Source organism: uncultured Maribacter sp. (assembly GCF_947500405.1).
In the GTDB taxonomy this organism is placed as follows: domain Bacteria; phylum Bacteroidota; class Bacteroidia; order Flavobacteriales; family Flavobacteriaceae; genus Maribacter_B.
This window is the reverse complement of record NZ_CANMRY010000013.1, coordinates 1-57,671: the sequence shown is the minus strand read 5'-3', so window position 1 is coordinate 57,671 and position 57,671 is coordinate 1. Positions and strand designations below refer to the sequence as shown.

52 protein-coding genes, 1 tRNA gene and 1 pseudogene (1 of these 54 running past the window's edge) are annotated in these 57,671 nt (G+C 31.7%); 35 read left to right on the top strand and 19 right to left on the bottom strand.

From position 1 onward, the window contains the following. A protein-coding gene (locus Q0945_RS15195; protein ID WP_299436227.1) for a riboflavin synthase crosses the window boundary here: on the bottom strand, nucleotides 1-130 show its 5' end (the start). It extends 461 nt beyond the left edge of the window; the window shows 130 of its 591 coding nt (coding positions 1-130); its start codon is at nucleotides 128-130; its stop codon lies off the left edge, out of view. A 58-nt stretch (nucleotides 131-188) separates the two neighbouring features. Here Q0945_RS15195 and pdxA point away from each other — a divergent pair, with 58 nt between their 5' ends. The 14 genes from pdxA (at nucleotide 189) to Q0945_RS15125 (ending at nucleotide 13,961) form a co-directional block, all read left to right on the top strand. Continuing rightward, nucleotides 189-1,238: a 4-hydroxythreonine-4-phosphate dehydrogenase PdxA gene (pdxA, locus tag Q0945_RS15190; RefSeq protein WP_299436224.1), complete on the top strand. Its 1,050-nt coding sequence runs from the start codon at nucleotides 189-191 to the stop codon at nucleotides 1,236-1,238. A 128-nt stretch (nucleotides 1,239-1,366) separates the two neighbouring features. Beyond that, the gene (locus Q0945_RS15185; RefSeq protein ID WP_299436221.1) at nucleotides 1,367-1,903 is read left to right on the top strand and encodes a DUF177 domain-containing protein; all 537 of its coding nucleotides are present in this window, start codon (nucleotides 1,367-1,369) and stop codon (nucleotides 1,901-1,903) included. A 6-nt stretch (nucleotides 1,904-1,909) separates the two neighbouring features. Further along, nucleotides 1,910-2,107 carry a 50S ribosomal protein L32 gene (gene rpmF / locus Q0945_RS15180; protein WP_121064451.1) on the top strand — a complete coding sequence of 66 codons (198 nt, stop codon included), beginning with the start codon at nucleotides 1,910-1,912 and terminating at the stop codon, nucleotides 2,105-2,107. A gap of 236 nt (nucleotides 2,108-2,343) precedes the next feature. Further along, nucleotides 2,344-3,336, top strand: a complete 993-nt coding sequence (locus tag Q0945_RS15175; RefSeq protein WP_299436218.1) for a beta-ketoacyl-ACP synthase III — start codon at nucleotides 2,344-2,346, stop codon at nucleotides 3,334-3,336. A 38-nt stretch (nucleotides 3,337-3,374) separates the two neighbouring features. Then, a complete protein-coding gene (gene accB, locus Q0945_RS15170) occupies nucleotides 3,375-3,863 on the top strand; it encodes an acetyl-CoA carboxylase biotin carboxyl carrier protein (protein WP_299436215.1) in 489 nt (162 codons plus the stop codon). A gap of 72 nt (nucleotides 3,864-3,935) precedes the next feature. Beyond that, on the top strand, nucleotides 3,936-5,285 hold the full coding sequence (gene accC, locus Q0945_RS15165) for an acetyl-CoA carboxylase biotin carboxylase subunit (RefSeq protein ID WP_299436212.1): 1,350 nt from the start codon (nucleotides 3,936-3,938) through the stop codon (nucleotides 5,283-5,285). 141 nt (nucleotides 5,286-5,426) lie between these two features. Further along, entirely contained in the window at nucleotides 5,427-5,768 is a 342-nt protein-coding gene (locus Q0945_RS15160) for a hypothetical protein (protein ID WP_299436209.1), read from the top strand. Between the two features lie 206 nt (nucleotides 5,769-5,974). Beyond that, entirely contained in the window at nucleotides 5,975-6,532 is a 558-nt protein-coding gene (locus Q0945_RS15155) for a hypothetical protein (RefSeq protein WP_299436206.1), read from the top strand. A 9-nt stretch (nucleotides 6,533-6,541) separates the two neighbouring features. Then, nucleotides 6,542-8,380, top strand: coding sequence for a hypothetical protein (locus Q0945_RS15150; RefSeq protein ID WP_299436203.1), 1,839 nt, complete (start codon nucleotides 6,542-6,544; stop codon nucleotides 8,378-8,380). Between the two features lie 5 nt (nucleotides 8,381-8,385). Continuing rightward, nucleotides 8,386-9,774 carry a hypothetical protein gene (locus tag Q0945_RS15145; RefSeq protein WP_299436200.1) on the top strand — a complete coding sequence of 463 codons (1,389 nt, stop codon included), beginning with the start codon at nucleotides 8,386-8,388 and terminating at the stop codon, nucleotides 9,772-9,774. Nucleotides 9,775-9,986: 212 nt separating this feature from the next. Next, on the top strand, nucleotides 9,987-11,108 hold the full coding sequence (locus tag Q0945_RS15140) for an FAD-dependent oxidoreductase (protein WP_299436197.1): 1,122 nt from the start codon (nucleotides 9,987-9,989) through the stop codon (nucleotides 11,106-11,108). Between the two features lie 120 nt (nucleotides 11,109-11,228). Beyond that, entirely contained in the window at nucleotides 11,229-11,858 is a 630-nt protein-coding gene (locus tag Q0945_RS15135; protein ID WP_299436194.1) for a hypothetical protein, read from the top strand. 38 nt (nucleotides 11,859-11,896) lie between these two features. After that, a complete protein-coding gene (locus Q0945_RS15130) occupies nucleotides 11,897-12,355 on the top strand; it encodes a 3-oxoacyl-ACP synthase (protein WP_299436191.1) in 459 nt (152 codons plus the stop codon). Nucleotides 12,356-12,824: 469 nt separating this feature from the next. Continuing rightward, entirely contained in the window at nucleotides 12,825-13,961 is a 1,137-nt protein-coding gene (locus tag Q0945_RS15125; protein WP_299436188.1) for a glycerate kinase, read from the top strand. On the opposite strand, the gene arfB is transcribed toward Q0945_RS15125, so the two are convergent. The 6 genes from arfB to Q0945_RS15095 form a co-directional block, all read right to left on the bottom strand. Further along, complete coding sequence (gene arfB / locus Q0945_RS15120) at nucleotides 13,953-14,393, bottom strand: alternative ribosome rescue aminoacyl-tRNA hydrolase ArfB (RefSeq protein ID WP_366136576.1); 441 nt, start codon at nucleotides 14,391-14,393, stop codon at nucleotides 13,953-13,955. The two genes, Q0945_RS15125 and arfB, sit on opposite strands and share 9 nt — an antisense overlap. Next, nucleotides 14,365-15,336, bottom strand: coding sequence for an ABC transporter ATP-binding protein (locus Q0945_RS15115; protein WP_299436185.1), 972 nt, complete (start codon nucleotides 15,334-15,336; stop codon nucleotides 14,365-14,367). Before Q0945_RS15115 ends, arfB begins: the two co-directional genes overlap by 29 nt. Next, the gene (locus Q0945_RS15110) at nucleotides 15,337-17,475 is read right to left on the bottom strand and encodes a prolyl oligopeptidase family serine peptidase (protein WP_299436182.1); all 2,139 of its coding nucleotides are present in this window, start codon (nucleotides 17,473-17,475) and stop codon (nucleotides 15,337-15,339) included. Between the two features lie 249 nt (nucleotides 17,476-17,724). Beyond that, on the bottom strand, nucleotides 17,725-19,389 hold the full coding sequence (locus Q0945_RS15105; RefSeq protein ID WP_299436179.1) for a RagB/SusD family nutrient uptake outer membrane protein: 1,665 nt from the start codon (nucleotides 19,387-19,389) through the stop codon (nucleotides 17,725-17,727). Between the two features lie 17 nt (nucleotides 19,390-19,406). Beyond that, a complete protein-coding gene (locus Q0945_RS15100; RefSeq protein ID WP_299436176.1) occupies nucleotides 19,407-22,844 on the bottom strand; it encodes a TonB-dependent receptor in 3,438 nt (1,145 codons plus the stop codon). Between the two features lie 169 nt (nucleotides 22,845-23,013). Continuing rightward, nucleotides 23,014-24,192: a FecR family protein gene (locus tag Q0945_RS15095; protein ID WP_299436173.1), complete on the bottom strand. Its 1,179-nt coding sequence runs from the start codon at nucleotides 24,190-24,192 to the stop codon at nucleotides 23,014-23,016. 112 nt (nucleotides 24,193-24,304) lie between these two features. On the opposite strand from Q0945_RS15095, the gene Q0945_RS15090 reads away from it, so the two are divergent. Next, a complete protein-coding gene (locus Q0945_RS15090) occupies nucleotides 24,305-24,895 on the top strand; it encodes a sigma-70 family RNA polymerase sigma factor (protein WP_299436169.1) in 591 nt (196 codons plus the stop codon). Between the two features lie 45 nt (nucleotides 24,896-24,940). Here the strand turns inward: Q0945_RS15090 and Q0945_RS15085 are convergent, their stop codons facing one another. From Q0945_RS15085 to Q0945_RS15070, 4 genes are all read right to left on the bottom strand, one after another. Continuing rightward, nucleotides 24,941-25,930 (bottom strand): aspartate-semialdehyde dehydrogenase, encoded by a 990-nt coding sequence (locus Q0945_RS15085; RefSeq protein WP_299436166.1) that lies wholly within the window; start codon nucleotides 25,928-25,930, stop codon nucleotides 24,941-24,943. Nucleotides 25,931-26,109: 179 nt separating this feature from the next. Continuing rightward, a complete protein-coding gene (gene mscL / locus Q0945_RS15080) occupies nucleotides 26,110-26,511 on the bottom strand; it encodes a large conductance mechanosensitive channel protein MscL (protein WP_299436163.1) in 402 nt (133 codons plus the stop codon). 81 nt (nucleotides 26,512-26,592) lie between these two features. Beyond that, nucleotides 26,593-27,699 (bottom strand): alanine racemase, encoded by a 1,107-nt coding sequence (alr, locus tag Q0945_RS15075; RefSeq protein WP_299436160.1) that lies wholly within the window; start codon nucleotides 27,697-27,699, stop codon nucleotides 26,593-26,595. Continuing rightward, entirely contained in the window at nucleotides 27,692-28,336 is a 645-nt protein-coding gene (locus Q0945_RS15070; protein WP_299436157.1) for a thymidine kinase, read from the bottom strand. Before Q0945_RS15070 ends, alr begins: the two co-directional genes overlap by 8 nt. Nucleotides 28,337-28,439: 103 nt before the next feature. On the opposite strand from Q0945_RS15070, the gene Q0945_RS15065 reads away from it, so the two are divergent. From Q0945_RS15065 to Q0945_RS15020, 10 genes are all read left to right on the top strand, one after another. Beyond that, on the top strand, nucleotides 28,440-29,123 hold the full coding sequence (locus tag Q0945_RS15065) for a hypothetical protein (RefSeq protein WP_299436154.1): 684 nt from the start codon (nucleotides 28,440-28,442) through the stop codon (nucleotides 29,121-29,123). 102 nt (nucleotides 29,124-29,225) lie between these two features. Beyond that, nucleotides 29,226-29,582, top strand: coding sequence for a DoxX family protein (locus Q0945_RS15060; RefSeq protein ID WP_299436151.1), 357 nt, complete (start codon nucleotides 29,226-29,228; stop codon nucleotides 29,580-29,582). A 9-nt stretch (nucleotides 29,583-29,591) separates the two neighbouring features. After that, nucleotides 29,592-30,263, top strand: a complete 672-nt coding sequence (gene rsmI / locus Q0945_RS15055) for a 16S rRNA (cytidine(1402)-2'-O)-methyltransferase (protein ID WP_299436148.1) — start codon at nucleotides 29,592-29,594, stop codon at nucleotides 30,261-30,263. Nucleotides 30,264-30,276: 13 nt separating this feature from the next. After that, complete coding sequence (locus tag Q0945_RS15050; RefSeq protein WP_299436145.1) at nucleotides 30,277-30,618, top strand: HopJ type III effector protein; 342 nt, start codon at nucleotides 30,277-30,279, stop codon at nucleotides 30,616-30,618. 6 nt (nucleotides 30,619-30,624) lie between these two features. Next, nucleotides 30,625-31,197: a uracil-DNA glycosylase family protein gene (locus tag Q0945_RS15045; RefSeq protein ID WP_299436142.1), complete on the top strand. Its 573-nt coding sequence runs from the start codon at nucleotides 30,625-30,627 to the stop codon at nucleotides 31,195-31,197. A gap of 545 nt (nucleotides 31,198-31,742) precedes the next feature. Continuing rightward, entirely contained in the window at nucleotides 31,743-32,942 is a 1,200-nt protein-coding gene (locus Q0945_RS15040) for an AAA family ATPase (RefSeq protein ID WP_299436139.1), read from the top strand. Between the two features lie 32 nt (nucleotides 32,943-32,974). Beyond that, nucleotides 32,975-33,406, top strand: coding sequence for an OsmC family protein (locus Q0945_RS15035; RefSeq protein WP_299436137.1), 432 nt, complete (start codon nucleotides 32,975-32,977; stop codon nucleotides 33,404-33,406). A gap of 35 nt (nucleotides 33,407-33,441) precedes the next feature. After that, nucleotides 33,442-33,654 (top strand): four helix bundle protein, encoded by a 213-nt coding sequence (locus Q0945_RS15030; protein ID WP_299436110.1) that lies wholly within the window; start codon nucleotides 33,442-33,444, stop codon nucleotides 33,652-33,654. Between the two features lie 191 nt (nucleotides 33,655-33,845). Continuing rightward, nucleotides 33,846-35,549, top strand: a complete 1,704-nt coding sequence (recJ, locus tag Q0945_RS15025; protein WP_299436107.1) for a single-stranded-DNA-specific exonuclease RecJ — start codon at nucleotides 33,846-33,848, stop codon at nucleotides 35,547-35,549. 77 nt (nucleotides 35,550-35,626) lie between these two features. Then, nucleotides 35,627-36,898 (top strand): MFS transporter, encoded by a 1,272-nt coding sequence (locus Q0945_RS15020; protein WP_299436103.1) that lies wholly within the window; start codon nucleotides 35,627-35,629, stop codon nucleotides 36,896-36,898. Here Q0945_RS15020 and Q0945_RS15015 read toward each other — a convergent pair. From Q0945_RS15015 to Q0945_RS15000, 4 genes and pseudogenes are all read right to left on the bottom strand, one after another. Further along, nucleotides 36,891-37,658: a UDP-2,3-diacylglucosamine diphosphatase gene (locus tag Q0945_RS15015; protein ID WP_299436100.1), complete on the bottom strand. Its 768-nt coding sequence runs from the start codon at nucleotides 37,656-37,658 to the stop codon at nucleotides 36,891-36,893. The genes Q0945_RS15020 and Q0945_RS15015 overlap by 8 nt on opposite strands. 5 nt (nucleotides 37,659-37,663) lie before the next feature. After that, nucleotides 37,664-38,113, bottom strand: coding sequence for a 6-carboxytetrahydropterin synthase (locus tag Q0945_RS15010; RefSeq protein WP_299436097.1), 450 nt, complete (start codon nucleotides 38,111-38,113; stop codon nucleotides 37,664-37,666). 230 nt (nucleotides 38,114-38,343) lie between these two features. Then, nucleotides 38,344-39,111, bottom strand: coding sequence for an enoyl-CoA hydratase/isomerase family protein (locus Q0945_RS15005; protein WP_299436094.1), 768 nt, complete (start codon nucleotides 39,109-39,111; stop codon nucleotides 38,344-38,346). 15 nt (nucleotides 39,112-39,126) lie between these two features. Next, a pseudogene (locus Q0945_RS15000) lies at nucleotides 39,127-40,462 on the bottom strand (MATE family efflux transporter). A 138-nt stretch (nucleotides 40,463-40,600) separates the two neighbouring features. Here Q0945_RS15000 and Q0945_RS14995 point away from each other — a divergent pair. From Q0945_RS14995 to Q0945_RS14985, 4 genes are all read left to right on the top strand, one after another. Then, on the top strand, nucleotides 40,601-41,398 hold the full coding sequence (locus tag Q0945_RS14995; protein WP_299436091.1) for a universal stress protein: 798 nt from the start codon (nucleotides 40,601-40,603) through the stop codon (nucleotides 41,396-41,398). 16 nt (nucleotides 41,399-41,414) lie between these two features. Then, a tRNA-Ala gene (locus Q0945_RS14990) sits at nucleotides 41,415-41,488 on the top strand. A gap of 240 nt (nucleotides 41,489-41,728) precedes the next feature. Next, nucleotides 41,729-41,875, top strand: coding sequence for a helix-turn-helix domain-containing protein (locus tag Q0945_RS16165; protein ID WP_366136563.1), 147 nt, complete (start codon nucleotides 41,729-41,731; stop codon nucleotides 41,873-41,875). 69 nt (nucleotides 41,876-41,944) lie between these two features. Beyond that, a complete protein-coding gene (locus Q0945_RS14985) occupies nucleotides 41,945-43,057 on the top strand; it encodes a Fic family protein (RefSeq protein ID WP_299436088.1) in 1,113 nt (370 codons plus the stop codon). Nucleotides 43,058-43,127: 70 nt separating this feature from the next. Here Q0945_RS14985 and Q0945_RS14980 read toward each other — a convergent pair whose 3' ends face one another. Further along, entirely contained in the window at nucleotides 43,128-43,697 is a 570-nt protein-coding gene (locus Q0945_RS14980) for a TetR family transcriptional regulator (RefSeq protein WP_299436085.1), read from the bottom strand. 116 nt (nucleotides 43,698-43,813) lie between these two features. Here Q0945_RS14980 and Q0945_RS14975 point away from each other — a divergent pair, with 116 nt between their 5' ends. The 5 genes from Q0945_RS14975 to Q0945_RS14955 all read left to right on the top strand — a co-directional run bounded on the left by Q0945_RS14975 (nucleotide 43,814) and on the right by Q0945_RS14955 (nucleotide 49,129). Continuing rightward, complete coding sequence (locus Q0945_RS14975; protein WP_299436082.1) at nucleotides 43,814-44,971, top strand: homogentisate 1,2-dioxygenase; 1,158 nt, start codon at nucleotides 43,814-43,816, stop codon at nucleotides 44,969-44,971. Between the two features lie 24 nt (nucleotides 44,972-44,995). After that, entirely contained in the window at nucleotides 44,996-46,243 is a 1,248-nt protein-coding gene (gene fahA, locus Q0945_RS14970; protein ID WP_299436079.1) for a fumarylacetoacetase, read from the top strand. Between the two features lies 1 nt (nucleotide 46,244). Continuing rightward, nucleotides 46,245-47,132 carry a flavin reductase family protein gene (locus Q0945_RS14965; RefSeq protein ID WP_299436076.1) on the top strand — a complete coding sequence of 296 codons (888 nt, stop codon included), beginning with the start codon at nucleotides 46,245-46,247 and terminating at the stop codon, nucleotides 47,130-47,132. 16 nt (nucleotides 47,133-47,148) lie between these two features. Continuing rightward, entirely contained in the window at nucleotides 47,149-48,264 is a 1,116-nt protein-coding gene (gene hppD, locus Q0945_RS14960) for a 4-hydroxyphenylpyruvate dioxygenase (protein WP_299436073.1), read from the top strand. 145 nt (nucleotides 48,265-48,409) lie between these two features. Then, nucleotides 48,410-49,129, top strand: a complete 720-nt coding sequence (locus Q0945_RS14955) for an SDR family oxidoreductase (protein WP_299436071.1) — start codon at nucleotides 48,410-48,412, stop codon at nucleotides 49,127-49,129. On the opposite strand, the gene Q0945_RS14950 is transcribed toward Q0945_RS14955, so the two are convergent. The 3 genes from Q0945_RS14950 to Q0945_RS14940 form a co-directional block, all read right to left on the bottom strand. After that, nucleotides 49,126-51,873 (bottom strand): PD-(D/E)XK nuclease family protein, encoded by a 2,748-nt coding sequence (locus Q0945_RS14950; protein WP_299436068.1) that lies wholly within the window; start codon nucleotides 51,871-51,873, stop codon nucleotides 49,126-49,128. The genes Q0945_RS14955 and Q0945_RS14950 overlap by 4 nt on opposite strands. A gap of 65 nt (nucleotides 51,874-51,938) precedes the next feature. After that, nucleotides 51,939-53,285: an OmpA family protein gene (locus tag Q0945_RS14945; RefSeq protein ID WP_299436065.1), complete on the bottom strand. Its 1,347-nt coding sequence runs from the start codon at nucleotides 53,283-53,285 to the stop codon at nucleotides 51,939-51,941. A 191-nt stretch (nucleotides 53,286-53,476) separates the two neighbouring features. Further along, nucleotides 53,477-56,575 carry a UvrD-helicase domain-containing protein gene (locus Q0945_RS14940; protein WP_299436062.1) on the bottom strand — a complete coding sequence of 1,033 codons (3,099 nt, stop codon included), beginning with the start codon at nucleotides 56,573-56,575 and terminating at the stop codon, nucleotides 53,477-53,479. A 120-nt stretch (nucleotides 56,576-56,695) separates the two neighbouring features. Here Q0945_RS14940 and Q0945_RS14935 point away from each other — a divergent pair, with 120 nt between their 5' ends. Beyond that, entirely contained in the window at nucleotides 56,696-57,304 is a 609-nt protein-coding gene (locus tag Q0945_RS14935) for a superoxide dismutase (protein WP_299436059.1), read from the top strand. The last annotated feature ends 367 nt before the right edge of the window (nucleotides 57,305-57,671 follow it).

Here is a 57,671-nt window from a genome sequence, read left to right as displayed (position 1 = left end):
CATTATGAGCAACACTCTGATCAATTTTTAATTCGGAAGTAATGTTAGATGTAACTGTAATATGCAAATTACTTCCTTCTTTCTCTAAATTAGTAATTTGTCCAAGTGTTTCAATTATTCCTGTAAACATGTGTCGTTTTATTTAAGTAATTTTGCGCAAAATATTTAGATACAAAGGTAAAGATATAATGCAGGAAAAAGCGAAAATTAAATTAGGTATATCTATAGGAGACTTAAACGGTATAGGTTGTGAAGTTGTTTTAAAAACTTTTGCAGATTCTAGAATGCTAGATTTTTGTACCCCAATTGTTTTTGCATCAAACAAAACAATATCACAACAAAAAAATCATTTAAAAATACCAATTAATTATAATGGTGTACCAGATGCATCTAAAGCTTTAGATGGTAAATTTAATGTAGTAAATGTTTGGAAAGAAACTCCAAAGTTAAATTTTGGAGAAGCAACACCAGAAGGAGGTAGTTTTGCTATTAAATCCCTACAAAAGGCTGTAGAAGCATTAAAACAAGGCAAGATAGATGTTTTGGTAACTGCTCCTATTAATAAGAATAACATACAAAGTAAAGAATTTAATTTTCCAGGACATACAGATTATTTGGCTAAGGAATTAAATGGGCAGAGTTTAATGTTTATGGTAACCGATGATTTAAAAGTTGGTCTTTTAACAGATCATGTTGCCGTTAAAGATGTATCTGCTGCAATTACTACTAAACTAATTAATGATAAGATTGAGGTAATAGAGAATTCTTTAAAGATGGACTTTGGAATTACAAAGCCTAAGATTGCACTTTTAGGAATAAATCCGCATAGCGGAGATAATGGTGTAATAGGTATAGAAGATGATAAAATTTTGAAGCCAGTTATTAAAGAATTGGCTAATAAAGGGCATTTAGTTTACGGTCCTTATGCTGCAGATAGTTTTTTTGGGTCAGATGGGTATAAAAAGTTCGATGCTATTTTAGCGGCTTATCATGATCAAGGGTTAATTCCTTTTAAAACTTTATCTTTTGGAAAAGGGGTAAATTATACTGCAGGTTTAAGCAAAGTAAGAACCTCTCCGGATCACGGAACTGCCTATGAAATAGCAGGAAAAGGTAAGGCAGACCATAGCTCTTTTAAAGAAGCAGTATTTTCTGCAATACATATTTTTAGAAATAGAGAAGAGTATTTAGAGCTAACAGCAAACCCATTAAAAAAGCAAAAAATTACTAGAAAATAAGTATTGTATTAAAACACAATGATTTATTGTTTAATTTTAATGAGTAAAAATTGGGTATTATTAAAATAATAGTATCTTTGCACCCCCCTATAATTGGGTGGGCGTTCTAAAATTTAAGTGTTTATACGATGAAGCAAAAGGAGTTTACTATTCCTTTCTCAGGATTGAAGCAAGGGAAACATGAGTTTAAGTACGTAATTAAAAACGAGTTCTTTGAATCTTTTGAATATGATGAATTTAATAGTGCAGATGTTAATTTAACTGTACTATTAAATAAAACGAGCACTATGATGGAGCTTGATTTTATAGCATCAGGTAGCGTAAATGTTAACTGCGATACTACAAACGAACCTTATAATCAATCAGTAGATTCTGATATACAATTAATAGTTAAGTTTGGAGAAGCATTTAATAATGAAGACGATGAAATTTTAATATTACCTCATGGGGAATATGAAGTGAATATTGCTCAGTACGTTTATGAAATGCTTGTTTTAGCAGTGCCTCAAAAAAGAGTGCACCCTGGAATAGCAGATGGCACATTAAAATCGGAAGCTTTGGATAAATTAGAAGAGCTTCAGCCTAAAGCAAAAGACGAAAAAGAAAATAAAGAAGAAAGTGATCCCAGATGGGACGAATTAAAAAAACTATTAACGGATAAATAAGTACTAATGGCACATCCAAAGAGAAAAATTTCCAAAACAAGGAGAGACAAAAGAAGAACACATTACAAAGCTGTAGCTCCTACTTTGGCAACAGATTCAGCAACTGGTGAAATGCATTTATACCATAGAGCACACTGGCACGAAGGAAAACTATACTATAGAGGTCAAGTTTTAGTTGACAAAACAGTAGAAGCGGAAGCTTAAATAGGAAGACATATTTAAAAAACTCTCTCATTGTTATAATGACGAGAGTTTTTTTTATTTCATTTTTGGTATAAAATTCTTTTATTTTGTACTAAAATTTAAAATCCCTGACTAGGGATTCTTTTTTAGAAAAAAGTTAAAAATTGACAGTTTTTCATCAAAAAGTCGCAAAAAATTACTATTTTTCGACGATTTTGATTCATTTTTGAAGTTTTTTACCCAAAAGCAACTACTACATGAATAAACTTACTGCAGCTATTACTGCTGTTGGGGGCTATGTCCCTAAGCATATTTTAACCAACAAAATGTTGGAAGAAATTGTAGATACCAATGATGAGTGGATTACCACTAGAACTGGTATTAAAGAAAGAAGAATTCTTAAAGAGGATGAAGGAGAGGGTACTTCTTATCTAGCAATAAAAGCAGCGGAAGATTTAATTGCTAAGAAAAGTGTAAATCCAAAAGAAATAGATTTAGTAGTTGTAGCAACTGCAACTCCAGATAATATGGTTGCTTCAACAGCAGCCTTTGTTGCTTCAGAAATAGGAGCAAGTAATGCTTTTGCTTATGATTTACTAGCAGCATGTTCTAGCTTTCTTTTTGGCTTGTCTACAGTAGCTAGTTATATTGAATCTGGCAGGTATAAAAAAGTATTACTTATTGGAGCAGATAAAATGTCCTCTATTTTGGATTACGAAGATAGAACTACTTGTATTATTTTTGGAGACGGAGCTGGAGCAGTACTTATGGAACCAAACAACGAAGGTTTTGGTCTACAAGATGAGTATTTAAGATCAGATGGGACAGGAAGACAGTTTTTAGGAATGGAAGGTGGCGGATCTTTAATGCCAGCAACTATAGAATCTGTAAAAAACAGAAAGCACTATATTTTTCAAGAAGGAAGAACTGTATTTAAATTTGCAGTATCTAATATGGCAGATGCAGCTGCAGAAATCATGAAGCGTAATAACTTAAGTGATAAAGATGTAGACTGGTTAGTGCCACACCAAGCTAACAAAAGAATTATAGACGCAACATCTAATAGAATGGGATTAGATGAAAGTAAGGTAATGATGAATATTCAAAAGTATGGAAACACTACTTCTGGAACACTACCACTGCTATTATGGGATTACGAAAAACAACTAAAAAAAGGAGATAATCTTGTATTTGCCGCTTTTGGAGGGGGCTTTACTTGGGGTTCTATTTATTTAAAATGGGCCTACTAAATTATTAAAGAAAATAACCAACTTAATGTATTTTTATTATGGATGTTAAAGAAATTCAAAGCCTAATTAAATTTGTGGCAAAGTCTGGAGCTAGTGAAGTAAAACTAGAAACAGATGATTTAAAAATTACTATTAGAACTGGGGCATTAAATGCAGCACCAGAAACAACATATGTACAGCAAATACCTGTTGCACAACAAGCAATGGCACCAGCACCTGCAGCAGCAGCTCCAGTAGCAGATACACCTGCAGCGCCAGCTACTCCTGCTGCAGAAGACGATTCTAAATATATTACAGTTAAGTCTCCAATAATAGGTACATTTTATAGAAAACCATCTCCAGATAAACCATCTTTTGTTGAGGTAGGAAGCACCATTGCAGAAGGAGATGTACTTTGTGTTATAGAAGCAATGAAATTGTTTAATGATATTGAGTCTGAAGTTTCTGGTAAAATCGTAAAAATATTAGTGGACGATTCTTCTCCAGTAGAATTTGACCAACCATTATTCCTAGTAGACCCATCTTAATAATTTTAAGTAGCAAATACTACTTTTTTAGTAGTAGTACCTATTAGAATTAATATTTAAAATTTAAAGAAGATGTTTAAAAAAATACTAATTGCCAACAGAGGGGAAATAGCACTACGTGTTATTAGAACCTGTAAAGAAATGGGAATAAAAACAGTAGCTGTTTATTCCAAAGCAGATGAAGAAAGTTTGCATGTAAGATTTGCAGATGAGGCCGTTTGTATAGGACCAGCTCCAAGTAGTGAGTCTTATTTAAAAATTCCAAATATTATTGCCGCAGCAGAAATTACAAATGCAGACGCAATACACCCAGGGTACGGATTTTTATCAGAAAATTCTAAATTTTCTAAAATCTGTGCAGAACACGATATAAAATTTATTGGAGCATCTGGGGAACATATAGACCGTATGGGGGATAAAGCTAGCGCTAAATTAACCATGAAGGAAGCAGGGGTACCTACAGTTCCTGGTTCAGACGGACTTTTAAAAGATGTGGATGATGCCTTAGAAATAGCTGAAAAAATGGGGTATCCTGTTATGATAAAAGCTACAGCCGGTGGAGGCGGAAAAGGAATGCGTGCCGTTTGGAGTGCAGAAGAAATGCCAGACCTTTTTGAAAGTGCGGTACAAGAAGCTACTGCAGCCTTTGGTAACGGAGGTATGTATATGGAAAAGCTTATTGAAGAACCAAGACATATAGAAATTCAGATAGTTGGTGACCAATACGGTAAAGCATGTCACTTATCAGAAAGAGATTGTTCTGTACAAAGAAGACATCAAAAATTAACGGAAGAAACACCATCTCCGTTTATGACAGATAAGCTTAGAGATGCTATGGGTAAAGCAGCGGTAAAGGCTGCAGAATATATAAAATATGAAGGAGCAGGTACTATTGAGTTTTTGGTAGACAAGCATAGAAAGTTCTATTTTATGGAAATGAATACTCGTATTCAAGTAGAGCACCCAATTACAGAACAAGTAATAGATTACGATTTAATTAGAGAGCAAATATTAGTTGCTGGTGGTGTGCCAATTTCTGGTAAAAATTATTTACCAAAATTACACTCCATAGAATGTAGAATAAATGCAGAGGATCCTTATAATGGGTTTAGACCTTCTCCAGGTAAAATTACTACATTACATATTCCAGGAGGCCATGGTGTACGTATGGATACACACGTATATAGTGGGTATACTATACCGCCAAACTATGATTCTATGATTGCTAAATTAATTACTACCGCGCAAACACGTGAAGAGGCAATTAATAAAATGAAAAGAGCTTTAGATGAGTTTGTTATTGAAGGAATAAAAACTACTATTCCGTTTCACAGGCAGTTAATGGATCATCCAGATTATTTGGCTGGTAATTACACTACAGCATTTATGGACGATTTTGAAATGAATCCAATAGAGAAATAAGAAAAAACCCTAATGAAAATTAGGGTTTTTTTATATACCCCTTTTTCAGGGATGTGTTTTTAGTATTTTACGGCCTGTTTGGCCCATTATTTAAAATTTAGTTTTGTCCTAAGAAATAAGGAAACTTAAAACTATTAAAAAATGCAACAACTAAATTTTAAAACCTTTGAAAAAGCACAATTAATTACTTCTTTAAAGGAAAATTTTCCGCAGTATAAAATACAAAATTCATTAGGAACCTTACAGGTAAGAACTAGTGGTTTTACACTAACAGGCAATGTAAAACTTAATGTTAACGGTACTAAAGGAAAGATAAAAACCCAAACAAATTACGATATGTTAATTTTATTCTTAATAGTTTCTTTTCCAATAGGAATTTACATTTATGCTAAAAAGGAGAAACAAAAAGCAATGGAAAATGAGGTTGTAAATAAGTTACAAGAAATTTTAGTCCCAATGGGGAAAAATAGCCATCCATTTTAGGAAGAGAAAGTTTAAAAGCACAAATACAATTTATAACTAAAATTAGTGTTACTTATTACTATAATAACGCAACTAATATGATTAAAAAAACATTTATTTACTTCAGTTTATTTGTTTGTATTTCTTTATGCACTAGCTGTTTCGAAATTTTAGAGGAAATAAAGCTAAATAAGGACGGTAGCGGTACTATTATGGTAACTCTAAATATGAGTAAGAGCAAAACCAAACTAGCTTCTCTAATGCTTTTAGACAGCATAAATGGGTATAAAATTCCTTCGGAAGATGAGATAGATGAATCTTTTAAAGATGCTTTGTATCATTTAGAGAAAACACCAGGAATATCAAACATAAAAAAAACAAAAGATTTTGATAATTATGTTTTTACTATTTCCTGTGATTTTAAGAATGTAGATAATGTAAATGCCATTTTTAAAGAGCTTATAAAAAAGCAGAATAAAAATAATTATACCAATTTTACTACTACCAATGTATCTTATAACCCATCAGAAAATGTTTTTAATAGGTATTTTACTTATGATAATGCCATAAAAAAATCCTTTAACACCTTAAAAAGTGAAGACCGTAAGGTTTTTAATGATGCTAGTTATACTTGCATATACAGGTTTCAAGATAAAGTAAAAAGTGTTTCTAATGTAGATGCTAAAATAGCACCAAATAAAGGAGCTGTTTTTTTAAAAATAGATGCTCTTTCTCTAATATTAGGAGAAAAAAATGTTGAAAATAAAATCCAATTAATAAATTAATATTTTTAGATGAAAAAAATTATAATAGCTGTCTCTGCCTTATTTATAACTATTACGCTTAGTGCGCAAGACTTAATAACAAAAGTTCCTTCTACGGCTTCGGCAGTAGTTTCTATAAAAGGAAAAAATGTTTTACAATTAATGAGTTTAGAAGAGTTTTCTAACTCAAAGTTTGGTTCTTTTTTAGAGAAGGAATTAATGGATGAAAGCAAGGGGAAACTAGAAACTCTGGAAGACTTAGGATTAGATTATAATAATACATTTCATTACTTTTTTGAAATGAATGATGGTGTTTACACCAACTGTTTTCTTATTCCTTTAAAGGATGGAAAAGCTTTTACTGGTTTATTAAGAAATAGTAAAATAAAAAGAACCATAACAGAAGGTAATTTATCTTACATTCAAAATTATAGAGGAGATGAGATTACTATGTGGAATGAAGATGTTTTAATGTTTGTTACTTCATCAGACAATAAAGTAAAGGAAGAGTCTTATAGTTATTATAATAATTACCAATCTGAAGTTGCAGTAGAAGCTGTTGTAGAGGAAGCTGTAGATACAACAGAAGAAAATTATTATAATAGTGATGCTTATAAAAAAGAACAAGAAGAGAGAGAAAAAAAGCGTATAGAAAGACAAGAAAAAAGAGAAGAAAGAGAAAAAGAATTTTCACAAGAAGTTTTAGATAAAGCAAAGAAAATAATAACAGGCACTTATGCAAATAAAAGCATACTAAGCAACAAAAGCTATCTTAAAAGTTTAGGTAAAGGAAAAGAAGAAGTTAGTGTTTGGGTAAACGATTTTGCCACAATATATGAGCAAGCAATACCTAGTTATATGTTAGGGAACTCTTTTAATCCATATAATTTTATGAATATAGATAAATTATATGGGGGTTTATCTTTAGTGGCAAAGTTAAATTTTAATGAAAATGAAGCGGTTATAAAAACGGAATATACCATGAATGATGAAATGGCAGAGCTGTATAAACCTATGTATAATGGGAAGATTAATAAAAACTTTGTCAAATATATTAATGAAGATAATATGTTAGGCTATATGTCTTTAAACCTTAGTACAGAAGGTGTTCTTAAAGCGTACCCAAACTTGGCCTCTAGTTTGTTTGATACCGGTTCTGGAGAAACAATAAGTGAGTCGGTAGCTTTAGGAGCTAAAGTATTTTCGTTATTAATAGATGAAGAAGGAGCATCTAAAATACTTAGAGGAGATATGTTTTTAGCACTTACAAACCTAACAGAAAAGCAAGTAACCTATACAGACTATGAGTATGATGAAGATTTTAATTACAAAGAAGTAGAAAAAACTAAAACCGAAACTATTCCAGATTTTATGTTCATGTTTACATCAGAAGAGCAAGAAATATTTAATAGACTGGTAAGAATAGGAGTTAAAGAAAAACAATTAGAAGCCAATAATGGTGTGTATCAATTAATAGACTTACCAAAATCTACTCCATTTAATATCTATGTAATGTATAAGGATAATACTGTATTTCTTGGAAGCTCTTTAAAAGATATGAGTGCAATACAAAGCGGAAGGTTTGTTTCTAAACTTTCTGGTGCGCATAAAAAGAACATTACTAAAAATGCTTCTAGTATTTTTGTAAACGGTAAGAAAATTATAGCCCAGATTCCTGTAGAATCTTTCCCTAGAGAATTACGTAATAAAGTAGATTTCTTAACCTCTAATACAGAAGATATAAAGTTTAATTTTCAGAAGATAAAAGGAAACTCTATGAAAGGAGAACTTATATGGGAAATTCCATCAGAAGGACATAAAAATAGCTTTGTCTACTTTATTAATATGATAGATGCTATGATGGATTAGTAACCATGAAAAAAACACTAAAAATAATTGTATTACTAAGTGTAACTTCATTAATTGGTTATTGGGGTTATACTTGGTATTTTAATAAAGCCTCTTTATTGGGTGTTATTCATAAAGATGCCGATAGTGTTATTAAAATAGGAATACAAGATATTAAAGAAACATTAGTTTTAGATGCATTAACCTCGCCTAAATATTATTCCGACAATATATCACTTAAACAAAAAGCTAAAAAGAAAGATACTGTAGATAAAAAAGGAGTAAATTTTACACCTTATAACTTGGTATTATTTACAGTACCTAAAGTACAAAATACATTTTTTTCTATTCTTAGTATTGAGGATAATCATGCATTTAAAAATCAGATAAAAAAATATTCTAAGGGATTACGTCTGGAAATTGATAAGGAGCATAACATACATTGGTTAGAGCATAAAAAACAGCATTGGGTCTGTGCTTGGAATACAGAAAAAGTAATAATTTCTTTTGGGTTAGATAATACGTACCAAAAGAGTAAAAAGGTATTTCTAGATGTTCTAAAGGAAGATAAAGTAATAACCTCAAAAGATAATAAATGGATTGCCACCCTTTCTAAAAGTAAAAGTCATGTAACGCATATTAGCAAAAAAGGGGAAATAAAACTTCAGTTTAAAGATGGTAAAGCTGTTTTAGAAGGAAGTCTAGAAGCAAACGAAGAAGATACGTATCCTAAGAAAGTATCTTATGATAGAGTTCCTAATGCAGCAGTAGAATTTTATTGGGATGGGAATTTTAATCGGATTAAAAATAGAGACCAATTTATAGCCTCTTGGAAGAATAATACATTCTTAAAAAAAGTAAATATAAACGTGCCAGAGATTGCAGAATTAACCAATGGTTTTTTCTATGCAGGCGTTAATGGTACAACTACGCAAACAGATACTATTGTAACGTATGGTTACGATGACAATTTTAATAAAATTGAACAAAAAACGCTACAAGAAAAAGAAGTACCTTCTATTATTTTAAATTTAGGAAGAGATAAACAACCTTTAAAAAACTATTTAAAAGAACAAGAATTGTTGACTGAAAATGATATTCTTAAGAATATTCCTTTATATCAGTTTTACGTGGAAGAAGATGATACAGCAACAATTTTTAAAACCCAAAAATTAAAAGAGAGTACAGAACAAATTACTAGTTCTAATTTTATGAATTTGTTTATAGATTTTAATAGAGCAAAAGAAACTATACAACTACCACAAGCAAATCGTTATTTTAATTTACTAAATAGTTTGCAAATATTAGCTCAACAATCTTCCAGTAAAAAAGTAGTATTAAATGGTAGTATTGAAGGTAAATTAGATAAGGTTAATATACTTTCTCAGTTGTTTTTTGGGCTAAAATCAGAGTAATTAACAAACTACAAAGTTTAATTTTTTAGAAAGCAATTCTTTTATATTCTTTAAAACTTTTCATTAGCGATAAAACTAGCTGTTAATCGATGTTTAATGTAATAGAAGGTAGAGTTTTAAAAATTAAAGCAGACTAATTAGTTGGTTACGTAATAAAAAGATAGATTCTTTTTTCTAATTAGTGTTTATGCAATTGTACTTATTTTAGTGCTATGAATCTTAGTTATTGGGAATATAAAACATGGTTATCTAATATAGATTTTACTATTGTTGGTAGCGGAACAGTAGGATTAAATTGTGCATTACACCTTAGAGAAAAATACCCTAAAGCACGTATTTTAATTTTAGAAAAAGGAATTTTACCCCAAGGAGCAAGTACTAAAAATGCAGGCTTTGCATGTTTTGGAAGTATTTCAGAAATACTATCAGATTTAAAAACCCATACTCCAGAAGAAGTGGTTTCGTTAGTTCAAAAAAGATATAGTGGTATACAAGCGTTGAGAGAAAAGTTAGGCGATGCTAAAATTGGATACCAACAATTAGGCGGGCATGAACTTTTTTTAGAAAAAGATAAAGAGCTATACTACTCTTCGCTATCTAAAATAGAAGAAGTTAATAAATTATTGTTTCCTGTTTTTAAAGAGAATGCTTTTGAAGAAAATAAGAACATTTTTAATTTCTTAAACATTAAAGACAAATATATTACCCATAAGTTTGAAGGTCAAATAAATACGGGTGCTATGATGCAGTCTTTATTACAAAAAGCGTTACAAAACAATATATCTATCCTAAACGGCATACATGTCCAAAATTTCCAGGAAATACAAGACAGTGTGGAAGTAAAAACAGATAAATTTCAATTTAATACCCAACAACTTTTTATAGCTACTAATGGTTTTGCTGCTAATTTAATAACAGAAAAAATAAAACCTGCAAGAGCACAAGTAATAATAACCAAACCAATAAAAAATTTACATATTAAAGGTACTTTTCATTTAAAAGAAGGTTATTATTATTTTAGAAATATTGATAATAGAATACTTTTAGGCGGTGGTAGAAATTTAGATTTTAAAAAGGAAGAAACTACAGAGTTTGGAGTAACTTCTTTAATACAACAAAAATTAGAGCAGCTTTTAAAAAAGATAATACTACCAAATAAAGAATTTTCAATAGAACATTATTGGAGTGGTATAATGGGAGTAGGAGAGACAAAAAAACCAATTCTTAAGTGTATTTCTTCTCGTGTTTTTTGCGGTGTTAGGTTAGGAGGTATGGGAGTAGCAATAGGAACAGTTATTGGAGAAGAACTAGCGTGTTTGTATTTAAAATCATAGTTTTCTTTTTAAAAGACTTATTCTTTTAAATTATTTGTTATATTGAAATCCCAAAAAATCTATAACTATATTATCAAGAACTTTGCCTATCATAATACCTGCTAGTATTATAAAATAGGAATGATACTAATTACAAAATATTTTAGAGTAAGTTTTGCATTAATTATAGTGCTACTTATTCAGTCATGCTCTTCATCTAAGTCTAATTATAAAAAGGAATATGCTAAAGTTTGGAAGGAGCTTATAAAATCTGAAGCATGGAAACAAGCTTTAGTTTCTACAAAAGGTAATGCAAATTCTAATGAATTATATACAAGTTCAGAGGACGTTTTAATTTTAAGTACTCCAGGATCCTTTAAAACAATACAAAGCCCTTGGTTTAAAGATAAATATGCTTCTTTAGTATCTAGAGCATATTTTAAGATTATTTCTGAGGCACAAAAAGCTGATACTAGATTACAGGAAGATTATGAGTATTGGACTTCTAAGGAAGCTGCTTCTACAGAAAAGGATAAAACATTAAAGAAAAGAGTAGCTTTAGTGATTAAAAAGTATGAAGCACATAAAAATATGCTTTCTGGCTTAAAGTCTTGGAATATTTTTAGTGAAGATAGGTCTGGAGATTTAGACTACTTTAAAGCAGAGAATGATGAAGCAATACATAAAATGTACCTTCAAGGTTTAGAAGAAAAGGCTATGGTAAACTACCTTGTTTTTAAATTAGCCGATTTATACCATTTTGAAGAGTAAGATTATTCTTTTATGGTATTTACAGTTACTTTTGTTGTATGCCGCATAACACTTTAAAAGAAAATACCTTTCAATTTTGTAAAGATTTTATTGATAACCGCCTTAACCGTCTTCATAAACAAATACAAGAAATACAAACAGCATTAAGTTCAGAAACTAAAAGTAGTGCGGGCGATAAGCATGAAACAGGCAGAGCAATGGTACAGCTAGAAAGAGAAAAATTAGGTGCCCAATTAGCAGAAGCCGAAAAAGTAGCACAATTACTTAGCAAAATAGATATTGAAAAATCTCAAGAAAAAATTGGATTAGGAAGTTTAGTAAAAACAAACAAGCTTTCCTATTTTATTGCGATCTCTGCAGGAGAGTATAAAGGTAAAGATGTTTCTGTATATTGTATATCTGCTGCTACACCTATTGCAAAATTATTACTAGGAAAATCTGTTAATGAAGCTATAGTTTTTAATGGTATAGAAACAATTATAAAAGATATAATATAAAATTAGGTATGCAGTAAACGAAGAATCTTTTATAATCTCTAAAGTTTCTGTATTTTTTTGGGGGAGTAAAAGTGCAGTAATAGAAATTATTAATGCTATTAGTTCGGTGTTTTATGGGTCAGTATTGGTAATTTTTTTATTAGCCATGTATAGTAAAAAAGTAAATTATATAGGAATGAATACAGGTATAATTTTGGCAGGCTTAACTAATCTTATTTTTTCTAAAACAATGCAAAACATATTTAATGTAGATTTAGGTATACACGTGTTTTGGATATGATTAAACTTTACAGGAGTTATACCTACACTAGCTATTTAAATGGTTGGCAAAAAGAAAAGGGAGAGCTAATGATAAGTGTATTACCCAAAAAAAAGAAGATTTCTTTATTAAAGAGGTTTATATTCTTATAGCATTTTTTGTATTCATTTTGGTGTTAAGTTATTTTATACCACAAATTTATAGTTAGTTATGATGAATTACTTATTAATTCCAGATAAATTTAAAGGTTCATTAACCGCACCAGAAGTTATTAATGCCATTTCTAACGGAATAAAAAGAGCAGATACTTCTTCCAATATTTTTGACATAATTGCTTCCGATGGTGGCGATGGTTTTTTAGATGCCATTTCTAATATTATTTCTACTACAAAAACCAAAGTAGAGACTATAGACTCAATGGGAAGAGAATTAACTGCTTCTTATTTGTTAAATAGTAAAAATGATACGGCATATATAGAGTTAGCAAAAGCCTCTGGATTAGAACTTTTAAAAGAGGAAGAACGCAATGTTATGCAAATGTCTACATATGGTACTGGTTTACAAATAAAAGATGCGGTTTCTAGAGGAGTAAAGACAATTTATTTGGGCTTAGGTGGTAGTGCAACAAATGATGCTGGTATAGGTATAGCAAGTGCTTTAGGCTATATTTTTAAGGATAAAAATGGGGAGGAAGTAAAACCAATAGGAGCTAATTTAGCTGCAGTTTTTAAAATTGAAAAGAGCGAAACATTTAAAAAATATGCAGGCATTAAATTTTATGCTGTTAATGATGTAGACAACCCGCTTTTTGGGACTAATGGCGCAGCAAATGTATATGGGGAACAAAAAGGCGCTAGTAAAGAAGAGATTACCTTTTTAGATGAAGGACTAGTACATTTAAATAAAATTATTAAGGAGAAACTTCAAAAAGATTTTGCTTTAGTTCCAGGAGCAGGAGCAGCTGGAGGCACCGCTTATGGATTAAAAACTTTTTTTGATGCAACATATTTAAGCGGAGTAGATTTTCTTTTAGAATTAGCAGAGGTGCCTAAAATTATTGAAAGTCAAAAGATTAATTATATAGTTACTGGAGAAGGAAAGATTGATAGCCAAACCATACATGGAAAATTGGTAAATGGAGTGGTGAAAATGGCAAAAAAGTACAGGATTCCCGTGGTTGCTATTTGCGGTAAGTTAGATGTAGATGCTAATGAACTACAAAAGTTAGGATTGCAAAAAGTAATACAAACCTATAACCCATCTAAAGGAGTAAAATATAGCATGGAAAATGCATCTCAATTAATAGAAGAGTTAATAGAAGATTATTTTTTAAAAACACTAATCTAGATCTGGCTTTCTTCTATTTACTTTTTTTAGTGCAGCTCTTTTTTTAGATTTTAAACGTTTTTCTATAGCAGATTTTTTGGGCTTAGAAATTTTTCTTTTTTTTGGAATTAGTAGTGCACTCTCTATTAATTTTAAAAAGCGCTTAATTACTAAATTTTTGTTTTTATGTTGACTTCTACTCTCATCGCATTGCAAAATAAGAACATTTTCTTTGTTTATTTTATTAGATAATTTTTCAAGAATACGTTCTTTTTCAAAAGTTGTAAGCGCATTGGTTTTATTAATTTCAAAACTTAATTCTACCTTAGAAGAAACCTTGTTTACATGCTGGCCACCAGCACCGCTACTTCTAATACCTTTAAATTGTAATTCAGAAACCAGTAGCGTTTTATTCATTACAGTCTTAAGATAATCTTTGGTTAATAGTCTCAATAGAGATATTTAAATACACTTTTTTTCCTTTTTCTATAGCTGTAGTATGGTAAAAAAATATTTTTTCCTTTTCATATACTGCCTCTATTAAATAGTTAACACCTTGGTAGTAACTCTTTTTTACCTGTACTTTTAACCCAGATTTTTCGGATACTTTAAATTCATTAGCATATACAATTATTCTTCTTTTAGTATTTGCATATGTTTTTACAACATTTACTGGAATACGGTTGGCTTCTCCTAAAAGAGAAGCAACATATAAATTTGTTGGGCGCTCGTATAGTTTTTCAGGAGAATCTTGCGCTATTATTTTTCTGTTTTTTACTACAATAACTTGGTTTGCATAAGGTAATACGTCACTGGGATCATGGGTTGCCGTTAAAACAGTAACTTTTTCTTTTTTTAAATACTTAAAAATATTTCTTCTAAGACTATTTTTTCTATAATTATCAATATGGCTAAAAGGTTCATCTAATAATAAAAGTTCTGGTTGTTGTGCCAAAACTCTTGCTAAAGCTACCCTTTGTTGTTGTCCGCCACTTAAAAACTTTACCCTTGTGTGCGCAAAAGAAGTCATTTCAATGGTTTCTAAAAGCTCTTGGGTGCGTTTTTTAAGCTCTTCTGGCTCAAATACCGATAAATACTGACTCACATTTTCAAAAACTGTTGTATGCGGCATTAAGTCATAATCTTGCGCTAAAAACTTAATGTATTTTTCACCAGGAATTAATTTAAAAGCAGGCCCTAAAATTTGATTTTCTTTCCAAAAAATGGTGCCATTATTTAAATCATAAATACCGTAAATAAGCTTTAATAAGGTACTTTTACCACAACCACTCTCCCCAATAAGAGATACGTGTTCTCCTTTTTTTATGTGGAAAGAAATTTTTTCTAAAATAGATGTTTCGTCGTAAGAAAAGTCTAGGTTATTTATTCGTAACATTTAGTTGTTATTTGGGAGAGTTTTAAATCCCATATTAAATAAAGTAAAAGAAAATATGTCGGCATATTGTTCTATCGTTTTACTTACAGGGGTACCCGCGCCATGGCCAGCATTAGTTTCTATTCTAATTAATGTTGGATTAGCTCCAGTTTGTTTTGCTTGTAATTCTGCTGCAAATTTAAAGCTGTGAGCAGGTACAACGCGATCATCATGATCACCAGTAGTTACCATAGTTGCAGGATAAGAAACACCTTCTTTTACATTATGAACAGGGGAATATTCTTTTAAATAGTTAAACATTTCTTTAGAATCGTTTGCAGTACCATAATCGTAAGCCCATCCTGCTCCAGCAGTAAAGGTATGATAACGTAGCATATCTAAAACACCTACAGCAGGTAGTGCTACCTTAGCTATATCTGGACGTTGCGTCATAGTAGCTCCCACTAAAAGCCCTCCATTACTACCACCACGAAGTGCTAAAAAACTAGAAGAAGTATACTTGTTTTCTATTAAATATTCTGCGGCTGCAATAAAATCATCAAATACATTTTGTTTTTGCATTTTGGTGCCAGCGTCATGCCATTTTTTACCATATTCGCCGCCGCCACGAAGATTAGGTACAGCATAAATTCCACCTTGTTCCATCCAAACAGCATTGGTAATGCTAAAAGAAGGTGTTAAACTAATATTAAATCCGCCATACCCGTATAAAATAGTTGGGTTTTTACCGTTTAACTCAACCCCTTTTTTATGCGTAATTAACATTGGTATTTTGGTACCATCTTTAGACGTATAAAATACCTGATTGGATTCGTATTCATCCGAATTAAAATCAATTTCTGGAGTCCAATATAAATTATACTCCCCGCTTTCTACATTGTATTTGTAATAAGAACCTGGTGTTTTGTAATTTGAAAAAGAAAAGTAAAAATCTTTATCTTCTTTTTTTCCTCCAAAACCACCTGCACTACCTATTCCAGGAAGTTTTACTTCTCTTATAAGCTTACCATTGTAATTATATTGATATACTTTAGAAATAGCATCTACCATATATTCTGCAAAGAAATATCCTCCGCCAGTATTAGGGCTTAAAACATTTTCGGTTTCTGGAATAAAATCTACCCAATTATCAGGTGTGGGATTGGCAGCATCTACAGTAACTATTTTTTTATTTGGAGCGTTTAAATTGGTAACAATGTACAGCTTGGAATCTACATTTTCTATGACAGAACTATCTGTCTCTGTATGGTCTAGAATAGTAACAAGAGGTGCGTTAGGAATGCTTAAATCTTTAATAAACAACTTGTTTCCAGATGTTGAGGTAGATGCAGAGATTAATAAGTATGTATTATCTTCTGTTACACTAGCGCCAACGTACCTATGTTTTTCAGTCTCTACGCCTCCATATATTAGTTCATCAGAACTTTGTGGAGTTTTAAGTTTATGGTAATATACTTTGTGTTGGTCTGTTTTTGCAGAAAGCTCACTGCCTTCTGGTTTGTCATAACTAGAATAATAAAAACCTTCATTACCTTTCCAAGAAATATCACTAAATTTTATGTCTACTAGAGTGTCTCCAATTACTTCTTTGGTTTTAGTATCTAAAACTATAGCTTTTCTCCAATCACTACCACCTTCAGAAATAAGGTAGGCAGCAAGAGAGCCATCTTTAGAAAATTTTATTGTAGATAAAGATGTAGTTCCATCTTTAGAAAATGTATTTGGATTTAAAAATACTTCTTCCTCGCCTTCCAAGTTTTTTCTATAAAGTACATATTGGTTTTGTAAACCATCATTTTTATAATAATAGGTATAATTTCCTTTTTTAAATGGGGAAGTTAATTTTTCATAATTCCACAGTTTTTCTAGCCTGTTTTTTATTTTCGATTTAAACGGAATTTTATCTAGGTAACTAAAAGTGACTTTATTTTGTTCTTTTACCCAATCTTCTGTTTCGGTACTTCTATCATCTTCTAACCAACGATAAGGATCTTTTATTTCTGTATCAAAATACGTATCTACACTATCAATACTTTTTGTTTGGGGGTAATTCACGGCGAGAGGTGTTTTTTCTACTTTAGCATTTTTGCAACCCAATATAATAATTAATGTAAAAAGACTTATTAGTACTTTTTTCATAAATGATTAGTTTAATCGGCTCAAAAATAAGGAAAAAGAGAGAGTGTTCGTCTAAAAAAGTTTACATCCTCTTCTTTACTCAAAAGAACTATTAAAAAACATCTAAAAATATAAACAGTTAGTATGTTGAAAGACCTATGATAATAGCGTTTTAATAAAAACACGAGCCAATTGGCTCGTGTTTCAAACTAACTAACTCAAAATATTAAGTAAAGAGGTATTTATACCTCTAATACTTAGTGAAATCCTTTATCTGTTTTGCCAACCAGGATTTTGTGTCAAAATAACATCTGTATTACGATCAATAGCTTCTTGAGGAATTGGCCATAAATTATAATCAAAATTGAGTGATGTCTCAAACTGGGGGTGCAATAAATTTGCTTTAATTCTGTCTGTTGCTACAGTACCTCCCATCCTCAATAAAGTATTCCATCTTCTTTCTTCTAGGTAAAGTTCTCTGGCGCGCTCATCTAGAATATAATCGATATCTATATCAGAGGCTGTAGCCAGAATGTCGCATTGAGCTCGAGACCTAAGTAAATTAATATCATCTGCTGCATTCTGATTTTCTCCTTTACGATGGTAGGCTTCTGCTCTCAGTAATATGGTTTCTGCTAAACGAATAGCATAAACATCTGTCCAAATATTGCTTCTATTTTGTCCATCCTCAAGACCTTCATATAAGTCTGTATTTAGTTTATAATAAATTGGAAAAATCCATCCTCTATCATTATTTTCATCAATAACAGATTGGGTAATTTGTTCTCCAAAATTTGGTAAACTAGGATCATTGTAGAATATTCTTCTACTTATGTTGTGTTCTGCATTGCGTTGGTCTCCGGTTGAGATGCTCTCATCCCAAATAGTAAATTCTGTTAATGGGGTTGGAGCAAAAAAAGCAACACCTCTACCTCCTGCATCTTCTCCAACTCCAAGAAATCCCGGAAGTGCTCTATATACTGGTCCAAAACTTCTTGGGTGACTATTAAAGTTATCATCATCTTCTAGAACAAAGGCATCATAATCAAACTGTAAAGCCCATATACTTTCTGTGTTTCCATCAGAAAAATTAATATTTCCATTTTGAAACAAATCCCAATACACATCAGCTCCCCCAGTTACTGTATTTTCTTCATTAGCTCGAACTCCAAAACGTTCTGTCATTAATGCATAGCGACCACCATCAATAATATCTGAAGCATATTGTATAGCCATATTGAAATCTTCACTATTTGATGTTTCAATACCTTTGGCTAAATAAAATTCACTCAAATAATGTTGAGCGGCTGCTTTTACAATTCTACCTCCTTGTGCCGTAGTTTCTGGTAAATCACTGAGTATAGCTTCAATCTCATCAATAGCAAACTGATACGTTTCTTCGCGTGTTGCTCTAACGTAGTTAAAACGTGGCTCTACAGCTAATTCAGTTATTATAGGCACACCTCCATAAAGTTCGGCTAACATACCGTGACAATAAGCTCTAAAAAATCTAGCCTGAGCAATTATATAAGCTTTTGAAGTTTCAGAGTTAAATTCACCTTGTAAATTTACAGGGTCTAAAACCGTATTTGCATCTTTAATAGTTTCATAAAAGGAATTAAAAATAGTTCTAAATTGATCACTTTGAGGATTAATCCTGCTGTAGTCTGTAAAATTGCTATTTATTCTAAACTGCGGGCTTTCAAAATAATCTGTCCCTTGCCCCATTAAAACTGCATTTTTACTTAAATCACGTAATGAACTGTATATGGTTATCAATACTTGATCTAGTTGCTCACCAGAAGTAAATATGTTATCTGTAGTATAAAATGACTTTGGTTCTTCAGTTAAGAATTCATTATCGTTACATCCTAAAAAAGAAAAGAGTAACATGAACAAAACAAAGGCTTGTATTTTTATTTTATGTGTTTTCATAATATCTTTTTTTAAAATTAAAATCTAGCTTTTATTCCCATTAAGTATGTTCTTGGAACAGGTGTTATGTTTCCTTGCGCTGTTCGAATACCTGCTTCAGGATCTCCGCCACCAAACCAATTGGTAAATACATGGAGGTTTTTAACACTTGTATAAAGCTCTAATGATTGTAACCCAATACCTTTAATTTTAGTAACTGGTAACTTGTAAGACAGGTTAATATCTTGTATCCTTACAAAGCCACGAGATTGTAACCCTAAATAGCGGTTATCTGCAAAATCTGCACGTAAATATTTTTCGCTAGCGTTTTCAGGAGTCCACCATCCATGGTCTACTTCATTAAATGTACTTCTATCTCTAAATGAATTATGCAACGGGTTAGATCCTAAATAGAAATTGTCTTTTCCGCCACCAAATACACCTGTGACCAACATATAAAATGTGAAGTTTTTATACTCTAGAGTATTTGAAAAATTCATTCTAAAGTTTGGTGTCTCGTAACCCAATATTTTACGGTCATAATCAGCAGTAATTAGACCATCTGGTACGCCATCAGGGCCACTTATATCTGTATATTTCGCATCTCCTGGTAAGGCTCCCGTATTTGCTATGTATTCTGTGTCATCTTCTTGAACAACACCGTCGTATTCATAACCAAAGATAGCACCTAAAGGTTTTCCTATAAATAAACCATTACCAATATCGTCATCTTCTACACCGTCATTGTCTAAATCTTCACCGTATAAACTTGCAACTTTATTTCTGTTTTTCCAGAAATTCACGCCAGAAGACCATTTAAAATCTTCAGTATCAATATTAACTGTTCTTAAACTAATTTCAATTCCTCTGTTATTAACTTGTCCTAAACTTGAAAAAATAGAACTAAAGCCAGAGAAAATAGGAATTGAACGCAAGAATATCTGATCTCTTGTTTCTGAAAAGTAAAAATCTAAATCTAAAAACACTCTATTGTTAAGCCATGCTGATTGGAAGCCGCCATTAAAAGCTGTTGTGGCTTCCCAACCAAGAGCTGTATTTCCTAAAGCATTTTGTCCAATACCATATAATGATGTAGAAGGTGCATTAGAAAACTGATAACGATTACCTCCACTAAACCCATTAACTACAGTAGCTAGCGTTTGGTATGGGTCAAGGCCTTGATTACCATTGGTTCCATAAGAAGCCTTAACTTTTAAATAATTAAGTGTTTTGGAGTCCGTTAAAAAATCCTCTTCCGACATTGTCCAAGCAGCTCCAATAGATCCAAAATTACCAAACTTATTTTCGTTACCAAAAACTGAAGCACCGTCACGACGGGCAGTGGCTGTTAAATGATATTTATTATCATAGGCGTAACTTAATCGTGCAGCATATCCTACATTTGATCTCTCAATTACTTCTATATCATTACTCTGCGTTTCTGCAAAATGAATACCATTAACACCCAATTGTGTGTTGCCATTTGCTGCAAAATTGGTGCCACTAGCTCTTAATCTTTTACTATAAGTATAATCACGGGTAGCTACTAATGTAGCATCTATATAATGGTCTCCAAATTGTTTTTTATAATTTAAAATATTGTCCATTACATAGTTATAATTATTTTCTCTTTGGTTATAACCATTTGCTTGGGTTAACCCTTTAGCAATCTCAGATTTTGAGTACCTATCTATAAAAGGTTCTGTTGAATTCTCTTGAATGTAAAAGTTTTCGAAAGTGAATCTTTCGCGAATGTTGGCATTTGAATTAATTGAATAATTAAATCTATAAGTTAATCCATCAATACTTGGTACTTTAAATAGTGCATAGGTTGCTAACCTAAAGAAATTTCTTTTATCTACATCTTCAATTGTTCCATCAGTACCCCATAACGGATTCTCTATAGATTGCCCTATTGGGTACCTTTCTAATAACGTTCCATTATCAATGCTGGGATTTTCTGGCATAGTTTCCCAACGGTAAGGAAACCCATGTGGTGGAAGTTCAAAAGCTCTACTGATATTAGCTTCAACTCCAGAAAAGTCATTATTGTTATAAGCACCATCTAAACCTACTTCTAACCAATCTGATATTTTTGTATCTAGTTTTGTTCGAACAGAAATACGTGTAAACTCATCACCTAAAATAACACCTTCATTATCGCTATATCCTCCAGAAAAATAATAAGTTGTTCCTTTACTTCGTCCTGAAACTGCTGCTTGATGATTTTGAGTAATACCATTGCGTGCAATTAAATCTACCCAGTCTGTATCTACCCCTTGTTCAAATAAACGATTAGGGGTTACACCATCAAAAATAATATCCTCAACTGAATCAATATTTGGTGATTGTGCTATGAATTTCTCAATCCATCTATCACGACTCATAAAATTAGGTCGGTTGGCCCATTCGTTAACACCTATAGATGAACTAAATGTAATACTTGGCTTTTCAGATTTCCCCTTTTTTGATGTAATTACGATAACACCATTTGCAGCACGAGAACCATACACAGCTGCTGATGATGCATCTTTTAACACATCAATACTAGCAATATCATCAGGATTAATGTCAGCTAAGCCTCCTAAATAGATAATACCATCTAAAACAATTAATGGATTATTTGAGCCGTTTATTGAATTTCGTCCACGTACTAAAATGCTTGGGTTAGTTCCTGGTGAGGTTTGTACACCTACATTAATACCAGCTATACTTCCTTGTAACGCCTGTAAAATATTAGAATTAGGTGCAAGAGCAGTAGGTGAGTCTTCTAGTTTTATACTTGAAACAGCTCCAGAAATATCTTTTCTACGAGCCGTACCATATCCAACAACAACAACTTCGTCTAGTTTTGCAGTGTCTTCTTTTAATATAATTGTAATATTTGTTTGCTTATTAACAGCTATTTCTTGAGGTAAAAACCCAAGATAAGATATAACTAAAGTAGCATTTCCATTAGCTATATTTAAAGAAAATTTTCCGTCAAAATCTGCTTGAGCGCCATTTGTTGTTCCTTTTTCAATAATATTTGCTCCAGGCAAAGGTTGGGAATTCTCATCTGTAATGGTGCCCAATACCTTAAAGCCTTGTTCTTCATTTACAATTTCTATTCTTTTTTCTATAATGACAGTATTATTAGAAGACAGGATAACGTTAAAGTTCCCACTTGATAAACTCTTCTGTAATAAATCATTAGCTGATACTATTCCTTTTTTTACCACTACAAGTGGGAATTTTTTAAAAGTCCCTTCTTGGTAGATGAATTTATAGTCAGTTTGTTCCATAATGAGGTCAAAAACTTCATCGACTGTTAAGGTTTTATTAGCGTCAATTTTAATTTTGGAGTTTTGAGATAAAGCTCCATTGCTGGTAAAACTAAACGCTGTTACACAGCATAAGAAAATAAAGCTTCTCATAACATTCATTAATAGTTCATTTCTAAAATAGAAAAAAACATTTCTTAGTTTAATTTTCATAAATTTGTCTTGTTATTAAATTGGTTAATTATTTAATTAGTTGATAACTAATGAAGGGGATAGAGCTCGATACTTTCCAAGGTTAAAACTCTGTTCCCTTTCCTTTTTTTATGTGCTGTATTTGTCATTTCATATATATTTGTTTTAGGTTATACTTAAGGTTTTGTGTCTATTTTATTGTTATTTTGTTTTCATTAATTGAGTAATCTTTAATTATGCTAAGCGTTTTTATTGATAATAAAATGTCTTCAATCATTTGATCTTTTCCTAACACACCTTTAAAGGTAATTTCTTCAAGTTCTTTGTTTTCAAAAATGATATCTACATCATACCACCTTGAAAGTATTTTGGCTATGTCTTTTAAAGGTTTTCCTCTAAAACTGAAGAATCCATTTTTCCATGATATAACAGATTTAACATCTACCAGATTTACTGAAATATCATTATTATTTTTATTTAGATTGGATTGTTCACTAGGAAGTAGAGTTTGTTTGGAATCACCTATATTAACAGATACTTTTCCTTCTACCAACGTGGTGTAAATATTTGCTTCATCTTTATAAGCTTGAAGATTGAATTTGGTACCTAATACTTCTATATCTTGAAATTGGTTTGAGACCATAAATTTAGCCCCTTTATGTTTAGTGCTAGGGGACACATCAAAATAGGCTTCACCGTAAATGAGTTCAACTTTTCGCGTTTCACCATCTGTGAATGATACGGGATACCTTAATTTCGACTCAGAATTTAACCAAACAGATGTGCCGTCTGCAAGTTTTAAATAAAATTGACCTCCTCTTGGTATAGTAAGGGAGTTGTATTTGATTTTAGTCGTTTTTTGAATTGTCCTTTTGTAAACTATTTGCTCACCATTACTATTTGCTTGTTCATTTTTAAATGTATTTTCTTTGTTTAGCTCTATAAATGAGCCATCCTCCAATGTTAAAATAGCTTTATCACTTCCAGGAACAACAATATTGGTATTAACGACTTCTTGTTGACTATTGGTTTTTGAAATACTAAAGAAGTCCTCTTTAAAAACAATTGATGTAATTAATAATCCGCTAATTGCTGCGGCGGCAGAATAGCTTATGATTTTTCTTATTCTTCGAAGTTTTAGATCTCTCTGTTCCTTTTTTATTGTTTCAAGTAATTTTAGTTTTACTTTTTTTGTATTGAATTTTTTTGTGTTAAATTCTATCACATAATTAGTTTTTATATAAGAATTGAATAGTTTTTCGTTTTTTTGAGACTTTAGTATCCAAGATTCTAGTTCATCTAGCTCAATTATAGAAGCTTGATTGCAGAGATATTTTACGATTAATTTTTCCGTTTTTGAACTAATCATTGTTTTGCACTATTTTTATTTATTACGTAGTAATTTTGCCTTACCCTAACTTTTGTTGCTTTTTTTTTATATTTTGCGCAAACAATTACACTTTTTTTTATCATTTTACAAATTGAAAAATCCTTATTCTGATAACATTCAGCTTATTAAAGCCCTAAAACTTGGTGATTCTAAAGCTTATACATTCTTGGTTGACGCTTATCATCACAAGTTATGTGTGTACGCATTTAGTTTAGCGAATGATAAAGATTTAGCTGAAGATATTGTACAAAACGTTTTTATTAGAGTTTGGAAAAAGCGTAATAATTTAAAAAGTGAGTTTTCAATTAATGGTTTTTTGTATAAATCTGTTTATAATGAATTTATAGATGAATACAGGAAGAATAGACCTGTTTTTCGTTTGGAGAAGAAATATATAGATGCCCTTTCAATAATTGTTGAAGATTATGATAGCCATTCAATTGATAATATGATTACAATAGTTAAAAAGGAAATAAAAAACTTACCGCCAAAGTGTAAGGAAGTTTTTTTGTTGAGCAAAGAAGAAGGGCTTACAAACATTGAAATTGCTGAATATAAAGAGATTTCAATAAAGTCTGTAGAAGCTCATATTACGAAAGCGTTTTTAATCTTGAGGCAAACGGTTGGAGATAAAATGAATGGTATTTTGTTTCTTCTGTTTGGGAAACCAAAAAGCCTTTAACATTTTTAAACATTAAAAGCTTTTTTAAATAGTAAAAAGGTATTTTTAAACTAAACTATTCTTAATTAAATATTCAGCAATTTGTACAGCATTTGTAGCAGCACCTTTTCTAAGGTTATCTGCAACAATCCACATATTTATACTATTCGGCTGTGTTTCATCTCTACGAATTCTTCCAACAAAAACATCATCCTTATCGTGTGCATAAATTGGCATTGGATAGGTATTAGTATCTGGATTATCTTGTACTGTTACTCCTGGAGTATCGTTTAATATTCTACGAACTTCATTTAAATCAAAATCGTTTTCAAATTCTACATTTACAGATTCTGAGTGGCCACCTGCAGTTGGTATACGAACTGCAGTTGCACTAATAGAGAAGGTTCTATCATTTAAAATTTTCTGAGGCTCTCTTGCTAATTTCATTTCCTCTTTAGTGTAGCCATTTTCTAAGAAAACATCGCAATGTGGTAACGCGTTACGCCCAATTGGGTATGGGTACGCCATTTCTCCTTCTATGCCAGCAACCTCATTCTCTAACTGTTTTACAGCTTTAACACCTGTACCAGAAACAGATTGGTAAGTAGATACTACCACACGTTTCATATTATATTTTTTATGCAAAGGAGAAAGCGCCATTACTAATTGAATAGTAGAACAATTAGGGTTAGCAATAATTTTATCTTCTGCTGTTAGTTCATTTGCATTAATTTCTGGAACTACTAGTTTTTTAGTAGGATCCATACGCCATGCAGATGAATTATCAACAACAGTTGTTCCTGCTTCTGCAAACTTAGGAGCCCATTCTAAAGAGGTATCTCCACCAGCTGAAAAAATAGCAATATCTGGTTTAGCTGCTACTGCATCCGCTAATCCAATAATTGTGTGATCTACACCTTTATATGCTAATTTTTTACCTACAGAACGCTCTGAGGCAACTAATAATAACTCTGTAATAGGAAAATTACGCTCTGCTAAAACTTTTAGCATTACCTCTCCTACCATTCCTGTAGCTCCTACAACTGCTATTTTCACTTTTACTTTATTTAAAGATTAAGCTGCAAATTTAAGTATAACTTGGAGTTGTACAAGTATTAAAACAAAGAATAATTAAAATATAACAAAATGTTTTATTTATAACAATATGTTTGCATCAAGAAAAAACCCCATCTATTTCTAGACAGGGTTATTTTATATGTAAAAAGTAAAATGTATTACTTTTTTAATGCATCACGAATCTCTGTAAGCAATTCTTCTGCAGTTGGTCCTGCAGGTGCTGCTTCTGGTTCTGGAGCTTTTGTTTTGTTGTAAGCTTTTACAATTAAAAACATGATAAAACCAACAATAATTAAGTTAATAATTGTGTTTATCCATGAACCCCACATAATTGCATTTTCAGGAGATGTTACCACTCCTGCCGCATCTACTACAGCTTCATCTAGAACAATTTTTTTGTCTGCAAAATCAACACCACCAGCAAAATGACCAACAAATGGCATAACAATGTTGTTTACAAACCCATTAATAACAGCGCCTAAAGCGGTTGCCATAATAACTGCTACTGCAAAATCAATCACGTTTCCGGTCATGATAAAATTCTTAAATTCTTTTAACATAATATTTAGTGTTTAATTGGTTACATGTATTTAGACGCAATTTAATAAAAAAAGTCACATCTTAAATTTAGAAAACATAAATTAAATTAACAATTTTCTTTTAACTCTAGATGCAATACCTGTTAATAGTTCATAGGAAATAGTATTTGCTGTTTTTGCAAAATCTTCCGCAGATTGTTCTGAACCAAAAATAATTACTTCATCTCCTTCTTTACAATCAATATTTGTTACATCAATCATAATCATATCCATACAAACATTACCAATAATAAGTGCTTTTTTGCCGTTTACTTCTACAAATGTTTTTCCTTGCCCGTATTGCCTACCAATACCATCTGCATGACCAATTGGTAATGTTGCCGTAACTATAGTTTTATCTGCAATAAAAGCCCTGTTATATCCTATACTTTTTCCAGGTTCTAAGATATGTTTTTGAGAAATAATTGTTTTTAAGGTTGCTACGGGCTTTAATTTTTTATCAAAATCAGGATTATTACCATAACCGTATAGTCCTATACCACTCCGAACCATAGAAAAATGTGCTTCAGGATAATTTAATATTCCAGAAGTGTTTGCCATATGTGTTAGTATAGGGTACGAAAGTAATTTTTCTATTTCTTCCTTAATTTCACAGAATTGTTTTATTTGTTCATTAGTAAATTCTTTTTCATTGAGATCTTCAGATGCAGCTAAATGAGAAAATACACTTTGTATATGTAAAGTACTATTGTTCTTTATAATAGAAATAATTTTAGGAATAGCTTCTTTGGTAAAACCTAATCTATTTAGTCCAGTATTAAACTTTATATGAATAGGGTAATTGCTTTTATTTTCTTGTTTTGCTACCTCTAAAAATTCTTCAAGATTTTTTTCGGAATATAAATTAGGCTCTAGGTTATATTCTAGAATAGTTTTAAAATTTACTGCTTGCGGGTGTAGAACTAGGATAGGTGTTTTAATTCCAGAATTTCTTAATTCTACTCCTTCTTTTGTATACGCAACTGCAAAATAGTCTATCCCTAATTTTTCTAGTTTTTTTGCAATTTTACAGGCATCACTACCGTAAGCAAAAGCCTTAGTAACCGCTAAGAACTTAGTAGTAGGTTTTATTTTAGATGTAATAAAATTATAATTGTGTTCTAGAGCAGCTAAATTAATCTCTAAAACTGTTTCTTGAGTTTTAGTCATTAGCTTTTTTTTTAGAAGGTGCTATTTCTTGAGATTTTACAGGAAATTCTTTTACCTTTTCTTTTAATTGTGCTTTATAAAAAGAACCTCTACTTAGCGGTTCGTATGCTTCTACTTCCCCTAAAAGAACAAGGTCCTCGCTGTTAGCTTTTCTAAAACTATAATTTGCTAAGTTTCCAGATCGTGTACAAATAGCATGAACTTTAGTTACATATTCTGCAGTGGCCATTAGGTTAGGCATTGGCCCAAAAGGATTTCCTTTAAAATCCATATCTAAACCAGCAACTATAACACGAATACCTTTGTTTGCAAGATCATTACAAACAGCTACGATTTCATCATCAAAAAACTGAGCTTCATCAATGCCTATAACGTCACAATTTTCTGCAAGTTTTCTAATTTTGGCGGCATATTCTACAGGCGTAGAATGTATTTCATTAGAATCATGAGAAACCACTTTACTTTTATCGTAACGTGTATCTACCATAGGTTTAAAAATGACAACATTTAGTTTAGCAAATTGAGCACGTTTTAACCTTCTAATTAATTCTTCTGTTTTACCAGAGAACATAGATCCAGCAATAACTTCGATCCAGCCAAATTGTTCTTTATGATTAACGGTATTTTCAAGAAACATTTTGTAATTTTAGACGAAAATAAGGTGTTTTTTCGTTCCTATTTAACGATGATATAAATTTAAGAAAAAAATACACCTTTTCTGAAAGGATAAAAATAGCGTCATGAAAAAGAAAATAAAAGCAGAGTTAGTAAAACTAGCAACTCAAATTATTACTGCAGAAGACCTTACAGAAATTACGGCACTTTATGATGCAAGTAAAGAGATGTACGAGAAATTGGCGGTTTTAAAATACATAAATGATAATTTAAATGACGTTGAAGTAAATGTTGCTAAAAGCCCTATAGCTGCTAAGTTTGAAAAAATGGCGAATGCGGTTTTAAATGAAAACAAACTAGTTCCAGAAAGCAATCCGCATGAAGAAGATATTATGATTCCAGGTATGGATACTATAAAAGACATGGTTTTAGAAATGCCAGAGGATAAAAAGGTAGATGCTGTTTTATCAGAATTTTTAGAAAAACCTAATTACGCTAAGAATGATAAGGAGCTTTTTATGCCAAAAGGTGATGAGTTGCTTACTAAAGAGACAAAATCTGTAAATGATAGAGTAAGCTCAAAAGAAATTAAAGTAGATCTAAATAATAGACTTGCGTTTGTAAAGCACCTTTTTAATGATAGTACAGAAGATTACAACCGTGTATTGTCACAATTAAACACTATAGACTCAGAAGAACGTTCCGTATCATTTATTGTAAATATGGTAAAACCAGATTATAATAATTGGGAGGGAAAAGAAGATTTAGAGCAACGTTTTATGCAGCTTATTGAGCGTAAATTTGCGTAATGCATTAAATATTTTTTTTAATTTCAATACCTTGCTTTTGCAGGGTATTGTTGTTTTAAGACTATTTGTACGACTAAAGCTTAAACCAATTATAATTTAGATATGAAAACACAAAAAATAATGTATTGGATTGCAACAGGGTTATTAACGGTATTAATGCTTTTTTCTGCATCTATGTATTTTTTTAAGCATGAAATGATTAAAGATGCGTTTACATCTTTTGGGTATCCTACCTACATAATTTATCCGTTAGCTGTAGCAAAATTATTAGGATTAGGAGTACTATTATCTAATAAAGGAAAAGCTTTAAAGGAATGGGCATATGCAGGTTTTTTCTTTGATTTTGTATTAGCTTTTTTTGCACATTATATGATTAATGATGGCCAACAAACCTTAGCAGTTGTAGGTTTGATAGTTTTATTGGCTTCGTATTTTCTTGGAAAGAAAGTAAGGCCGTAAATTTGCAGTATGGGAAAACTCTATTTAGTGCCAACACCAATAGGTAATTTAGAAGATATTACATTACGTGCTATACGTGTACTAAAGGAGGCAGACCTTATTCTGGCAGAAGACACTAGGACTAGTGGTAAACTTTTAAAACATTTAGAAATTGGCACACCAATGCAAAGCCATCATATGCATAATGAGCATAAAATGGTAGACGCTTTGGTACATAAAATTCAAGCAGGAACTACTATTGCCTTAATTTCGGATGCAGGCACACCGGCAATATCAGACCCTGGATTTTTACTTACTAGAGCTTGTGTTGCAGAAAATATTGAGGTAGACTGTTTGCCTGGTGCAACCGCTTTTGTACCTGCATTGGTAAATAGTGGGTTGCCTAATGATAAGTTTGTTTTTGAAGGATTTTTACCTGTAAAAAAAGGAAGACAAACACGATTAAAGCTACTTGCCGAAGAAACTAGAACCATTATTTTTTATGAATCGCCTCATAAACTAGTAAAGACATTAGGACAGTTTGTAGAATATTTTGATGCCGAAAGGCCAGTTTCCGTTTCTAGAGAACTTACCAAAATGTATGAAGAAACTGTAAGAGGAACCGCTGAAGAAGTTTTAAAACATTTTACAGAAAAACCTCCCAAAGGTGAAATAGTAATTGTCGTTGGAGGAAAAAAATAAGAGATATTTAAGTATGAAAATAGAAGATTTTAAAAACAAATTAAGTACAGAAGGTAAAGTAGAATTTACAGATACCATGGCTGTTATTGAAGCTAATTATGAATTTACACCAACCGCTTTTACAAATGGAAAATTGCAGAATAATGCTGGCGAAAACTCAGGTTCTTGTAAGTTATTTGCATTTGCTAGTTTAGAAAAATTATCTAAAGAAGACACTTTAGCTTGCTTTGGTAAGTACTATACAGAAGAGGTTTTACAAGATATAGAAGGAACAGGACACCAGAATATTAGAAATTTTATGGCAACAGGTTTTGATGGAATTTCTTTTGATGGAGAAGCATTAAAAACAAAATAAGATAAAATGGAAAAGCTTCTTTCTGATATCCGAGCGTGTGCTATTTGTAAGGAGCATTTAACTTTAGGCCCAAGACCTATAGTTGTTGCACACTCGGAAGCTAAAATTGCAATTATAGGGCAAGCTCCAGGAACCAAAGTACATGCTTCTGGTATTCCATGGGATGATCCCAGCGGAAAGCAGCTACGGAAATGGATGGGAATAACAGACGAAGTTTTTTATGATAAAAAACAAATAGCAATTATTCCTATGGGCTTTTGTTATCCTGGAAAAGGAAAAACGGGAGATTTACCACCAAGACCAGAATGTGCTCCTTTATGGCACGAGCAGTTGTTTAATAAGCTTCCTAAATTAGAATTAGTTATTTTAATAGGTATCTACGCCCAAAAATATTATTTAGGAAAAACGGCAGAGAAAAACCTAACAGAAACTGTTCGCGTTTTTGAGAATTACCTGCCTAAGCACTTTCCTTTACCGCATCCTTCTCCTAGAAATAGATTTTGGTTAACTAAAAACCCTTGGTTTAATAGTGATGTTTTGCCGGTGTTTAAGGAGAGAGTTGAAGATTTAATAGATTAAAATAGAAGTGAAAAAGCATTTGAAAACCTCTCAAGTTTCTCGCTAAAAAAAATAATTAATATTACAAAAATTAAGAAGATAGGTAAAACAACCCAAAGGCCTATAAATCGTATTGATTTGTAGAGATATTTACCATTAAGTTTTGGTAAAATATTTGTTTCAATTTTTATCATTTTTCGAATTATCTTCATATTTTCCAGTCGCTTCAATTTTAGAATTGTCCATATCTTTAAACTTAATTATTCTTTTAGTTTTATAATACTCACTTATCCATTTACTGAATATAATGGACAGGCCTATTATTATTGGACTGTAGTTAACTATAAAGTTTTCCATTGTGTTATTAATTTTAATCAAAACTAAAGTCTCTACAAAAAATTATCTAATTACTCTAGTGGTGGAATCCGTAGTTGCGGATATTTGTATTTTTGTTTTCTATGAAAGACAATTTTATCATTTTTTGTTTGTGATGAAAGACAATTTTATCATTTTTTGTTTGTGAAGAAAGACAATTTGTTATATTTGTTATTAAATAAAGATACAAAATGGAAGAATTATTAGCTCTTCAAGAGCAGCTTCTGGAACATGTTGGAGTAAAAGAGCGTTATTTAATTAACCAAATAGATTGGGATAACAGACTTATTGCTATTAAAGGAGCAAGAGGTTCCGGCAAAACAACATTACTACACCAAAAAATAAAATTTAAACTGCCTAAAGATGCCATACCACTTTATGTTTCTTTAGATAATCTTTATTTTTTAGAAAATACTTTGGTTTCCTTAGCAAAGGAATTTGTATTGCAGGGAGGAACGCATCTTTTCTTAGATGAGGTACACAAGTATCCACAATGGTCAAGAGAATTAAAATTAATTTACGACCAATTTCCTAACTTAAAAACGGTATTTACTTCTTCTTCTATGTTAGAAATCTATAAAGGAGAATCGGATCTAAGCAGAAGAGTAGTAAATTATCATTTAAAAGAACTTTCATTTAGGGAATATATAAATTTTAAACATGGATATAAACTCCCAAAAGTAAGCTTAGAAGAGTTACTAATAAACCATAACAAAATTGCTAAAACAGTTAAAGAAAGTTTACAAAGTCCGTTAAAAGACTTTAAAGAATATTTAGATTATGGTTCCTATCCTTACTTTATGGAAGGAACAAATCAATATTTGCAAAAACTACTGCAGACGATAAATTTAATCTTAGAAGTAGATTTAAATGCAATAGAGAATATTCCTTATTCCGATAGTAGAAAAATAAAAAAACTATTAGTAGCTATAGCACAATCCGCTCCTTTTTCACCTAATGTTTCCAAATTAAGTGAGCGTTTAGGAATGTCAAGAGAGTTTTTATTAAATGCTATAAAATTATTAAATAGAGCAGATTTGGTTATTGAGTTGTTTAGACCAACAAAAGGAATAGGGGCTTTTACTAAACCAGAAAAGTTATACTTGAATAATACCAATTTAATTCTAGCATTGAGTAAAAATGCAAATGAAGTAGGAACTATGCGAGAAACGTTTTTTGCAAATCAATTTAAAAATTTAAATAACCATGAAATTCATTTAGCAGAAAAAGGAGATTTTATAATTGATAGAAAATATATCTTTGAAATAGGAGGTAAAGGCAAAAACACCAAACAGATTCAAGGGTTAAATAATTCCTATGTTGTCCGTGATGACATGGAAATAGGAAGTTTAAACATAATCCCTTTATACCTTTTTGGTCTATTATATTAATGTATTTTTGAATAATACAAGAAACAAAAATTATGAGTACAACAAATAAAGTAACTACAAAATGGTTGGGTAATATGGCTTTTGAGAGCGATAACCCATCTGGGCATAACCTAAAAATAGATATAGCTAAAGAAGATGGCGGAGATGGTAGTGGGTATAGGCCCAAAGCCTTAATGCTTAGTTCTCTTGCGGGTTGTTCTGGTTTAGATGTAGCAGCAATGATAAAAAAGATGAAGCTAGAGGTAGAAGAATTTACTATAGAAACTATTGCAAATTTAACAGACGAGCATCCAAAATTTTACGATGCAGTTACGGTAGAATATCATTTTACAGGACCAAATTTACATGAGAAAAAATTACAAAGAGCAGTAGACTTGTCTATAGAAAAGTATTGTGGTGTAATGGAGATGTTCCGCCAGTTTGCTACCATGGAAATTAAAACGGTTTTTCATCATTCAAAGTAAATACAAATACAAAAGCTAAACTCAAATACAATTTTATGTCTGTAAAGCCTTATAATTTAGAGGAAAGATTGGTGAACTTTGCTGCAGAAACTGCACTTTTTTGCCAAAAAAACCCAACTGATTTTACTGGGCAATATTATGGACATCAACTTTTGCGTTCAGGCGGTAGTTCAGCTTTGAATTTTGGAGAAATGCAAGGGACTCAATCCGACAGAGATTTCAGAAATAAAGCTAGTTATATCACTTAAGGAGCTTAAAGAATCCAGAATAAACTTAAAAATCTTAGATAAGATAAATTATGGAGATGAAAAGAAAAGAGTTGAATTATTTTAGATGAAGTAGAACAGTTAATAAAAATCATAGCTACAATAATCAAAAACAAAAGTTGATAAAGTAAGTTTTTGTATTTGAATTTGACATTTAAATTTGTTTTTAAACTATGCGCTGGACAATTAAAGCAAAACCCGAACAAGAAGAAATTACTGCTTTAGCGCAAGCTTTAAACGTAGAAAATTTAGTTGCGCAACTTCTTTTACAAAGAGGAATTACATCCTACGAAGAAGCAAAAACTTTTTTCCGTCCGCAATTATCAGATTTGCACGACCCTTTTTTAATGAAGGATATGGATATTGCTGTAAATCGTATCGAAAAAGCAATTGCAAATAATGAAAACATATTGGTGTATGGCGATTATGATGTAGATGGCACAACATCTGTTGCATTATTATCTTCCTATTTGCTAAGCTATTACCCAAATGTTGCAACGTATATTCCAGATAGATATGGCGAAGGATATGGCGTTTCTTACCAAGGAATAGATTTTGCCGAAGACAATGATTTTAGTTTAATCATAACCTTAGATTGTGGTGTAAAAGCAATAGAGAAGGTAAATTATGCCAAAGAAAAAGGAATAGATTTTATTATTTGTGATCACCACAGACCAGGAAAAGAATTACCAAATGCAGTTGCCGTTTTAGATGCTAAAAGAGAGGATTGCTCGTATCCTTATGATGAGTTGTGTGGTTGCGGTGTTGGTTTTAAATTAATCCAAGCACTAGCAGTAAATAACGAACAAACTATAGAAGATTTAGTACCGTATTTAGACTTGGTTGCTACTGCAATAGGGGCCGATATTGTACCTATAACAGGAGAAAATAGAGTGCTAGCATATTACGGCCTACAGGTTATAAATAGTAATCCAAGAATAGGTTTTAAAGCAATTATTGCACAGACAAAAAAGCAAAGATTAAGTATTACCGATGTTGTTTTTACCATAGCACCAAGAATTAATGCCGCTGGTAGGATGAAGCATGGACAACATGCTGTAAATTTATTAACAGAAACGGATATTTCGGAAGCAGAGAAGTTTGCTGGTGAAATAGAAAAATACAATCTAGACCGCAAAAATTTAGATAAACAAATTACCAAAGAAGCTTTACAGCAAATTGTAGATTACAATGAAGAGGAGAAGTTTACTTCTGTAGTTTATAAAGATACTTGGCATAAAGGAGTCATAGGGATTGTGGCATCTCGTTTAACAGAAAACTACTATAGACCAACTTTAGTTTTTACTAAGAGCGGCGATAAATTAGCAGCTTCTGCACGTTCTGTAAAAGGTTTTGATGTGTATAACGCATTAGATGCCAGTTCTGAATTTATAGAGCAATTTGGCGGCCATAAATATGCCGCAGGGTTAACTCTTTTAGAATCGCAATATGAAGATTTTAAAGCAAAGTTTGAAGAAGTAGTTTCCCAAACCATAGACAAGCGCTTATTAACTCCAGAAATAAGTATAGATGCTATAATTAATTTTACAGACATAACCCCTAAGTTAATGCGTATTATTAATCAGTTTGAGCCTTTTGGGCCAGGAAATATGACGCCAGTTTTTATGGCAGAAAATTTAAAAGATTCTGGTTATGCAAAAGGAGTAGGAGCAGAAGAGAGCCATTTAAAATGTGCTGTTTATCAGCCTTCTAATACCACAAGTAAAGAAAGAATCAATGCCATAGGTTTTAGTTTAGGAAAAAAGTTAGATGTTGTTACCCAAGGTACTTTTAATGCTGTTTTTTCTATAGATGAGAATGAGTGGCAAGGGAAGACATCTCTGCAGTTGAGGATAAGAGATATAAAAGAAAATTAAAGTATTTTTAAAAAGAGAACTTCCTCTTTAATTATATAATGTCTTACTTTTGAGGCTCTAATTTTAGTACTTTTCTTTTGGATCCATACGCAGCACTTCGTTATAAAGAATTTAATATATTTTTAGTAGTACGTTTTGCTATGGTATTTGCTTGGTCTATGCAATTTATTGTAATAGAGTGGCAAGTGTACACCATGACTAAGGACCCGTTATCATTAGGTATTATTGGGCTTATGGAAGTTATTCCTGCGGTACTTATGGCGCTTTTTGCTGGCCATATAGTAGACCAAAAAGAAAAACGTAGTTTGTTAGTTAAATGTATTCTTGGCTTTTCTATAATTAGCTTTGGGCTATTTATGTTAAGTATGCCGCAAGTGCAATTAGAGTATAGTACTAAAACCATTCTTTACGCTATTTATTGTTTGGTTTTTCTAGGAGGAATAGTACGTTCTTTTATTGGGCCAACTATATTTTCTTTAATAGCATTGATTGTTCCAAAAAAAATATACCCAAATGCTGCAACATGGAGTAGTTCTACTTGGCAAATGGCATCGGTTTTAGGACCTGCTTTTGCAGGATTTTCTATAAGTTGGATTGGTGTACACTGGTCTATGTGCGTAATTTTTGGATTTTCTATACTTGCAGTAATAGCTCTTTCTCAGATTAAAAAGAAACCTATTTTAAATCCTAAAATTGGAGAACCTGTTTTTCAAAGTTTAAAAGAAGGGTTAGATTTTGTTTTTAGTACCAAAGCGGTATTAGGAGCATTAACCTTAGATATGATTGCGGTACTTTTTGGAGGTGCAATAGCCCTACTTCCTATTTTTGCGCAAGATATTTTACATGTAGGAGCCGAAGGTTTTGGTATTCTTAGAGCAGCACCTGCTGTAGGAGCATTTTTAACTATGTTAGGCTCTACTCGTTTTCCGCTTCATAAAAATGCGGGTAAAAAGCTCTTGTATGCCATATTTGGATTTGGACTTTGTATAATAGTATTTGGCTTGTCTACGTACTTTTGGTTATCTGTATTTGCATTATTTATGAGTGGTGCTGTAGACGGGGTTTCTATGATAATAAGACAAACTATTTTACAATTAAAAACGCCAGATCACATGCGAGGTAGAGTAGCATCTGTAAATTCTATTTTTGTAGGTTCTTCTAATGAGCTTGGAGCTTTTGAAAGTGGATTAACAGCAAAATGGATGGGAGCAGTAACTGCTGTAGTTTTTGGGGGCACAATGACGTTGCTTACCGTTGGTATTACTGCATTTTCTTTACCTTCTTTTAGAAAACTAGATTTACAAAAAGATATTGATGCGCATGAAGAAGAGGAAACTAAAACTACTTAGGGAGCTTTTCTAGGGAAAGTGTAGTACCATCAAACACACCATACGTATAATAAGATATCCAATCACCAAGGTTTACGTAGGTAGATTTTCCGTTGAGGTCTATTTCTAGAGGTAAATGTCTATGGCCAAAAACAAAATAATCGTAATGTTTTGTCTCTAGTTTTCGTTTAGCATACTGCACTAACCATTCCTTTTCTTCGCCAAGAAATTTTACATCATCATCCCCAGAAATAATTTTATTTTTCACGGAGAGATATTTACCTAGTCGAACTCCAATATCTGGGTGCAACCATCTAAACAACCATTTAGCAAAAGGATTAGTAAACACTTTCTTCATGCGTTTAAAGCCTTTATCATTAGGACCAAGACCATCTCCATGACCAATAAAAAAGGAAGTGTCGTTTAATTTAAATTGTTGTGTGGTATGGAAAACAGGAATGTTTAATTCTTCTTCAAAATAACCACTCATCCAAAGGTCGTGGTTACCAACAAAATAGAATATAGGAATACCGGCATCACTCAATTCTGCTAGTTTACCAAGAGTTCTTGTAAATCCTTTAGGAATTACGGTTTTGTATTCCATCCAAAAATCGAACATATCCCCTAAAAGAAAAATGGCCGCAGCATCTTCTTTAATTTCCTCTAACCAAGCAACAAATTTCTTTTCTCTAGGCATACTTTGTTCCATAGTAGGCGCTCCCAAATGATTATCACTTGCGAAGTATACTTTTTTACCTTTTGGAACAATAATGTTTTTCATGAAAACTAGTTGTCAGAGGCATGCCACTCTGCAAAAGCGGTCTCAGTTTCTTGTAATTTTAAAGAATGTAGATGTATATCTTTAGGTAACCTTGCTTTTATTTTAGTAGCAAAATCTATTACCATATTCTCGCTAGAAGGCTGGTAATCTGCAAGTATTACATCGTGCCCTCTCTTTATTAACTCATTAGCTAACTCTAAATGAGGGGTGTTTTTATTAAAAACAGTAGCATGATCAAACTGGTCTACAACCTCTTCTTTTACTATCTTTTTTAAATCGCCAAAATCTATTACCATACCCAATTTTACATTGTTTGTATCTGTAATAGGTTTTCCAATTACAGTTACAGAAAGTTTATAGCTATGGCCATGAACATTTTTGCATTTACCATCATAACCATAAAGGGCATGACCGGTTTCAAATGTAAATTGTTTTGTAATTCTTATGTTACTCATTGTTATTGGGAATATTGTCATGCAAAGGTAAGGTTTATTCCTATTTCAATAGAGACGAGTATTTGGTATACGCTTATCTTTTGTATTTTCTTCTGGTACGAATTCTATTTATAAAATAGATAACCAAAACAAAAAGAGCTAAAAAAGGAAAAACTAGGTCTCCGTTTAAAAAATTGATAATTTTCATTTAATTAGTTTTATGATATCTTAACGATAACAATAGTCGATTATTATTTTTTAAACTTACTTAACGCTTGCTTAGTTGCATTAGAAAGCACAAGTTCTCCAGTTATAGCAGCTCTATCGGTGAGGAGTTTGTCCCAATGGTCTGTACCTTCCCAAAGTACTTTTTTCCAAGCCTCTAAAGCTTCTGGGTTATATTCGGATAATTGGTTAGTGTAAAAATCTAATTCTTTATCTAAATCATTACTGTTTTCGAAAACCTTAGCAAAAAGTCCTTTTTCCTTAGCCCAATACGCGTTTTTCCATTCTGTAGGTGCTAGTGAAAGCTCTCCTAAAGCAGCTTTTCCTATTCTGTGCGCAACGGCAGGAGCAATTACTAAAGGAGCAATACCAATTGAAAGTTCGGATAATTTTATAGATGCTTTTTCTGATGCAAAAACATAGTCGCATGCAGCAGCAATACCAACGCCACCACCAACAGCTTTTCCATGAACACGTCCAACAATTATTTTGGAACAGTTACGCATTGCATTTATTACATTGGCAAAACCGCTAAAGAATACTTTTCCTTCAGACAGGTTAGAAACTTCCATTAGCTCATTAAAAGATGCCCCAGCACAAAAAGCCTTTTCTCCTTCAGATTTTAAAACAATTACAGAAACAGTACTGTTTACAGATAGTTTATTTAATTCTTTTGTTAGTCTTTCCAGTAATTCTGCCGTAAAAGAGTTACTAGCAGGGTGACCAAATTCTATGGTTGCTATTCGGTTATTTATAGAGGTATAAAGACTTCCGTCTGTACGCGATGTAGACATATTTTTTGTTTAAAATTAATGCTTTTGTAATAATGGGCGAAATTTTTGGTTAAACTTCCATACCAAGGCACCACCTCTTATTAGCATCCAAATAGTAAAGGCAATCCAGATACCATAAAGCCCCCAACCAGCGGCTTTACTAATAAAGAGAAAAGGAATAAAACCTAAAAACGTGGCAGATAAAAGAACATTTCTTAAGTATTTCATTTCTCCCAGGCCTTTAAAAAGTCCGTCTAGTACAAAGGCAATGGTGTTTAAAGGTAGTCCAAAAATTATAATATAGAATATGGCGTAAAATGCATGTAATACAGGTGCTTCTTTAGAAAAAAGTAAGCCAATAGGTTTATAAAAAACAAAACTAAGAAGCATTAAAATTCCGCTAACAATAAGACCATAAACAACTATTTTTTTAGCTAATAACCATAAATTTTTATAATCCTTAGCTCCTAGTAATTTACCACCTAAAATATTTCCTGCAGCCGCAAAACCATCAATAAAAAAGGCCGCAAAGAGCCATAAATTTATAGCAATAGTATGTGCACCAATATATTTATCTCCTAAAGCAGTAGCTTCTCTTACTGCTAAAATTAAGGCAGTATTAAGGGCTAATGCTCGCACAAAAAGGTTTAAACTCATAATTACCAATCTACTTAACTCTGGATGAATGGGAAATTTTAATTTTAGACTAACATCGGTTTTTGTTACTAAAAGAATAAAAGCAAGTATTGCCATAATAGCTTGTGCAATTAAAACTAGCCCATGCAGCACCTTCTAAGTACATTGGAGTAATAAAACCATCTATTCCATAGACTAAAATAAAATCTAGAATAACATTTATTACTGCCCCAACTATTGCAATAACCATAGGCCAAACCGTATTTTGTAGCCCTCTAAAAATGCCCATAATTGCAAATACAAATAAAGTAAGAGGAAAGCCCCAAACTCTAATAGAATAATAACTAATACAATATTCAAGAATTTTACCAGTGGCTTTTAAGGCCATAAATATTTCTTCTATAACAAAAACGGTGGTAAGTAAGATTATGCCACTAAGAATAAGGTTTAAAAATATTGCTTGAGCTGGTAGTGTTTTTACTTCTTCTAGTTTTCCTGCACCTAAATATTGAGAAAGTATTGCAGAAATAGCACTACGTGTTTGGCCTAAAACCCAAATAAGCATAGATAAAAAAGAACCAACAATACCTGCGGCTGCTAAAGATTCTAGCCCATCTACAGGAATATTACCCACTATAGCAGTGTCTGTAATAGATAATAACGGCTCTGCAATACCAGCAATGGTTGCAGGAATAGCAAGGTTATTTATACTTTTAAAATTAATAATGGTTTTCAATAGTTGTTTTTATATTGAAGAGAGTATTATAATTATCCTGTTTTTTATGAATTTAGAATATCTTTGTAGTCTTATAGTATGAATAGATTTTATTTTAATTGTAAATTTAGAATATTAATAAACAATCCTTCTTAACAAATGAAAAATATACTTGTTCCTATTGGCACTTCTAGCACCTCTCATGAAACATTACAGTATGCTGTAGATTTTGCAAATGAATTTTCATCCAATATTTTTGTGATGGATGTTTTTAATGTGTCTGCAAAAGCTGGGAATTTGGCTAATATTTCTGAAAAAGTAGCAGAAAATAGTAGAGAGCGTTTAAAAGAAATTATTGCTAAGATTAATGCTAAAAGTGTAGATATAAAAATAGCAACGTATAATGGAGGAATAGTTGATGGTATTAAAGATTTAGATAAAGAGTTAGGAATAGACTTAATAATTTTGGCTCCACGTAGTAATGCTATAGAGGAAGAGTTATATTTAGGAAATACTTCTGGTAAAATCATAAAAAGAACAGATATACCTGCCCTTTTAGTACCAAAAGGGAGCAGTTATGTTGCATTTAAAAATATTTTAGTTGCTTTTAAATCAGGAATAATTAAAAGAAACCGTATTCTTAATTCATTAGTAACTATTCGTAAAAAGTATAATGCTAATGTAAATTTACTTTTAGTAAAAACTCCAGGTTATGTAGATAGCGATTTAAATGTAAATACTGCTTTAATGGATATTAGTGCTAACCTAACACTAACAGAAAATGCCACGACTTACTTGGGCGTAACGCAACATTTACAATCTTTTAGCCCAGAATTACTTTGTGTATTTAGAAGAAAAAGAGGTTTCTTTAAAAAACTATGGGAAAAGAATACCATACCTAAATCTGAGTTTTTTGCACCAATTCCTGTGTTAGTACTTAGTGCAAATAAGAATTAGAAAATCACTACACTTTGGGGGATTAGCTCAGCTGGCTAGAGCGCTTGCCTGGCAGGCAAGAGGTCACCGGTTCGACTCCGGTATTCTCCACTAATAAATACAGAGCTTCACAGAGTTTTTAACTTGTGAAGCTTTTTTATTTGCACTTTTTCTGAGTGTTTCAAAAATCACAAAATTTTCCGACCTTTAGTATTAAATAAAAAGTATATACGGGTCATTTGTTTAGAAGAAGAAGCTTTCTACATCCTCTTAGATAAATCTGTGGAATACCTAGAGAGTAAACGTAATAATGCTCCTAGAAAATGAATAGGAGAAAAAGATGCGGTTGTTATGCTTAATGGTGTTTCAAAGTCTACCTTACAACGGATGCGTAACAATGGTGATATTGGTTATACACAACCAAGTAGAAAAATAATCCTCTATGACCGAGATTCTATTTTGGATTTAATTGAGCAATACGTTCAAAAAACCCTTTGAGCCGAAAAGTACATACTTATAGCTCATAATATGCTTATATTTGAGCTATAAAAGAAAGATTTATAGCTCATGACACATAAAATATGGAACTGGCAGTTAAAAGAATGGGCGCATTTTTCCTATGATGCGACTGCTCTTTCTTCTTTAGAACATGAGTTTTCTCAAAATAATGGCATGGTATTGGGCGCACTCAAACATGTTCAATCACAAGAAAAAGACCAGTTTCTTGTTGAGGTTCTTTCCAATGAAGCTCTTAAAACTTCTGAAATTGAAGGAGAATATTTAAACAGGGATAGTATCCAATCTTCGATTAAAAACAATTTGGGCTTGGAAGTTGATAAAAGAAAAGTTCCTCCAGCTGAATATGGCATTTCAGAAATGATGGTCGATTTATACCGCAATTTTAATAAACCATTGACCCATGAACAATTATTTCAATGGCATGAAATGATTACTAATGGTAGACGTGATTTAACAGATATTGGAGGATACAGAACCCATATGGAACCAATGCAAGTTGTCTCGGGTAGAATTGATAGACCCAAAATACATTTTGAAGCCCCTCCATCGAAGGCTATGCCCCAAGAAATGGAGCAATTTATTACTTGGTTTAATCGTGTTCATAAAGAAGAATTAACCTTACCCTTAGTGCGTGCTGGTATTGCCCATTTATATTTTGTAAGTATTCATCCATTTGAAGATGGTAATGGTCGTATTGGTCGTGCTATCGCTGAAAAATCCTTGGGGTTAAGTTTAGGGCAACCTGCTTTGATTTCATTGTCAAAAGTAATTGAGGCTAAGAAAAAAAATTATTATTCTTCATTGGAAATTCATAATAAAACTTGTGAGATTACGGATTGGTTGGTCTATTTTGGACAAACCATTATAGAAGCCCAGAAAGACACCTTAAAAACGATTGATTTTATCATAGAAAAAGCTAAATTTTTTGACAGTTTTGTTTCATTAATGAATGAACGCCAACATAAGGTTGTTAAGCGACTTTTCGATGCAGGGCATCAAGGATTTGAAGGCGGATTAAGTGCTGAAAACTATACCAAGATTGTCAAAACATCGGCTTCTACAGCAACCCGAGATTTAAAAGATATGGTTGATAAAAGGATGCTAATTAAAACAGGAGAGCTTAAAAGTACGAGATATTGGCTCAATATTGAAAGTAAATAATATGTGTTTTTAAGTCAGTACTCCTTTTAGATTACTTCTGTCATTCTCCACAATTACCCTAATAAAGAGGTTACTTTTTAGAAATACCAGAAAACACAAATTCAGATATTTGTTCTTCTATTTCTTTTGGGTTAATTTTTATAGGTAAGTCCGTATACTTATCATGCAACCACCTTAAGGTAGATAAAAAAGTATACGTTGCAATTTCTATATTCATTGGTTTAAAATCTTTAGCCTCCATACCTTCTTTTAATACAGATTTTACTTTGTTTTCATAAACAACCCTTTCTGCAAGAAAAGTACCTAATTTAGGTTCTTTTAAATTTCGCCACTCATTTACTAATAGCGCTAATTCATAAGGTTTTTTTACCATTAAGTCTATATGTATTCTAATAATGAGTCTTATTTTTTCCTCGGAGCTAGCGTTGGAGTCTATTATTGTGTCTATAGCTGCATGGAACTCATTAGATATACCAAACAAGTAAGTTTCTAAAAGAGATTGTTTAGAATCTATGTAATTATAGACATTAGCAACTTCGCAGTTTAAACTATGAGCTATATCTCTCATGGTAGTTGCCTTAAATCCCTTTTCATTAATCAATTTTAAAGAGGTTTCTAAAAAACGTTCTCTCTTTGTCATTTTACTCATTTAAAAGCTTTTTTATGCTTAAAGACCTCAAAACTAAGGAAAAAGTTTGCTTGTGAAAGAATAATTAATATATTTACATGAACAATTGTTCATGTAAATATAAAATTATGCCGCTATATCATACTTTAGGGAAGATTCCATCTAAGCGACATACAGTTTTTAAGAAGCAAGATGGAACCCTGCATTACGAGCAATTGTTTGGAACAATTGGTTTTGACGGAATGTCCTCTTTAATGTATCATTTACATAGACCCACTATGGTAAAAGAGGTCAAGGAAAGTATTGACTTAAGGCCTATAGCTGCCGAGGAACATAATATAAAATCTAGACTGTTAAAGGGTTTTAGTGTAAAGCCAGAAGATGATTTTTTAGAGAGTAGAAAAGTAGTTTTATTTAATAATGATGTGCATGTAAGTTTAGCTGCTCCAAAAAAATCTATGACAACGTATTTTTATAAAAATACGGATGCAGATGAAATGTTATTTATTCATAAGGGAAAAGGGGTTTTAAAAACCATGTTGGGAGATATCTCTTTTGAATATGGAGATTATATTATTATTCCTCGTGGAATGATATACCAAATAACTTTTGAAACGGAGAATAACAGATTACTAATTGCAGAATCTTATTCTCCAATTTACACCCCTAAAAGATATAGAAATTGGTTTGGGCAACACTTGGAGCATTCTCCTTTTTGTGAACGCGATTTTAAATTACCAGAAAATTTAAAAGCATATGATGAGGTAGGAGACTTTATAATGAAAGTAAAAAAACAAGGGCAGTTACACCATTTAGTATATGCATCGCACCCTTTTGATGTTGTTGGTTGGGATGGTTATAATTTTCCCTATGCTTTTTCTATACATAATTTTGAACCTATAACAGGTAGAGTGCATCAACCACCACCAGTACATCAAACTTTTGAAACAAATGCCTTTGTAATTTGTTCTTTTTGCCCTCGTTTGTATGATTATCATCCAGATGCAATTCCAGCACCATACAACCATTCTAACATAGATTCCGATGAGGTTTTGTACTATGTTGATGGAGATTTTATGAGCAGAAATTACGTAGAACAAGGGCATATATCTTTGCACCCTGCAGGAATACCTCATGGACCACACCCAGGCACTTATGAAAAAAGTATTGGAAAAAAAGAAACAGGAGAATTAGCAGTAATGATAGATACTTTTAAGCCTTTAAAATTAACACAAATGGCCTTAGATATTGATGATGGAACATATTATCAATCTTGGTTAGAATAACAATAATATTAAGCAACTACAATTATGAAAAATACTGATTGTTGGATTTCTATTTCTGAAAATTCGGACTTTTCTATACATAATATTCCTTTTGGAATTTTTTCAACTAAAAGCAATACATTAAGAGCTGGGGTTGCTATTGGAGACCAAATATTAGATTTGGTTGTAGCGTCAGAATTAGGAGTTTTTAATTCTTTAGATTTTAACCCATATGTTTTTAAAAGTGAAACATTGAATGATTTTATTGCTTTAGGTAAAGAAATTACTTCTACAGTAAGAACTATAATTCAAGAAGAACTAACAAATGTGGATAGTGTTTTAAAAACAGATTCTAGTGTTTTTGTAAATCAAAAAGAGGTACAAATGCATTTGCCTGTATTTGTTGGGGACTATACCGATTTTTACTCTAGTATTGAGCATGCCACAAATGTAGGTACTATGTTTAGAGACCCCAATAACGCTTTGTTGCCAAACTGGAAACATATTCCTGTTGGGTATCATGGTAGAGCATCTTCTATTATTGTTAGTGGTGTAGATGTGCATAGACCTATGGGGCAAACTATTGCTCCAGATGCTAAGGAACCAACCTATGGACCATCTAAAAGAGTAGATTTTGAATTAGAAATGGCATTCATCATTGGAAAAAAGACAAGCCTTGGAGATACGGTTAAAGTAGAAAATGCGGAGGAGTATATTTTTGGAAAAGTATTATTTAATGACTGGTCTGCAAGAGACATTCAAAAATGGGAGTATGTTCCTTTAGGGCCATTTTTAGCAAAGAATTTTGCTTCTTCTATTTCTCCATGGATTGTAACTATGGATGCCTTAGAACCTTTTAAAGTTGCTGGTCCAGAACAAACTCCAAAAGTATTACCATACTTAGAATATAAAGGAGAACGTAATTATGATATTTGGTTACAAGTAGCTATTAAACCAGAAAATGGAGAAGAAACTGTAGTTAGTAACTCTAATTTTAAATATATGTATTGGAATATGGCGCAGCAATTAGCACACCATACCATGAATGGTTGTAATATAAATGTAGGGGATATGATGGGCTCTGGTACTATTAGCGGAAAATCTAAAGACAGTTACGGCTCTATGTTAGAACTTTCATGGGCAGGTAAAAACCCAATACAACTTAAAGATGGTACCCAAAGAACTTTTATAGCGGATAACGATACCGTCATTATGAGAGGATTTTGCCAGAAGGATGGTAAAAAAGTAGGATTTGGAGAAGTTAAAACTAAATTATTACCTGCAAAACAATAATATGGGAGCAATAAGTATTAATCCAAAAGAAGTAGAAACAGCAAAACTACATGGGTTGTTATTGTCTGCAGTAGCACCAAGACCTATTGCATTTGCAAGTACTGTAGATACTAATGGGAATGTAAATCTAAGTCCGTTTAGTTTTTTTAATGTATTTAGCGCTAACCCTCCAATATTAATATTTTCTCCTGCAAGAAGAGTAAGAGATAATACTACAAAACATACCTTAGAAAATGCAATTGCTACCAAAGAAGTAACTATAAATATTGTAAACTTTCCTATTGTAGAGCAAATGTCTCTTTCTAGTACAGAGTATGATAAAGGGGTTAATGAGTTTAGTAAATCTGGTTTAACACAGGTGCCTTCTGTTAAAGTAAAACCGCCAAGAGTTAAAGAATCTCCTGTTTCTTTTGAGTGTATTGTAGAAAACGTAATGCCTTTAGGAGAAGAAGGAGGAGCTGGAAATTTAATAATAGCAAAAGTTGTTATGGTTCATGTAGATGATACCTATACAAATAAAGATGGAAAATTAGATACTACAAAACTAGATTTAGTTGCAAGAATGGGAGAAAGTTGGTATTGCAGAGCAAGTAAAGATGCGTTATTTGAGATTCCAAAACCAATATTTACAAAAGGGATTGGGGTTGATAAATTACCTAAACATATTTTAGAAAGCAAAATACTTACTGGTAATAATTTAGGAAGATTAGGTAATTCGGAAAAGCTACCAACGCAAAAAGAAATTTCTACATTTTTAGAAGATAACAAAGAAGTGCAAACTATGATAAACAATAAAGATATTCCTGCTTTGCACTCTAAAGTAAAAGACTTTTTAAAAGAAGAAAATGTATCTAAAGCAATACTAGTTGCTTTTTCATTTATTAAATAATTAAAAATAAATTGTAATGTCGCAAACAATAGAAGGGGCTAAAGATTTTATGCCTATAAACGGAACTGATTATTTAGAATTTTATGTTAGTAATGCCAAGCAAGCAGCACATTATTATAAATCAGCATTCGGATTTAAGTCTCTTGCATATAAAGGGTTAGAAACTGGAAGTAAAGAGTTAGAGTCTTATGTAGTTGTACAAGATAAAATTAGATTGGTTTTAACTTCTCCTTTAAAAAGTGGAACAGAAGTTGGCAAACATATAGATACCCATGGAGATGGTGTAAAAGTTACAGCTCTATGGGTAGATGATGCTACTTATGCGTATAATGAAGCCATAAAGAGAGGTGCAACACATTATATGAAACCTGTTACAGAGAAAGATGAACATGGAGAAGTAGTACGTTCAGGGATTTATTCTTATGGAGAGGTTGTGCATATATTTGTAGAGCGTAAAAATTATAACGGCGCGTTTTTGCCGGGTTTTGTTGTTTGGGAAACCGCTAATTACAATCCAGAGCCAGTTGGTCTTAAATATGTAGATCATATGGTTGGTAATGTGGCTTTAGGGCAAATGAACCATTGGGTAAAGTTCTATGAAGAGGTTATGGGCTTTACACAAATAATGTCTTTTGATGATAAAGATATTTCTACAGAATTTACCGCTTTAATGAGTAAAGTAATGAGCTCTGGTAACGGGAGAATTAAGTTTCCTATTAATGAACCAGCACCAGGATTAAAAAAATCGCAAGTAGATGAGTATCTAGAATTTTATGAAGGAGAGGGTGTACAACATATTGCTGTTGCAACAAATGATATAGTAAAAACTGTTACAGAATTAAGAGATAGAGGCGTAGAATTTTTAAGAGTGCCAGATTCTTATTATGATGTTTTAACCGAAAGAGTTGGTAAAATTGATGAGGATATTGAAGCTCTAAGACCATTAGGAATTTTAGTAGACCGTGATGATGAAGGGTATTTATTGCAAATATTTACTAAAACAGTACAAGCAAGGCCTACTATGTTCTTTGAAATAATACAACGTAAAGGAGCTACATCCTTTGGTAAAGGTAATTTTAAAGCTTTATTTGAAGCTTTAGAAAGAGAACAAGAGTTGCGAGGTACTCTTTAGTTTTTAATTAGTAAAGTATTCAAAGCTCCAATTAATATTAACTGGAGCTTTTTTTGATAAACTATATAATTCTTAACACATTCTTACGGTATATAAGAATAAGTATTTAATACTTTTGAAGTTATAAAGTCATAAAAAAGAATAAATGGAAAATTTAAAAGGAAAAGTAGCATATATAACAGGGGGGTCTAAAGGAATTGGTTTTGGAATAGCAAAAAAACTAGTAGATGCGGGAATGAAGGTTGCCATTAGTGGTAGAACATTAAAAACGGTTAAAAAAGCAGCAGAATATTTAGAAATTAATGAGAATGTATTAGCCTTAGCTTCGGACGTTACTAAAATAGAAGATGAGCAAATTGCTATTTCTACTATTATAGAAAAATGGGGAAAAGTAGATGTTGTACTAGCTAATGCAGGAGTAGGGCATTTTGCACCAATAGACCAAATGTCTAGTGATAATTGGAACGCTATGATAAATACAAACTTAAATGGCGTTTTTCATACTTTAAAAGCATCTGTAGAGGCTTTAAAAAAATCTAAAGGATATTATATTACTTTGGCTAGTTTGGCAGGAACAAATTTTTTTGCAAATGGTGCAGGTTATAATGCAACTAAGTATGGAGTTGTAGGGTTTACCCAAGCAGCTATGTTAGACTTAAGACAATATGACGTTAAAGTTTCTACAATAATGCCAGGTTCTGTTTCTACAGAGTTTGCAGGGAATTCTCCATCCGATAAAGATGCATGGAAAATACAGCCCGAAGATATAGGAGAATTGGTATTAGATTTATTAAAAATGCACCCTAGAACCTTACCGAGTAAAATAGAGGTGAGACCTACTAGACCAGATAAAAAATTATCTTAGACTTCCTTTTCTTTGAAAGGAATATTTGGATTACAAATTTCTAAAATAAGACGCTTGAGCTCTACTAAAAATAGATCAAGCGTTTCTTTATTTATTAGAGAATCTAGTGCGCTTTTTTTTGGCTCTTTTGGAGTGTTAAATTTTAAGATTCCAGCGTTAAGATTTTTAAAAGTTATAATACCTGCTTGTATTTCAGAAATAGGATTTTGAGCATTAAACATAACACTATAGCAAAGTAGCTGAAATGCTTTACTATAGGAGTAATCTGTAATACAGTCTTCCCAGTTATTTATCTTAACGTTTTTAGGTTCTACCCTACCAGTTTTATAGTCAATTATTCTTAAAATTCCATTTTCCTCATCAATACGGTCTAATTTTCCTTTTAAAACTATTGGATAGTCTAGTTCTGGAAAATTAAGAGAAACTTTAAGATTTTGTTCTAGGGCAATTATTTTTATAGTGTTTTGCTTTACTTGCTTAATTTCTAGATTTATAAATCGTTCTATATACCGTAGAATAACATTATAAGCAATTAAGTTTTTTCCGTAATTTATATCTCCTTCTGCATAAGTCTTTGCAAAATGTTTTTTTACAAGGGCTTCTATATTTTTTTTAGCTTCATTTAGTAAAGATACCTCTAAGGTTTTTCCAACAAAAGGCGTATATAAATCCTCTAAAGTATCATGCACTATAGTACCAAAAGTATTTGCAGCAACAGTTTCTTCTACTGCTAATAAATCATCTATTTTTAAAAGGTTTCTTTTGTAAAAATCTATAGGGTTTCTAATGTAATTACTTAATGAAGTAGGAGAAAAACCATTACTTGCATGATTTTTAATTAGCAACATTAAGTCTACATCCTTTTCTATTATTTCATCCTCTTTTAGGGAAGGAACAACATTTGGTGTTGCAATTTTTTCCGTAATATCCCCAATTTTATTTTCATCGGTTAAAAGCTGTGTTATTAGCCTACTTTTTTCACCGCCTTCCAATACATCTGGCTCTGTATTATAGATTAGATATACATTTTTTGCTCGCTGTAATATTCTGTAAAAGTGATAGGTGTATACGGCATCTTTTTCTTTATAGGTTGGTAAGCCATGTGCAATTTTTAAATCAAAAGGGATAAAAGAATTGTTAGATTTTCCTGAGGGTAAAATACCTTCATTTACAGAAGTTATGATTACCGTTTCAAAATCTAAGTTTCTGCTTTCTAACATTCCCATAATTTGAAGCCCTTCTATTGGATCCCCTCTAAAATCTAAAGTTTCAGAGGATAAAAGTTCATTGTAAAGGCTTAAGAGGGATTTTAAATCGTTCATATAATTATGTTCTGCTAATAGCGTATTAAGTTGATTGAATAGGCTATTAAAACGATATAAATACTCTAATGCTAAAGAATTAGACTGCTCTGTGTATATATCTTTTAATTTAGATATTATTAATAAACACCTTTTAGTAAAACTTAAAGGAGTAAAGTTTAATTCTTGAAATACGGTTGGGATACAATCTTTATCTTTTGCAACACTTATAATTTTTTCAGGTGTTATGTAAGACCAGTTTTTATTTTTTATGGCATTACTTATTAGGTTACTATTGTTTTCTTCTTTATTGTTAAGAAATGATGTAGTGGTTGGGTGAGACAAAAAATCTAATAAATTAGAATAAAACCAACCCTTAGTATTGCGTTTAATATATAACTCAAAAAATAACTTAAAGAAGCTAGCTAGGGGTGTTTTTTCTAAATTGTAACCCATAGTAATATTTACCGAGTTAATTTCTTCTGGAATAGAGTTTAGTATTGGGTTTAGTAAGCTCTCATCTGCTAGAATAACAGCTGTATTTTTAATAGTGTTATTAGAGGTTTTCGTTATTTTTTTTAGAAGATTACCAACATATTTTGCTTGCGAAATATTTTTTGGCGTACCTATTATTTCAATTTTTTTGGGTTCTGAATAGTAATTACTAACACCCTTAAACTGATTAGAGTTAAAATGGTTCCAATTTTTTTTATGACCCCTAAGAAAAAGACCAGCATCATGTACAGGGTCTTTGAGGAAACTATTATCTATATCCCAAAAAATGTCCGAACTATGTTGTTCTAGAATTTGTTGTATTATGATACTTTCGGATTCGTTTAGGGCATTAAAACCAAGAAAAATAAATGTTTTGCTTTTATTTTCTTTTAAATAGGGTTTTAATTTACGGCAAGCTGTTCTATACACTAAGCCTTGGTGACCTTTATTTTTATTTAGTAAGGATACATTAAAGTTTTTGTAAATAACATCTAAATTGTTCCAAAAAAGAAGGTAGTCCTCCATTAATTGGGTTTTTGGTGCTTCTGGTGACCAATGCGATATTTCTTGTATTGCAGATAAGTTAGAGAATAGCTTTTTTGTGTCTATTAAATAGCGGTCTATCTCATTAAAATCTTGCAGAAGTGTTTGCCCCCATTTAGAAAATGAATAAAATGTTTCTATTTCTTTGGGCTTACTCTTTAAATAGGTGTTATAAAGGGCAAAAAGTTGCTCTAGGTTAGATGCATAGGAGAGACCAGAAATTTTTTCTATAAATGTTTCTATACTCCATATTTCTGGTGCAAATTCTGTTTTTGTTGCTTTTTTTGCAATGGAATTTTTTAAAAATGTACCAGCTCTTTTACTAGGTAAAATAAATATATGATTACTAAGACTACTATTTTGTGAAAGTATTTTATCTAGTACTTCTTCTAAAAATCCATTCATTTTTAAATATAAAAAAAGCTCCGCAATTGCGGAGCTTTATATTATAATAAGAGTGTTAAATCTTCTTATTTAATTAAGTTAATTTCAACTCTTCTGTTAGATTTTCTACCAGCTCTAGTATTATTAGTAGCTATAGGCTTATCTTCTCCATATCCAATAGCAGTTAATCTATCAGAACCAATTCCTTTATCAATTAAGAAATCACGAACTGAATTAGCTCTAGAATCAGATAATTTTTGGTTTAATTTAGCACTACCAACGCTGTCTGTATGACCTTCTACTGTAAATTTAGCAGTTGGATACTCAGCTAAGATTGTGATAATATCAACCATAACAGCAGTAGATTCTGCTTTGATAGAAGATTTACCAGTATCAAATAAGATAGTTCTTGCATATTCATTTAATTGCTTCTGAACTTCTTCAGTTACTTCAGGACAACCATTGTTAGCAACAGTACCAGCAACTTCAGGACAAGCATCGTCTTTATCTAAAACACTATCACCATCTTTATCAGCCCAAGGACAACCTTTATTTTCAGCAGGACCTGCTTCTTGAGGACATTCGTCATCTTTATCAGCAACACCATCACCGTCAGCATCAGGACAACCAGCTAAACCAGCTAAACCAGCAACTTCAGGACAAGCATCATCTTTATCAGCAACACCGTCACCGTCAGCATCAGGACAACCATTCATTTCTTTAGTACCAGCAGCATTAGGACAAGCATCTTTACTGTCTTCTATACCATCACCATCAGCATCAGGACAACCATTAAAAGCTTCTAAACCAGCAACTTCAGGACAAGCATCATCTTTGTCATAAACACCATCACCATCTGTATCAGTACCACCAAATTTAATAGCTATACCAGCCATATGTTGCCAGTGAGATACTAAATAGTCTTCAAAAGAATGCTTATATGTAGATTGAACAGTAAGACCTATGTTTTCTGTGAACCAAAAGTTAACACCAACACCACCATTTGCAGTACCAGCACCTATTTCATCAATCCAAGAATAACCACCACCTATTTCAGCGAATGGGTCAATACATTTGTTTTGTAAAAAGTTGTACTTAATAGTACCATCTAAACCATAGTAAGATAAATCATCAACTGAAGTATCTCCCCATTTGCTAATTTTGTTTAAAGAACCTTTAGCTCCAACAGAGAAACCACCACCAACGTTTTTAGATACTCCTACGTAAGAAATAGAAGGTAATATGTTCCAGTGGTCAGTTGCATTAAAAAGCTCATTTCCAAAAGAACTGTTTGGGAAATCACCTGTAGGGTATACGTCAACTGCATTAACCCCAAAAGTAACCTGCCATGGGTTATTTTCGTCTTGCGCTTGTATGTTGTTAAAACCTACAACAAGTAGAGCAACAACCAATAATTTGCTAAGATGTTTCATGTTCAAATTTTTAAGTTTAAGTGTTTATTAGCTGCAAATGTAAGTTGTTAAATATTATTAACAAAATCAATTTCCTATTTTTTTTAATGCATTTAATAGAAAAAAGTATGCATTTTGTCGAATTTTAACATTCTTCTTGTAGTAGTTTGTCTCATATTATTCCTAAATATATGTGCATGAGTACCATAGCGTTATATATATTCTATTTCTATTTTATTATTTATGTATATAATAATTTTATTTTTTATTTGAAAGCCCATATCTTCAAGAGCGTCACAATATTCATAAACTTGTTGGTAATATTGCGGGTTTTTCTTTCCAGTTTTGTAATCTATAACCGTTGCTTCTTTATTATTTATGGTTACCCTATCTGGCCTTAATAGTTTTCCTTGTTTTGTAACTATTTCTTTTTCATTACTAACTGTTATATTGCCCTCATAAAAACCTTTTAATTCTGGGTGATTAATAATTTCTTTTAGTTTACTAGTAACTACTTCTACATCTTCATTATTTATTTCTCCAACAGTAATAGCTTTACTAACTGCAATATTTATATCTTCTTTAGTTTCTATAGTACTTAATATATTATGGTATAGGTTTCCAGTATTTATAGCGTCTTCCCTAGAAGTATCCCAAAGCATGCCAGATGTTGTAATTATATTAAAACTTGGCCGGTCTTTTTCGGTATATATATAAGGTATAGTATTAAGAGTGTTTGTACTATCTTTTTCTTTATTATCTGGCAAAGTTCCAAAAGTATACTCTAGGGTATCAAGGTTCCAAAGATTTTTTTGCGTTAGATAATCTATAAACATACCAGAATAGGATGTTTTTTTATAGCTACCATCTCTATTAAGGTCTTTCTTAGTATAAATATATAAAGCTTTAACTGCTCTGGTAAGTGCTACATATAGAACATTAAAGGCGTCTAGCTCTAACTTATGCTCTTCATCATTATATAAATACTCTGCAGTAGTATTATAATGAATAACTTCTTGTTTTTTACTAATTAGTAATTCTTTAAAATTCTCAGATGTTTTTAGTGTGTTTGGTAACCAAAGCTTGGGGTCTATTTCTTCATTAAAATTAGTAGTTGCAAAAGGGAGAATAACAATATTGAACTCTAAACCTTTAGATTTATGAACTGTCATTATTTGTACAGCGTTCATTGTTTCGGGGGCACTAATACTAAGAGAATCTTCTTTTTTAGTCCAATAATTTAAAAAGGTTTGCAGATCTGCACTATTTTGTTGTTCCACTTCTAGTACAACATCTAAAAAATAGTTTATGTAAGCATCAGAACTCTTCGCTAATTTAAACTGTTTAATGGCATATTCTACAGTATCAAAAACAGAAGATTGTTCTATTTGCGAAGTATTGTAATTAAAATTCTTTTTAAACAGTTCTTGCATCCTGTTTATATTAGATGCTATATAATTGTGTTTATTTTTTTTGTCCTGAGATAAAAATTGGAGTAGTAAATAGTTGTTTTCTAAATCATCTGGCTGTAAACTATATTTTAATAGGGATATTAAGAAAAGAACTTTTGGACTATTTTTAAGAAGTAGGCTTTCTGAAGATACTATTGGGATTTTATGTTGCATTAAAAAATTAGCAATTAAAACGCCATGTTTTTTCTTTCGGGTAATTATACAAATATCATTATAATTATAGCCTTCTTTTTTTACGCTATGTATTGTGTCTAGGACTTTTTTACAGTAATTTTCATCTTCACTATTTTCTTCCTCTAAAAAGGTAAGAGAAACTAAGCCTCCTTTTTTGGTATTACTACCTTGCTTATTACCCTGGACAAACAAGTCTTTATAGGAGGTATTATTTAAAAAAGGACTAGTAGTTGTAAAAAAAGAATTATTAAACTGTATTATCTCTTCATAACTACGATAATTATTAGGTAGGCTGTTAATGTTTGGAGGTATAACAAAAGGATTTGTGTTATTATTTGCTAGGTTTAAAAATTGTTCTGCTTTTCCTCCTCGCCATCTATATATTGCTTGTTTAGCGTCACCAACTAAAAATAGGGAACCTGTTTTTCCAGATAAATCTTCACTTTCTAAAGCATTACTCATTAATGGTGTTAAATTATTCCATTGCATCTCAGAAGTATCTTGAAATTCATCTACAAAATAATGTTTATATTTTTCTCCTAACCTTTCATAGATAAAAGGAGCTGGTTGGTTTTTTATTTCATTAGAAATTATAGTATTAAATTCAGATATAGAAAGCTGGTCTTTTTCTTTTTGTATGTTTTTTACTTCTTGCTGTATAGCATTTAGTACAGTTAAGGGGACTAAATTTTTATATGCATTTTTATAAAAAGCTCTGGAGTATAAAAGTTTTTTTATAGCGATGTAGCACTCTAATATTTGCTTAGAAAGCTCTTCTGTAGGTTTAGAAATAGTTTTTTTTACTATTTCATTATCCATTAAATTTTGTTCTAACTTATTATTATATAGTTTGCTAGGTTCAAATATATCTTCTCCAATTTTTTTAAAATGATTAGGAAGGGTTGCTCTTGGAAAATCACTGAACTCAAATCCCGATTCTTGTATTAAAAGCAAGGTGTTTTTTGCTACATCTTTAACATCAGCCTCTATTTTAGAAATTTCTTGTACTAAATCTTTCTTTAGTTTTAAAAAATCATCTAAACTTTTTGATTTAAGTGCTTCTAAATGTTTTGCTTGATTTTCATTGAAAAGTAGTTTTCCTATTTTGTTTAAATCTATAGCAATATCCCAACTTTTATCATCATCTATTTTCTCAATTGCAAAATCTAAAAGTACTTTGGTAAGCTTTTTATTAGAACCAGCTTTGTTTATTAAAGAAGACACAGCTTCATCTAATAATAGAGAAGTATCTAAAACAACTTCAAAATTTTGAGGCAATTTTAAATCTTTTGCGAAAGTACGTATAAGTCTGTGTGTAAATTTATCTATGGTAGAAATATCAAAAAAGGCGTAATTATGTAGAATATTTTTTAAGACTTTTTTACTCTTTTCTTGTAGCGCAGTAGCATCTATATTTAGCTCTTTCGTAATATCTAAAAACATGGCCGATGCCTCATTTATAGATTTAGTTTTACTAAACTCAAATAAACTTTGAACAATACGCTGTTTCATTTCATTTACAGCTTTATTTGTAAATGTTATAGCAAGTATTTGTTTAAAAGAATGTGTTGATGACAGTATAGTTTTTATGTATTCTTTAGAAAGTACATAGGTTTTTCCGGAACCTGCGGAGGCATTGTATATTTTATAAGAAGCTTCTTGCAATGTGTTTTATATGCAAAGTACAAAAATATGTATAGTTCTTAACAAAGAATTAATTGAATGTGATACTTAAAAACAGTAAATTTGATACAGGAAATTAATTAATAAAATAATATAGAAATTATGGCTTTTGAACTACCAAAACTACCTTACGCTTATGATGCGTTAGAACCACATATTGATGCAAGAACTATGGAAATACACCATACTAAGCATCATAACGGTTACACAACTAAATTAAATGGTGCTATTGAGGGTACTGCTTTAGAAGGAAAATCTATTGATGATATTCTTGCAACTTTAGATATGTCTAATGCAGCTGTAAGAAATAATGGAGGAGGTTTTTATAACCACTCATTATTTTGGGAAATACTTTCTCCAAATGGAGGAGGAGAGCCTTCAGGAGAATTAGCAAGTGCAATAACTTCTGCATTTGGTTCTTTTGAAGAGTTTAAAAATAAATTTAGTAGTGCTGCTGGAACAAGGTTTGGTTCTGGTTGGGCTTGGCTTTGTGTACATAAAGGAGGGAAAGTAGAAGTTTGTTCTACACCAAACCAGGACAACCCATTAATGCCAGAAACTGGTTGTGGTGGTTTTCCTATTTTAGGTTTAGATGTATGGGAACACGCATACTACCTAAATTACCAAAATAGAAGACCAGATTACGTTAATGCATTTTTTAATGTAATTAATTGGGATAAAGTTTCTGCTTTATATGAAGCAAATAAATAAGATACTTATAGGTAATACTATAGTAATCAGCTTAAAAGCCGCCTTGTTTTTGTAAACAAGGCGGCTTTTTTTGTAATAGAAAAGGGCGGAGAAGTCTCCACCCTTTTCGTCCCAAATCTTACCATAAACTTAACCTACTTATGCTATGGCGAAACTAAATTACTGGTATTGTGGGACATAAAAAAGTAATTTTAACAAATTTTTTTTAGTGGAAAGCGGAAAAATGAAAGATTTATCTTGTTAAATGTCTGGTTTTCAGTAATAAAAAAGGCAGAGCATTGCTCTACCTTTTTTCCCCAAATCTTACCATGAACTTAACCTACTTATGCTATGGTTCTCCAAAAGTAATGTAAAGTAGTACAGTTAA

Excerpts from the sequence above, each read along its gene's own strand:
- pdxA (WP_299436224.1), top strand. The coding sequence starts at position 189 with ATGCAGGAAAAAGCGAAAATTAAATTAGGTATATCTATAGGAGACTTA.
- Q0945_RS15185 (WP_299436221.1), top strand. The coding sequence starts at position 1,367 with ATGAAGCAAAAGGAGTTTACTATTCCTTTCTCAGGATTGAAGCAAGGG.
- rpmF (WP_121064451.1), top strand. The coding sequence starts at position 1,910 with ATGGCACATCCAAAGAGAAAAATTTCCAAAACAAGGAGAGACAAAAGA.
- Q0945_RS15175 (WP_299436218.1), top strand. The coding sequence starts at position 2,344 with ATGAATAAACTTACTGCAGCTATTACTGCTGTTGGGGGCTATGTCCCT.
- accB (WP_299436215.1), top strand. The coding sequence starts at position 3,375 with ATGGATGTTAAAGAAATTCAAAGCCTAATTAAATTTGTGGCAAAGTCT.
- accC (WP_299436212.1), top strand. The coding sequence starts at position 3,936 with ATGTTTAAAAAAATACTAATTGCCAACAGAGGGGAAATAGCACTACGT.
- Q0945_RS15160 (WP_299436209.1), top strand. The coding sequence starts at position 5,427 with ATGCAACAACTAAATTTTAAAACCTTTGAAAAAGCACAATTAATTACT.
- Q0945_RS15155 (WP_299436206.1), top strand. The coding sequence starts at position 5,975 with ATGAGTAAGAGCAAAACCAAACTAGCTTCTCTAATGCTTTTAGACAGC.
- Q0945_RS15150 (WP_299436203.1), top strand. The coding sequence starts at position 6,542 with ATGAAAAAAATTATAATAGCTGTCTCTGCCTTATTTATAACTATTACG.
- Q0945_RS15145 (WP_299436200.1), top strand. The coding sequence starts at position 8,386 with ATGAAAAAAACACTAAAAATAATTGTATTACTAAGTGTAACTTCATTA.
- Q0945_RS15140 (WP_299436197.1), top strand. The coding sequence starts at position 9,987 with ATGAATCTTAGTTATTGGGAATATAAAACATGGTTATCTAATATAGAT.
- Q0945_RS15135 (WP_299436194.1), top strand. The coding sequence starts at position 11,229 with ATGATACTAATTACAAAATATTTTAGAGTAAGTTTTGCATTAATTATA.
- Q0945_RS15130 (WP_299436191.1), top strand. The coding sequence starts at position 11,897 with ATGCCGCATAACACTTTAAAAGAAAATACCTTTCAATTTTGTAAAGAT.
- Q0945_RS15125 (WP_299436188.1), top strand. The coding sequence starts at position 12,825 with ATGATGAATTACTTATTAATTCCAGATAAATTTAAAGGTTCATTAACC.
- Q0945_RS15115 (WP_299436185.1), bottom strand. The coding sequence starts at position 15,336 with ATGTTACGAATAAATAACCTAGACTTTTCTTACGACGAAACATCTATT.
- Q0945_RS15110 (WP_299436182.1), bottom strand. The coding sequence starts at position 17,475 with ATGAAAAAAGTACTAATAAGTCTTTTTACATTAATTATTATATTGGGT.
- Q0945_RS15105 (WP_299436179.1), bottom strand. The coding sequence starts at position 19,389 with ATGAAAACACATAAAATAAAAATACAAGCCTTTGTTTTGTTCATGTTA.
- Q0945_RS15100 (WP_299436176.1), bottom strand. The coding sequence starts at position 22,844 with ATGAAAATTAAACTAAGAAATGTTTTTTTCTATTTTAGAAATGAACTA.
- Q0945_RS15095 (WP_299436173.1), bottom strand. The coding sequence starts at position 24,192 with ATGATTAGTTCAAAAACGGAAAAATTAATCGTAAAATATCTCTGCAAT.
- mscL (WP_299436163.1), bottom strand. The coding sequence starts at position 26,511 with ATGTTAAAAGAATTTAAGAATTTTATCATGACCGGAAACGTGATTGAT.
- alr (WP_299436160.1), bottom strand. The coding sequence starts at position 27,699 with ATGACTAAAACTCAAGAAACAGTTTTAGAGATTAATTTAGCTGCTCTA.
- Q0945_RS15070 (WP_299436157.1), bottom strand. The coding sequence starts at position 28,336 with ATGTTTCTTGAAAATACCGTTAATCATAAAGAACAATTTGGCTGGATC.
- Q0945_RS15065 (WP_299436154.1), top strand. The coding sequence starts at position 28,440 with ATGAAAAAGAAAATAAAAGCAGAGTTAGTAAAACTAGCAACTCAAATT.
- Q0945_RS15060 (WP_299436151.1), top strand. The coding sequence starts at position 29,226 with ATGAAAACACAAAAAATAATGTATTGGATTGCAACAGGGTTATTAACG.
- rsmI (WP_299436148.1), top strand. The coding sequence starts at position 29,592 with ATGGGAAAACTCTATTTAGTGCCAACACCAATAGGTAATTTAGAAGAT.
- Q0945_RS15050 (WP_299436145.1), top strand. The coding sequence starts at position 30,277 with ATGAAAATAGAAGATTTTAAAAACAAATTAAGTACAGAAGGTAAAGTA.
- Q0945_RS15045 (WP_299436142.1), top strand. The coding sequence starts at position 30,625 with ATGGAAAAGCTTCTTTCTGATATCCGAGCGTGTGCTATTTGTAAGGAG.
- Q0945_RS15040 (WP_299436139.1), top strand. The coding sequence starts at position 31,743 with ATGGAAGAATTATTAGCTCTTCAAGAGCAGCTTCTGGAACATGTTGGA.
- Q0945_RS15035 (WP_299436137.1), top strand. The coding sequence starts at position 32,975 with ATGAGTACAACAAATAAAGTAACTACAAAATGGTTGGGTAATATGGCT.
- Q0945_RS15030 (WP_299436110.1), top strand. The coding sequence starts at position 33,442 with ATGTCTGTAAAGCCTTATAATTTAGAGGAAAGATTGGTGAACTTTGCT.
- recJ (WP_299436107.1), top strand. The coding sequence starts at position 33,846 with ATGCGCTGGACAATTAAAGCAAAACCCGAACAAGAAGAAATTACTGCT.
- Q0945_RS15015 (WP_299436100.1), bottom strand. The coding sequence starts at position 37,658 with ATGAAAAACATTATTGTTCCAAAAGGTAAAAAAGTATACTTCGCAAGT.
- Q0945_RS15010 (WP_299436097.1), bottom strand. The coding sequence starts at position 38,113 with ATGAGTAACATAAGAATTACAAAACAATTTACATTTGAAACCGGTCAT.
- Q0945_RS15005 (WP_299436094.1), bottom strand. The coding sequence starts at position 39,111 with ATGTCTACATCGCGTACAGACGGAAGTCTTTATACCTCTATAAATAAC.
- Q0945_RS14995 (WP_299436091.1), top strand. The coding sequence starts at position 40,601 with ATGAAAAATATACTTGTTCCTATTGGCACTTCTAGCACCTCTCATGAA.
- Q0945_RS16165 (WP_366136563.1), top strand. The coding sequence starts at position 41,729 with ATGCTTAATGGTGTTTCAAAGTCTACCTTACAACGGATGCGTAACAAT.
- Q0945_RS14985 (WP_299436088.1), top strand. The coding sequence starts at position 41,945 with ATGACACATAAAATATGGAACTGGCAGTTAAAAGAATGGGCGCATTTT.
- Q0945_RS14980 (WP_299436085.1), bottom strand. The coding sequence starts at position 43,697 with ATGACAAAGAGAGAACGTTTTTTAGAAACCTCTTTAAAATTGATTAAT.
- Q0945_RS14975 (WP_299436082.1), top strand. The coding sequence starts at position 43,814 with ATGCCGCTATATCATACTTTAGGGAAGATTCCATCTAAGCGACATACA.
- fahA (WP_299436079.1), top strand. The coding sequence starts at position 44,996 with ATGAAAAATACTGATTGTTGGATTTCTATTTCTGAAAATTCGGACTTT.
- Q0945_RS14965 (WP_299436076.1), top strand. The coding sequence starts at position 46,245 with ATGGGAGCAATAAGTATTAATCCAAAAGAAGTAGAAACAGCAAAACTA.
- hppD (WP_299436073.1), top strand. The coding sequence starts at position 47,149 with ATGTCGCAAACAATAGAAGGGGCTAAAGATTTTATGCCTATAAACGGA.
- Q0945_RS14955 (WP_299436071.1), top strand. The coding sequence starts at position 48,410 with ATGGAAAATTTAAAAGGAAAAGTAGCATATATAACAGGGGGGTCTAAA.
- Q0945_RS14950 (WP_299436068.1), bottom strand. The coding sequence starts at position 51,873 with ATGAATGGATTTTTAGAAGAAGTACTAGATAAAATACTTTCACAAAAT.
- Q0945_RS14945 (WP_299436065.1), bottom strand. The coding sequence starts at position 53,285 with ATGAAACATCTTAGCAAATTATTGGTTGTTGCTCTACTTGTTGTAGGT.
- Q0945_RS14935 (WP_299436059.1), top strand. The coding sequence starts at position 56,696 with ATGGCTTTTGAACTACCAAAACTACCTTACGCTTATGATGCGTTAGAA.